This is a genomic window from Campylobacter concisus (genome assembly GCF_902460625.1).
Taxonomy (GTDB): Bacteria; Campylobacterota; Campylobacteria; order Campylobacterales; family Campylobacteraceae; genus Campylobacter_A; species Campylobacter_A concisus_AD.
Genome location: NZ_CABPUT010000003.1, coordinates 1 through 56,560, shown reverse-complemented (window position 1 = coordinate 56,560; position 56,560 = coordinate 1). Strand labels below are relative to the sequence as shown.

The 56,560-nt window shown below is 37.7% G+C and carries 61 protein-coding genes, 1 other RNA gene and 1 pseudogene (1 of these 63 cut by a window edge); 25 read left to right on the top strand and 38 right to left on the bottom strand.

Going from position 1 to position 56,560, the window contains the following annotated elements; translation table 11 throughout:
- The 6 genes in view from F3G69_RS02475 to F3G69_RS02450 are tightly spaced (at most 24 nt apart) and all read right to left on the bottom strand, a layout consistent with a single transcriptional unit that may run on beyond the window.
- A protein-coding gene (locus F3G69_RS02475) for a tetratricopeptide repeat protein (RefSeq protein WP_149714308.1) crosses the window boundary here: on the bottom strand, nt 1-686 show its 5' portion. 580 nt of this gene lie to the left of the window's left edge; only the first 686 of its 1,266 coding nucleotides appear in the window; its start codon is at nt 684-686; its stop codon lies beyond the left edge, outside the window.
- Nucleotides 665-1,030, bottom strand: a complete 366-nt coding sequence (locus F3G69_RS02470; RefSeq protein ID WP_149714307.1) for a YkgJ family cysteine cluster protein — start codon at nt 1,028-1,030, stop codon at nt 665-667. The genes F3G69_RS02475 and F3G69_RS02470 overlap by 22 nt, the downstream gene beginning before the upstream one ends.
- A complete protein-coding gene (locus tag F3G69_RS02465) occupies nt 1,027-1,734 on the bottom strand; it encodes a tRNA1(Val) (adenine(37)-N6)-methyltransferase (protein WP_149714306.1) in 708 nt (235 codons plus the stop codon). The genes F3G69_RS02470 and F3G69_RS02465 overlap by 4 nt, the downstream gene beginning before the upstream one ends.
- Nucleotides 1,731-3,983 (bottom strand): coiled-coil domain-containing protein, encoded by a 2,253-nt coding sequence (locus tag F3G69_RS02460; protein ID WP_149714305.1) that lies wholly within the window; start codon nt 3,981-3,983, stop codon nt 1,731-1,733. The genes F3G69_RS02465 and F3G69_RS02460 overlap by 4 nt, the downstream gene beginning before the upstream one ends.
- 2 nt (nt 3,984-3,985) lie before the next feature.
- Nucleotides 3,986-4,942, bottom strand: a complete 957-nt coding sequence (locus F3G69_RS02455; RefSeq protein WP_149714304.1) for an NAD(P)/FAD-dependent oxidoreductase — start codon at nt 4,940-4,942, stop codon at nt 3,986-3,988.
- Nucleotides 4,943-4,966: 24 nt separating this feature from the next.
- Nucleotides 4,967-6,307 (bottom strand): class II 3-deoxy-7-phosphoheptulonate synthase, encoded by a 1,341-nt coding sequence (locus tag F3G69_RS02450; protein WP_149714303.1) that lies wholly within the window; start codon nt 6,305-6,307, stop codon nt 4,967-4,969.
- A 145-nt stretch (nt 6,308-6,452) separates the two neighbouring features.
- Between F3G69_RS02450 and rarD (F3G69_RS02445) the strand changes: the two genes are divergently transcribed.
- The 6 genes from rarD (F3G69_RS02445) to F3G69_RS02425 all read left to right on the top strand — a co-directional run bounded on the left by rarD (F3G69_RS02445) (nt 6,453) and on the right by F3G69_RS02425 (nt 11,747).
- On the top strand, nt 6,453-7,340 hold the full coding sequence (rarD, locus tag F3G69_RS02445; protein ID WP_021091407.1) for an EamA family transporter RarD: 888 nt from the start codon (nt 6,453-6,455) through the stop codon (nt 7,338-7,340).
- The gene (gene rarD, locus F3G69_RS02440) at nt 7,324-8,211 is read left to right on the top strand and encodes an EamA family transporter RarD (RefSeq protein ID WP_149714302.1); all 888 of its coding nucleotides are present in this window, start codon (nt 7,324-7,326) and stop codon (nt 8,209-8,211) included. Before rarD (F3G69_RS02445) ends, rarD (F3G69_RS02440) begins: the two co-directional genes overlap by 17 nt.
- Nucleotides 8,204-8,656 (top strand): MmcQ/YjbR family DNA-binding protein, encoded by a 453-nt coding sequence (locus F3G69_RS02435; RefSeq protein WP_149714301.1) that lies wholly within the window; start codon nt 8,204-8,206, stop codon nt 8,654-8,656. The genes rarD (F3G69_RS02440) and F3G69_RS02435 overlap by 8 nt, the downstream gene beginning before the upstream one ends.
- A 54-nt stretch (nt 8,657-8,710) precedes the next feature.
- Nucleotides 8,711-8,977 (top strand): hypothetical protein, encoded by a 267-nt coding sequence (locus tag F3G69_RS09435; protein ID WP_223155862.1) that lies wholly within the window; start codon nt 8,711-8,713, stop codon nt 8,975-8,977.
- A gap of 339 nt (nt 8,978-9,316) precedes the next feature.
- Nucleotides 9,317-10,582, top strand: coding sequence for an McrB family protein (locus F3G69_RS02430; protein WP_223155861.1), 1,266 nt, complete (start codon nt 9,317-9,319; stop codon nt 10,580-10,582).
- Nucleotides 10,554-11,747, top strand: coding sequence for an McrC family protein (locus F3G69_RS02425; RefSeq protein WP_149714300.1), 1,194 nt, complete (start codon nt 10,554-10,556; stop codon nt 11,745-11,747). The genes F3G69_RS02430 and F3G69_RS02425 overlap by 29 nt, the downstream gene beginning before the upstream one ends.
- 17 nt (nt 11,748-11,764) lie before the next feature.
- On the opposite strand, the gene F3G69_RS02420 is transcribed toward F3G69_RS02425, so the two are convergent.
- From F3G69_RS02420 to F3G69_RS02355, 14 genes are all read right to left on the bottom strand, one after another.
- A complete protein-coding gene (locus F3G69_RS02420) occupies nt 11,765-12,820 on the bottom strand; it encodes a glycoside hydrolase family 3 N-terminal domain-containing protein (RefSeq protein ID WP_149714299.1) in 1,056 nt (351 codons plus the stop codon).
- Complete coding sequence (locus F3G69_RS02415) at nt 12,817-13,707, bottom strand: NAD(P)H-dependent glycerol-3-phosphate dehydrogenase (RefSeq protein WP_103602706.1); 891 nt, start codon at nt 13,705-13,707, stop codon at nt 12,817-12,819. Before F3G69_RS02415 ends, F3G69_RS02420 begins: the two co-directional genes overlap by 4 nt.
- A gap of 12 nt (nt 13,708-13,719) precedes the next feature.
- Nucleotides 13,720-15,141, bottom strand: a complete 1,422-nt coding sequence (gene gatB / locus F3G69_RS02410) for an Asp-tRNA(Asn)/Glu-tRNA(Gln) amidotransferase subunit GatB (protein WP_149714298.1) — start codon at nt 15,139-15,141, stop codon at nt 13,720-13,722.
- Nucleotides 15,142-15,304: 163 nt separating this feature from the next.
- Nucleotides 15,305-15,988 carry a F0F1 ATP synthase subunit A gene (locus F3G69_RS02405; RefSeq protein WP_149714297.1) on the bottom strand — a complete coding sequence of 228 codons (684 nt, stop codon included), beginning with the start codon at nt 15,986-15,988 and terminating at the stop codon, nt 15,305-15,307.
- A gap of 65 nt (nt 15,989-16,053) precedes the next feature.
- Nucleotides 16,054-16,815 carry a TSUP family transporter gene (locus tag F3G69_RS02400; protein WP_084041069.1) on the bottom strand — a complete coding sequence of 254 codons (762 nt, stop codon included), beginning with the start codon at nt 16,813-16,815 and terminating at the stop codon, nt 16,054-16,056.
- Between the two features lie 154 nt (nt 16,816-16,969).
- The gene (locus tag F3G69_RS02395) at nt 16,970-17,506 is read right to left on the bottom strand and encodes a superoxide dismutase family protein (protein WP_103577477.1); all 537 of its coding nucleotides are present in this window, start codon (nt 17,504-17,506) and stop codon (nt 16,970-16,972) included.
- A gap of 66 nt (nt 17,507-17,572) precedes the next feature.
- On the bottom strand, nt 17,573-18,340 hold the full coding sequence (locus F3G69_RS02390) for a TIGR02757 family protein (RefSeq protein ID WP_149714296.1): 768 nt from the start codon (nt 18,338-18,340) through the stop codon (nt 17,573-17,575).
- Nucleotides 18,337-20,208, bottom strand: a complete 1,872-nt coding sequence (gene flgK / locus F3G69_RS02385; RefSeq protein ID WP_084107861.1) for a flagellar hook-associated protein FlgK — start codon at nt 20,206-20,208, stop codon at nt 18,337-18,339. Before flgK ends, F3G69_RS02390 begins: the two co-directional genes overlap by 4 nt.
- A gap of 3 nt (nt 20,209-20,211) precedes the next feature.
- Nucleotides 20,212-20,643, bottom strand: coding sequence for a flagellar export chaperone FlgN (gene flgN / locus F3G69_RS02380; protein ID WP_072594306.1), 432 nt, complete (start codon nt 20,641-20,643; stop codon nt 20,212-20,214).
- A 13-nt stretch (nt 20,644-20,656) separates the two neighbouring features.
- Complete coding sequence (locus F3G69_RS02375) at nt 20,657-20,860, bottom strand: flagellar biosynthesis anti-sigma factor FlgM (protein WP_188115322.1); 204 nt, start codon at nt 20,858-20,860, stop codon at nt 20,657-20,659.
- Nucleotides 20,861-20,918: 58 nt separating this feature from the next.
- Nucleotides 20,919-21,218, bottom strand: coding sequence for a rod-binding protein (locus tag F3G69_RS02370; RefSeq protein ID WP_021091392.1), 300 nt, complete (start codon nt 21,216-21,218; stop codon nt 20,919-20,921).
- A complete protein-coding gene (locus F3G69_RS02365; protein ID WP_054196706.1) occupies nt 21,218-22,270 on the bottom strand; it encodes a flagellar basal body P-ring protein FlgI in 1,053 nt (350 codons plus the stop codon). The genes F3G69_RS02370 and F3G69_RS02365 overlap by 1 nt, the downstream gene beginning before the upstream one ends.
- A 64-nt stretch (nt 22,271-22,334) precedes the next feature.
- Nucleotides 22,335-22,901 carry a 16S rRNA (guanine(966)-N(2))-methyltransferase RsmD gene (rsmD, locus tag F3G69_RS02360; RefSeq protein ID WP_107696344.1) on the bottom strand — a complete coding sequence of 189 codons (567 nt, stop codon included), beginning with the start codon at nt 22,899-22,901 and terminating at the stop codon, nt 22,335-22,337.
- The gene (locus F3G69_RS02355) at nt 22,898-23,242 is read right to left on the bottom strand and encodes an ornithine carbamoyltransferase (protein ID WP_084041075.1); all 345 of its coding nucleotides are present in this window, start codon (nt 23,240-23,242) and stop codon (nt 22,898-22,900) included. Before F3G69_RS02355 ends, rsmD begins: the two co-directional genes overlap by 4 nt.
- Nucleotides 23,243-23,362: 120 nt before the next feature.
- Between F3G69_RS02355 and flaG the strand changes: the two genes are divergently transcribed.
- From flaG to F3G69_RS02335, 4 genes are read left to right on the top strand one after another with little or no spacing between them, the layout of a single operon-like run.
- The gene (flaG, locus tag F3G69_RS02350) at nt 23,363-23,758 is read left to right on the top strand and encodes a flagella length regulator FlaG (protein WP_072594311.1); all 396 of its coding nucleotides are present in this window, start codon (nt 23,363-23,365) and stop codon (nt 23,756-23,758) included.
- Between the two features lie 2 nt (nt 23,759-23,760).
- Nucleotides 23,761-25,521, top strand: coding sequence for a flagellar filament capping protein FliD (fliD, locus tag F3G69_RS02345; RefSeq protein WP_103600852.1), 1,761 nt, complete (start codon nt 23,761-23,763; stop codon nt 25,519-25,521).
- 9 nt (nt 25,522-25,530) lie between these two features.
- Nucleotides 25,531-25,902 (top strand): flagellar export chaperone FliS, encoded by a 372-nt coding sequence (fliS, locus tag F3G69_RS02340; RefSeq protein ID WP_072594313.1) that lies wholly within the window; start codon nt 25,531-25,533, stop codon nt 25,900-25,902.
- The gene (locus tag F3G69_RS02335; protein ID WP_087577120.1) at nt 25,895-26,122 is read left to right on the top strand and encodes a hypothetical protein; all 228 of its coding nucleotides are present in this window, start codon (nt 25,895-25,897) and stop codon (nt 26,120-26,122) included. The genes fliS and F3G69_RS02335 overlap by 8 nt, the downstream gene beginning before the upstream one ends.
- Before the next feature lie 14 nt (nt 26,123-26,136).
- Here the strand turns inward: F3G69_RS02335 and rnpB are convergent.
- From rnpB to F3G69_RS02315, 4 genes are all read right to left on the bottom strand, one after another.
- Nucleotides 26,137-26,463, bottom strand: an RNA gene (rnpB, locus tag F3G69_RS02330) — RNase P RNA component class A.
- 180 nt (nt 26,464-26,643) lie between these two features.
- Entirely contained in the window at nt 26,644-27,261 is a 618-nt protein-coding gene (locus tag F3G69_RS02325; RefSeq protein WP_149714295.1) for a Type 1 glutamine amidotransferase-like domain-containing protein, read from the bottom strand.
- A 68-nt stretch (nt 27,262-27,329) separates the two neighbouring features.
- The gene (gene truD / locus F3G69_RS02320) at nt 27,330-28,454 is read right to left on the bottom strand and encodes a tRNA pseudouridine(13) synthase TruD (protein ID WP_149714294.1); all 1,125 of its coding nucleotides are present in this window, start codon (nt 28,452-28,454) and stop codon (nt 27,330-27,332) included.
- Nucleotides 28,432-29,253 carry a thiamine-phosphate kinase gene (locus F3G69_RS02315; RefSeq protein WP_149714293.1) on the bottom strand — a complete coding sequence of 274 codons (822 nt, stop codon included), beginning with the start codon at nt 29,251-29,253 and terminating at the stop codon, nt 28,432-28,434. Before F3G69_RS02315 ends, truD begins: the two co-directional genes overlap by 23 nt.
- Before the next feature lie 61 nt (nt 29,254-29,314).
- On the opposite strand from F3G69_RS02315, the gene F3G69_RS02310 reads away from it, so the two are divergent.
- Nucleotides 29,315-30,328: an HdrB C-terminal domain-containing protein gene (locus F3G69_RS02310; protein ID WP_149714292.1), complete on the top strand. Its 1,014-nt coding sequence runs from the start codon at nt 29,315-29,317 to the stop codon at nt 30,326-30,328.
- 11 nt (nt 30,329-30,339) lie between these two features.
- Here F3G69_RS02310 and F3G69_RS02305 read toward each other — a convergent pair whose 3' ends face one another.
- The 7 genes from F3G69_RS02305 to F3G69_RS02275 all read right to left on the bottom strand — a co-directional run bounded on the left by F3G69_RS02305 (nt 30,340) and on the right by F3G69_RS02275 (nt 36,805).
- Complete coding sequence (locus F3G69_RS02305; protein ID WP_149714291.1) at nt 30,340-30,780, bottom strand: hypothetical protein; 441 nt, start codon at nt 30,778-30,780, stop codon at nt 30,340-30,342.
- The gene (locus F3G69_RS02300) at nt 30,777-32,201 is read right to left on the bottom strand and encodes a Mur ligase family protein (protein WP_149714290.1); all 1,425 of its coding nucleotides are present in this window, start codon (nt 32,199-32,201) and stop codon (nt 30,777-30,779) included. The genes F3G69_RS02305 and F3G69_RS02300 overlap by 4 nt, the downstream gene beginning before the upstream one ends.
- Nucleotides 32,198-32,983: an EstV family lipase gene (gene estV / locus F3G69_RS02295; protein WP_149714289.1), complete on the bottom strand. Its 786-nt coding sequence runs from the start codon at nt 32,981-32,983 to the stop codon at nt 32,198-32,200. The genes F3G69_RS02300 and estV overlap by 4 nt, the downstream gene beginning before the upstream one ends.
- A complete protein-coding gene (locus tag F3G69_RS02290) occupies nt 32,973-33,203 on the bottom strand; it encodes a type II toxin-antitoxin system Phd/YefM family antitoxin (protein WP_021091404.1) in 231 nt (76 codons plus the stop codon). Before F3G69_RS02290 ends, estV begins: the two co-directional genes overlap by 11 nt.
- Nucleotides 33,204-33,267: 64 nt before the next feature.
- On the bottom strand, nt 33,268-34,308 hold the full coding sequence (locus F3G69_RS02285) for a D-alanine--D-alanine ligase (RefSeq protein WP_103600844.1): 1,041 nt from the start codon (nt 34,306-34,308) through the stop codon (nt 33,268-33,270).
- A gap of 11 nt (nt 34,309-34,319) precedes the next feature.
- The gene (gene ruvA, locus F3G69_RS02280) at nt 34,320-34,874 is read right to left on the bottom strand and encodes a Holliday junction branch migration protein RuvA (protein WP_021091363.1); all 555 of its coding nucleotides are present in this window, start codon (nt 34,872-34,874) and stop codon (nt 34,320-34,322) included.
- Between the two features lie 17 nt (nt 34,875-34,891).
- Entirely contained in the window at nt 34,892-36,805 is a 1,914-nt protein-coding gene (locus tag F3G69_RS02275; protein WP_149714288.1) for a flagellar assembly protein A, read from the bottom strand.
- Between the two features lie 121 nt (nt 36,806-36,926).
- Between F3G69_RS02275 and murJ the strand changes: the two genes are divergently transcribed.
- The 11 genes from murJ (at nt 36,927) to F3G69_RS02220 (ending at nt 48,785) form a co-directional block, all read left to right on the top strand.
- Complete coding sequence (gene murJ / locus F3G69_RS02270) at nt 36,927-38,327, top strand: murein biosynthesis integral membrane protein MurJ (RefSeq protein ID WP_149714287.1); 1,401 nt, start codon at nt 36,927-36,929, stop codon at nt 38,325-38,327.
- On the top strand, nt 38,314-39,708 hold the full coding sequence (gene cysS, locus F3G69_RS02265) for a cysteine--tRNA ligase (protein WP_149714286.1): 1,395 nt from the start codon (nt 38,314-38,316) through the stop codon (nt 39,706-39,708). Before murJ ends, cysS begins: the two co-directional genes overlap by 14 nt.
- Nucleotides 39,701-41,425, top strand: a complete 1,725-nt coding sequence (locus tag F3G69_RS02260; RefSeq protein WP_149714285.1) for an ABC transporter ATP-binding protein — start codon at nt 39,701-39,703, stop codon at nt 41,423-41,425. Before cysS ends, F3G69_RS02260 begins: the two co-directional genes overlap by 8 nt.
- 53 nt (nt 41,426-41,478) lie before the next feature.
- Nucleotides 41,479-42,552: a quinone-dependent dihydroorotate dehydrogenase gene (locus F3G69_RS02255; RefSeq protein ID WP_149714382.1), complete on the top strand. Its 1,074-nt coding sequence runs from the start codon at nt 41,479-41,481 to the stop codon at nt 42,550-42,552.
- Nucleotides 42,553-42,563: 11 nt separating this feature from the next.
- Nucleotides 42,564-43,805, top strand: coding sequence for a M16 family metallopeptidase (locus F3G69_RS02250; RefSeq protein ID WP_149714284.1), 1,242 nt, complete (start codon nt 42,564-42,566; stop codon nt 43,803-43,805).
- 26 nt (nt 43,806-43,831) lie between these two features.
- Nucleotides 43,832-44,701 (top strand): 4-hydroxy-tetrahydrodipicolinate synthase, encoded by an 870-nt coding sequence (dapA, locus tag F3G69_RS02245; RefSeq protein WP_054197407.1) that lies wholly within the window; start codon nt 43,832-43,834, stop codon nt 44,699-44,701.
- Complete coding sequence (locus tag F3G69_RS02240) at nt 44,701-45,489, top strand: enoyl-ACP reductase (protein ID WP_149714283.1); 789 nt, start codon at nt 44,701-44,703, stop codon at nt 45,487-45,489. Before dapA ends, F3G69_RS02240 begins: the two co-directional genes overlap by 1 nt.
- 31 nt (nt 45,490-45,520) lie before the next feature.
- Complete coding sequence (gene pgsA / locus F3G69_RS02235) at nt 45,521-46,066, top strand: CDP-diacylglycerol--glycerol-3-phosphate 3-phosphatidyltransferase (protein ID WP_103559735.1); 546 nt, start codon at nt 45,521-45,523, stop codon at nt 46,064-46,066.
- 2 nt (nt 46,067-46,068) lie between these two features.
- Nucleotides 46,069-46,965, top strand: coding sequence for a hypothetical protein (locus F3G69_RS02230; protein ID WP_149714282.1), 897 nt, complete (start codon nt 46,069-46,071; stop codon nt 46,963-46,965).
- Between the two features lie 75 nt (nt 46,966-47,040).
- The gene (rseP, locus tag F3G69_RS02225; RefSeq protein ID WP_149714281.1) at nt 47,041-48,150 is read left to right on the top strand and encodes an RIP metalloprotease RseP; all 1,110 of its coding nucleotides are present in this window, start codon (nt 47,041-47,043) and stop codon (nt 48,148-48,150) included.
- Complete coding sequence (locus tag F3G69_RS02220; RefSeq protein ID WP_149714280.1) at nt 48,150-48,785, top strand: YggS family pyridoxal phosphate-dependent enzyme; 636 nt, start codon at nt 48,150-48,152, stop codon at nt 48,783-48,785. The genes rseP and F3G69_RS02220 overlap by 1 nt, the downstream gene beginning before the upstream one ends.
- An 82-nt stretch (nt 48,786-48,867) precedes the next feature.
- On the opposite strand, the gene F3G69_RS02215 is transcribed toward F3G69_RS02220, so the two are convergent.
- The 7 genes and pseudogenes from F3G69_RS02215 to F3G69_RS02185 form a co-directional block, all read right to left on the bottom strand.
- Nucleotides 48,868-49,437 carry a ComF family protein gene (locus tag F3G69_RS02215; RefSeq protein WP_149714279.1) on the bottom strand — a complete coding sequence of 190 codons (570 nt, stop codon included), beginning with the start codon at nt 49,435-49,437 and terminating at the stop codon, nt 48,868-48,870.
- Entirely contained in the window at nt 49,437-49,994 is a 558-nt protein-coding gene (locus F3G69_RS02210) for a YajG family lipoprotein (protein ID WP_107784760.1), read from the bottom strand. Before F3G69_RS02210 ends, F3G69_RS02215 begins: the two co-directional genes overlap by 1 nt.
- Nucleotides 49,995-50,005: 11 nt before the next feature.
- Nucleotides 50,006-50,728, bottom strand: a complete 723-nt coding sequence (locus F3G69_RS02205; protein ID WP_087577142.1) for a hypothetical protein — start codon at nt 50,726-50,728, stop codon at nt 50,006-50,008.
- A complete protein-coding gene (locus tag F3G69_RS02200) occupies nt 50,722-50,952 on the bottom strand; it encodes a 2-hydroxymuconate tautomerase family protein (protein WP_148805944.1) in 231 nt (76 codons plus the stop codon). Before F3G69_RS02200 ends, F3G69_RS02205 begins: the two co-directional genes overlap by 7 nt.
- Nucleotides 50,953-51,154: 202 nt before the next feature.
- On the bottom strand, nt 51,155-52,945 hold the full coding sequence (lepA, locus tag F3G69_RS02195; protein ID WP_103600834.1) for a translation elongation factor 4: 1,791 nt from the start codon (nt 52,943-52,945) through the stop codon (nt 51,155-51,157).
- A gap of 118 nt (nt 52,946-53,063) precedes the next feature.
- Nucleotides 53,064-53,984, bottom strand: coding sequence for a cation diffusion facilitator family transporter (locus F3G69_RS02190; protein ID WP_149714278.1), 921 nt, complete (start codon nt 53,982-53,984; stop codon nt 53,064-53,066).
- Nucleotides 53,962-54,766: pseudogene (locus F3G69_RS02185) on the bottom strand (ABC transporter six-transmembrane domain-containing protein). The gene F3G69_RS02190 and the pseudogene F3G69_RS02185 overlap by 23 nt, the downstream one beginning before the upstream one ends.
- A gap of 229 nt (nt 54,767-54,995) precedes the next feature.
- Between F3G69_RS02185 and F3G69_RS02180 the strand changes: the two are divergent.
- The 3 genes from F3G69_RS02180 to F3G69_RS02170 form a co-directional block, all read left to right on the top strand.
- On the top strand, nt 54,996-55,370 hold the full coding sequence (locus F3G69_RS02180) for a cupin domain-containing protein (protein ID WP_107696318.1): 375 nt from the start codon (nt 54,996-54,998) through the stop codon (nt 55,368-55,370).
- 28 nt (nt 55,371-55,398) lie between these two features.
- Nucleotides 55,399-56,034 carry an NAD(P)-dependent oxidoreductase gene (locus F3G69_RS02175; RefSeq protein WP_149714277.1) on the top strand — a complete coding sequence of 212 codons (636 nt, stop codon included), beginning with the start codon at nt 55,399-55,401 and terminating at the stop codon, nt 56,032-56,034.
- Between the two features lie 116 nt (nt 56,035-56,150).
- On the top strand, nt 56,151-56,560 hold a 410-nt coding region (locus F3G69_RS02170), incomplete at its 3' end, for an Rrf2 family transcriptional regulator (RefSeq protein ID WP_149714276.1).

Here is a 56,560-nt window from a genome sequence, read left to right as displayed (position 1 = left end):
GAAGTATCGTGATTTAGTTCATAAAGCTCTTCAAAGAGTTCGATCACTTTTGGGAAATTTCTTTGCTGGGAGTAAATTTCAGCCAAAAGCTCACAAGTCTTTAGCGTGCAACCTTGTTCATCTTTAAATTTTTCAAGATATTTTGTAGCGTCTTTTATCTTATCCATGCGATTTATCAAAATATCAACGATACGGAGCAAATTTTCTTCTTCTTGCTTTAGAGAGTAAGCCTCTTCAAAGTATTTTAGCGCAGTCGTTGTTTCATTTTGCATCATACAAATAGTGCCAAGCATGAGTAAATTTTGAGCATTTGGCTCTTTTGTAGCAAGCTCTTGCATTAAGCTTTTAGCCTCATTTAGCTTTGAAAGATTTACTAAATTTGCCACCTTTATACGGATAAAATCGCTATCGTCTTTTAAGCTTTTTTCACCTTCATTTATCAAAGCATCTAAATTTTCATTTTTTGTAGCAAAGGCGAGTTTGATCGCCTCTTTTAAATAAGCTTTTTGATTTGTATCTTTAAAAATGTTTGAGTAAGCTTGAATACTAGCATTCACATCTCCACTATCTTGAAACAATAAAGCCTGCATTAGACGTAAATTTATACTTTTATTATCGTCAGCCAAAAGTAGTTGCGAGTTAAAAAATACACTCATAAAAAATACTAAAATTTTACGCCAATGCATTCTGCTTTTAGCTCCTTTAAATTTTTTTTAAAATAATTCCAAAACGGAAAAGTCCTACATTGCTGTGGCCTTAGCTCATAAACTGAACAGTTTTTATTTTTTTCATCAAAAAATACACAAGCAAAGCCATCTTCATAAGGCTTCTCTTTTATGCTACACCTTAGCCCAACTCTTATTAAAAACTGCTTTTCAAACTCATCTTTACTCATATGAAATGCGGTGCAAAATTTTGAAATTTCTTCTTCATTTATCCAAATATACCCGCTCTCTCCCGTGCAACACTTACCGCCACAGCTCTCGCAAAGGCTGGCATCAAACTCATAGTTAAAGCCTTGCACCCTCACGCTAGCCCTTGATAATCAACGCTGTTTGTATCAGCTTTTTTAAAAATTTCAATCGCCTCTTTTGTATGCGAGCCATTTTCGCTCATTACCAAAGGTGACAAAATTTTTAGCTTTGAGTTTGAATTATTTCTTACCTCAAATAAGGCTAAATTTGCTGGCTTATCAGCCTTTGTATGAATAAATTTTAGGCTTACTAAATTTAGCTTAAACTCTTTTAGGCACGCTACAATCTGACTAAGATCATCAGGTGCGTAGCAAAAAAACGCCCTTTTGTGAGGCTTTAAATTTACACTTATACCTTTTATAAAGTCTTTTAAACTTAAAGAGCTTGTGTATCTACTAGCCTTTATATGCTCATCTTCGCTTTGTTTCGTACCCTCGTGATAAAATGGTGGATTTGATACGATGAGGTCAAATTTCTCACTATCTTTAAAATCTGCAAAATTAGCATTTATAATTTCTGCCTCCAAGCCGTTCTTGCTGGCATTAAATTTAGAAATTTCACCATTTATTTGTAAGATATCAAGCAAGCTTAGGCTGGAATTTTTAAAGTCGCGTTTAAGCAAAAGCCCAAGTATCCCACATCCTGCACCAACGTCTAAAATCCTACCTGAAAAATTTTTCAAACTTGAGCTTATAAAATCATAAAGTACCAGCGTATCGCTGTTGTAGCGATAGCCACTTTTTAGCTGAGCCAAGATCATCTATAAACCTTGATGATAAAGCCGCGCGTTACATCTTTTACGATCACTTCTGAGCTAAAGCTTATCCTTGCAAAATCGCCAAATTCTTCTTTTATAAGCTCGGCTGCTGCCTTTGCGCGCTCTTTACCAACGCCATAATTTACATAGTTATTTAGCCTGCCAAGATCGTCTTTTTTGATGCTTTGAGCCACATTTGACGGGATGACAAAATTTTTCTTATCTACGATCGGAATTATCTCATAAAGGTAGTTTGAGTTAAATCTTTGCAAAAATTCGCTCACTCTATTCTTGCACATCACGCTAACCTTATCTTTTGCATCCATGTCATCACACTCAAGGCTGGAGATCAAAACTAGCTTTGTTGGAGTTTCAGGTTTTGTCGTAGCTTGTAAAATATTTTTTAAATTTACATTTTCATTTTCGAGTTCATCTTGCCTATTTAAATTTTGCTCGATATCTTTTTGAAGTTCGATGATCTTGGCATTTACTGGACTTCCTTTTACGCTAGATGAACTAAGTTCGTTTATTTTAGAATTTAACCTTTCAATCGTCTTATTGCTCTCATTTAACTTATGTTTTGCGCTTTCAAGCTCATTTTGTAAGCTTAGTAAATTTTTACCGCCGCTTTTATTGCTATCAGCAAAAAGAGCCGACGTATCAGCTATCTTCTTTTGCAAAATATTTATTTGCTGACGCAAAATTTCATAATTTTGCATATCGATCTTTAGCGTTCTTTTTTGAGCTTCTAGCTCACTTTGCTTTGCTGCTAGCATTTGGCTTGTTTGCGTGAGATTATTTTCTAGCTCTTTTATCTTTTCATCTTTTAAATTTATCTTTGCACTTAAATTTTTTAACTCGCTGTCATTTAAACCAAGCTTTTGGGTCTGCAAAGAGATAGTTTGATTTTGCTCAAACAAAGTTTTTAAAAATTTATTTGTCTTTGTATCAAGCGTCTTTAGCTCATCTCTTGTATTTTTAAGGCTCTCTTCACTTAAATTTAGCTTTTTATTTAGCTCACTTAGACTTACATTTGCATCTAAATTTTGCTTCTCTAGCTTTTTGTTTATCAAATTTGCCCGTTCAAGCTCTTTTTTAAGTGAATTTATATTTTCATTTGCGAGTTTATTTTCCTGCTCGCTTTTAAGATTTTTTTCTTTTAGATCATTAAAACTTTTATGAAGTGCCGCAAGGGAGGCGTTTAGCTCCAAATTTTTACCATTATAGTTTTCAACTGCCAAATCTTTTGAGTTTAAATTTTTCTTTATCTCATCAAGCTCATAAATTCTGTCTTTTAAGGCGGTTTGGTTTGACTCAAGAGCCTCCTCAAGATCAATTATCTTATTTGCCTTTTTTGAAAGCTCATCCTCCATAACACTTTTTTGCGTTTCAAAGCCATCAGTTAGAGCGTTTATCTCTTTTTCGTAGCTAAATTTTTGTGTATTAGCGTCACTTTTTGCTCGCTCGATCTCCTCTTTTAAAAGCAAAATTTCTCTTTTTTCGTTTTTATCTTTTTCATTTTGAGTATTTTCATACTCTTTTATTAGTGCATCTTTTTGAGCCAGTGTCGTATTTAGCTCTATATTTTGCTCTTTTAAAGCTGTGTAATTTGCTTCAGCCGTCTCTTTAAATTTAGCAAAATTTGCTTCAATATCTTTTACCTTACTTTCATCGCCATTTTTTGCCTCATTTATCGCATTTTCAAGGTCTATTATCTTTTTTTCATAGGCTTTTGAGCTCTCTATCATATCAGCTTGAGCTTCATTTAGCCGTTTTGTGAGAGTTTGTATATTTTCAAAGTGTTGTGCTTCAAGCTCGCCAAGCGTCTTTTGGTTTTTTTCAACTATCTCATTTTTTTCATTTTCGATATTTTTTTTCATCTCTGAAATTTTACTTATAAGGTCTAAATTTTTCTCGCTGATATCGACATTATCAGTAGCTAAAATTTTATTTTTTTTACTTAGCTCACGAACTTGTTCTTGAAGTTCATTTACATCATTTGATAAATTTTGATCGTTCGTTTCAGTAAAATTTTGGATATAGCTTTTTGGAGTTATATATCCGCCATATTCGTAAAGATCGTCTTTGCTGATATATTTTTGTCTCTCTTCTTCTGGCAAATTATCAAAATTTATAGAATAAATCGTTTGATTAGTATCTTTTGGTGTCTCATCTTCTTTTGGAGATTTAAAAAACGATAGGCAAAAGCCAGCTATCAAACAAAAAATAGCTAGTAAAATTTTATTTATCAAGCTTATGCCTTGCCCTTTAAAATGTCTTTTATGACGTGATGAGCGTGATTTAGAGCAACGACTATTGAGCCGCCATTTTTTAGCACGATGTCACCGCCCACATAAAGTCCTGGCACGCTACTTTGGTAGTTACTATCAACTATTGGAGTGCCTTTTTCATCAATTTTTATCTGACATTTTTGTAAAAAATCAACCGGACTTGAGCCACCTATTGCATAGACAACTCTGTCATAAACGCGAATTTTGCCATTTTCATAATGCACTCTAACTTTGCCTGATTCGTTATCTATCTCTTTTATATCGTGATTTAGCCTAACTTTTATCTTACCGTGCTTTTCTAGCTCCCAAAGTGCACTTAAATTTGTCTCATTTACGCGGCTAAAATTATCTTTTCTATAAGCGATTGTGGTTTTATTGTATTGGCAAAGCTCGATCGCATACTCAACTGCTGAGTTTCCGCCACCTACAACAAGCACTTTTTCGCCGTTCGTACAGCTATCGAGGTTAAAATTTACAACCGCGTTTAGTGAAGGTGGGATTTTATAATCAGGCTTATTTGGTCGTCCCATTTTGCCAATTGATATCATCACATTTTTAGCTTCATAGACGGCTTTTGAGGTAGTTACTTTAAAAATTTCTCCATCTTTTTTCACGTTCTCTACTTCAGAATTAAAAAAAGCTTCAATCTTTTCAGTATCAAGCAGCTTGTCAAAATAATCAAGCGTGCTCTCTTTCGTGCCATCTTCAAACGAAACTACACCATGTATCGTGCTATCTTGCCCTTTATACTCTTTATCTACGCGTTTATTATCTTTATAAAATTTTCTTATCGTTTGGCTGTGATTATCACCTTTTTCAAGAAGCAAAACGTTGTTTAAGCCATTTCTTTTTGCCTCAACTACGCTAGCAATTCCACAAGGTCCGCCACCAACAACAATTAGATCATAAACATTTACCATCTTTTTCTCCAAATTTTATAAATTCTAAGCTTTTTTAACTAGATCAGCCATCAAAAACGCAAGCTCAAGTGCCTGATCAGCATTTAGCCTTGGATCACATTGTGTTTCATACCTTTGCTCAAGCGAGCTTTCAGTAATGTTTAATGCCCCACCCGTGCACTCAGTCACATCTTGACCTGTCATCTCAAGATGCACGCCACCAGCTCTTGTGCCCTCAGCTTTGTGAATTTCAAAAAAGCTTCTAACTTCGCTTATTATCTTGTCAAATTCTCTGGTTTTGTAGTTATTTGATGTTTTTACAGTGTTGCCATGCATCGGATCGATACTATAAACGATATTTAGCCCTTCTCGCTTTAGCTCTCTTAAAATTTTTGGTAAATTTTCGCCTATCTTATCAGCGCCCATTCTGATTATCACATTTAGTCTGCCAGCTTCATTTTCTGGATTTAGCTTATTTGCAAGTGCGACGACATCTTCAGCCTTTGCACTTGGTCCGATCTTTACACCGATAGGATTTTTCACACCGCTTAAAAAATGTACGTGAGCGTCGTTTATACCACGTGTTCTCTCACCTATCCAAAGCATATGAGCCGAGCAGTCATACCACTCACCGCTAAGGCTATCAACCCTAGTCAATGCCTCTTCATAAGGTAGCAAAAGCGCCTCGTGAGATGTATAAACCGCGGTTTGATTTATGACTGGCGTATTTGCTGAAGTGATGCCACAAGCTGCCATAAATGAAAGCGTCTTTGTTAGCTCATCAGCTAGTTTTGCGTATTTCTCGCCGATCTCTGGCTTTTTAACAAAGCCTAAATTCCACTTATGCACTTGATGTAGGTCGGCCAAACCGCCTCTTGAAAAGGCTCTAAGTAAGTTCATCGTAGATGCACTTTGATAATACGCCTCGATCATGCGTTTTGGATCAGGCACTCTTGCCTTTTCGTCAAATTCAAAGCCATTTATAATGTCGCCTCTATAGCTTGGAAGCTTAACGCCATTTACCTCTTCAAAATCGCTACTTCTAGGCTTTGCAAACTGCCCTGCCACGCGGCCCACTTTTACCACTGGATAACCACCAGCAAAGGTTAAAACTATCGCCATTTGAAGCAAAACCTTAAACATATCTCTGATGTTGTTTGCATTAAAATTTGTAAAGCTCTCAGCGCAGTCGCCACCTTGAAGCAAAAATGCCTCGCCATTGCAAACTTTTGCAAGTTCTTCTTTTAAACTTCTAGCCTCGCCAGCAAAGACCAAAGGAGGAAGCGATTTTAATTTTTCTTCGACCTCTTTAAGCTCTTTTAAACCTGGGTATTTTGGTTGTTGCAAGATATTAAATTCTCTCCAGCTATCGCGGTTCCAAGTCATTTATTTTCCTATCTTTTTTGCCTTAAATTAGACGCTGATTATATCACGGCAAACTTAAAAAATAAAAGCCATTAATGGGTTATTAAAGATATTTTGCATACAATCGCTACTTTAAATTTACCCAGAAAAAGAAAAGATTTTTTTCATGATAAAAGGCATATTTTATTCGCTTTTGGCATCAGTTTTATTTAACTGCATTTACTACATGTCAGTGCTCATGAACCCCATCAGCACGCAAGCTCTTGTTGGATACCGCATGATCTTTGCCATGCCTTTTGTCATCGCAGCCATTTTTTTGTTAAAACAGCAGCGAAATTTCAAATTTTTACTTCTAAAAATAAAGCTAAAACCTAAAATTTTACTAGTTTTACTAGCTACCTCGCTCATTGTCTCATTTCAGATGTGGCTCTATCTCTGGGCTCCAAGCAACGGATCAGCGCTAAAAGTCTCTATCGGCTACCTCATCATGCCAATAGTCATGGTCCTTTTTGGACGGATATTTTTTAAAGAGCACCTCTCTAAAACAAAGCTAGCCTCGATATTTTTTGCAGCCCTTGGCGTCTTTAGCACAGCTATACTAAGCGGCGGCATCTCGTGGGAGAGCGCTGTAGTTTTTTGCCTTTATCCAGTCTATTTTGCCATTAGAAAGTACTACAACCTTGCAAATTTCTCAAGCTTTGTTATAGAGATAATTTTTATGTTTTTATTCTCATTTTATTTTGCGCTCACAGCCGATATGAACTACGTGATGAGCCAAAATCCAAACATCTACTATCTGCTCATCTTGCTTGGTGCTATCAGCGGCATAGCCCTCATCGCCCAGATCCTCTCAAGCACGCTCGTGCCGATAAATGTACTAGGTTTGCTTACATATTTTGAGCCTATAATGATGCTTTTTGTCTCATTTGCTATCGGCGAGAGACTGGAGAAAAGCTCATACTTTTTAATGATCTGCCTAGCCATCTCGGTCACACTTTTGATGATAGATAGCATAAATTCTATAAAAGGCGACAAAAATACCAAGACTAAATGAGAGCCAAAAAGGCGTTATTCTCGCGCTTAGCGCCTTTTTTATGTGGGGGTTTTTGGCGGTTTATTTCAACCTCTTTAGCAAAGATGTCGATGCTTATGAAATTTTAGCCCACAGAGTCATTTGGTCATTTTTCTTAATGGCTGGAGTGCTTTATTTTAGTGGCAGAATGGGTGAAATTTTTGCTTTACTTAAAGATATTCGTTCGCTAAAAACCTTATTTTTGAGTGGTATATTTATCACCACAAACTGGGGCGTTTATGTATATGCGGTTAGCAATGGCAAAATTTTGGACACAAGCTTGGGCTATTTTATAAATCCACTAATAAGCATGCTCCTTGGCGTTATCATCTTCAAAGAAAGGCTAAATAAAAGCGGAATTTTAGCCATTTGTATAGTCGTTTTAGCCATTAGCATACAAATTTATGCCCAAGGTGGATTGCCATTAGTTTCCATTATCTTGCCGCTTTCATTTGGATTTTACGCAGCAGTTAGAAAGATGGCAAAGATTAGCGCATTTAACGGGCTTTTTATAGAGACATTTTTTATGTTCCCATTTGCACTTGCTTACGTTTTTTACATAGTATTTTTAGGTAAAAGCCACTTTGGGCTAAATGAAGACTCACTTTTAATGATCGCTTCAAGTATCGTAACCATCGTACCACTTGTCGCATTTAACGCAGCGGCAACAAGGATAAATTTAACAACGATTGGCTACTTGCAATACATCTCGCCAACCATCGCGATCCTTTGTGCGGTCTTCATTTACGGCGAAAATTTGGACGGCTACAAGGTCATCTCGTTTTGCATGATCTGGCTGGCACTTGCGATAATTAGCATAGACAAATTTAAAAAAAGGAGTAAAAATGAATAATGTGACGATTTATTTGTTGCTTGCGTTTTTTGCAGCGCTTATTTTATATTTTCAGATACAAAAACTAACCAGAAAGCTAGACGAAGAGGGAGCGGTGCCAGCTTATCAAAAGGCCGCACAAGAGGTTTTAGAAAATTTAAGCAATGCTGAGAAATATCCAAAATTTTGCAACATAATATTTAAAAAAATAAACGCCTTAAGGCAAGATATTTTATTTGAAGATGCGTTAAATAGTGAGTCTGAAAAAGATAAAGCATTAGATGTCTTAGAGCAAATAAGAGAAAAACTGGAAACTTTATCAAAGCAAGAGAATTTAAGCTGGGAGAGCGAACTCTTTGCGATCTTGGACGAGCTTGATGGCTTTATAAAGATAAATTTCAAAAACGGCGAAGATAGAGCTGAGAGCTTAAGAGACCAACTAAAAAAAGAATTTGATGGGTTATAAAAAGATATTCAAAAGACCTAAAGTTATAAAATAATAAAAACTAAGGATAGAAATATGATAAGCGATAATTTAAAAAATGAAATTTTGGATGGATTTGATTTTTACAAAAATAGATACGCCGAAAATACAAAATATAGATCGGACGACAAAATAACGTATGATAAGTTAAGTAACTTTCGTAAAAATTTAATAACTTTTTCTGATGATATTTTTAATGGCTTTAAAGTTATAGATCATGGAAAATGGCAGAATAGTGGAAATATTTCAGAGTATATATGGAATAGAGACAAGCCCCATGGAATAGAAAATAAAACAAATTGAATTATTGGTTTTGCCGTCTTGGCTGAGCCAGCTAGTGTTTATAGATCTATTGACCTAATCAAAGATAATATAAATAATGAAGAAAAAAGGCAAAAAGATAAAATATATGAGTTTTTAGAAACCGAATGCAAAAAGATACATATATCTGGCTTCAAACTTGATAAACTTGCATGGGAAAAGTATATATACTTTACCATAGAAAATATATATACTTTTACAACTCTTGACTACACAAGCTTACTAAAAGCACTAACAAATGTATATAGGTTGGCATATGAGAAATTTTATAAAAATACGGAAAGCAATCAACAAAACAATAGTGATAATGAAGGATATAAAATGACCGACAATGACAAAAAATTAACTTATCCACTTAATCAAATTTTATACGGCCCTCCAGGAACAGGAAAAACATATAACGTTGTTCGTAAAGCACTAGAAATCATAGAAGGCAATGCGTCAGATGATATGTCTAAATTTAAAAGGTATATTGAAAGCGGACAAATAAAATTCGTAACATTTCATCAAAGCTATGGATATGAGGAATTTGTTGAGGGTATAAAACCTATTTTTAACCAAGATAAGGGATTAGAATACAAAATAACAAATGGAGTTTTTAAAGATATTTGCAAAAATGTAATTTTTAATGTAGGAGATATGATAGAAGGATATACAATCTCTTATGTTGGAAGTGAACTCATAAAACTAAAGAAAAAAAATATAGAAGGAGAAATTCCTGTCCCAATCTATTTAATAGAAGAATTAGTAAGATTATTAAAAAATGGGTCTATTACAATAGAAGATATTAAAAATAGAAGTGCAGCAGAAAAAAATCCAGAAATACTCGAAAAATATATAGTAAATGGTTATACAAATTTGTTCACGTATTTAGTTGAATACTATATGGAAAAATCAAGCATAAAAACAAAAAAACGAGTATTAATCATCGACGAGATCAACCGCGGGAATATCTCTAAAATTTTTGGTGAGCTCATAACTCTAATAGAGCCGTCAAAAAGGCTAGGGGCAGATGACGAGATAATGGTCGAGCTGCCATACTCAAAAGAGAAATTTGGAGTGCCGTCAAATTTATACATAATAGGCACGATGAATACGGCGGATCGAAGTATAGCCCTCATGGATACGGCACTTAGAAGAAGGTTTGAATTTATGGAAATGATGCCAGAATACAATAATCTAAAAGAAGTTGCTGGCATAGATATCGGACAAATGCTAAAAACAATAAACGAACGCATAGAGTATCTTTACGACAGAGACCACACGATAGGACATGCTTATTTTATAAATGTGTCAGACATGGAAACGCTTGCAAATGTCTTTAAAAACAAAATTTTACCGCTACTGCAAGAGTATTTTTATGACGATTGGGAAAAGATAAGGCTAGTGCTAGGAGATAATCAGAAAAACGAAGACCTTCAGTTTGTTAAAATCAAGAGAAATATGGCAGCAGAAAGACTATTTAGAGGAAAAATCGACTATATAGACGATAAGATTTTATACGAGATAAATAGTGAAGCCTTTAACAATCCGCAAAGCTACATAGAAATTTATAAAAATGCAACAAAGTCAGATAACGCTAACTGAGTTTGAGCGTATATATCAGCACGATATATGCAAAAAAGACTTTGGCGATATAGAAAATTTTATCCTTAAAAATAGCGATGAAAATGCGCCTTTTTTAAGGATAGCAAGCGGGGTTGGCGGGAAATTTATACAAGCTAGAAACTATGTCGGAGTTTTACAGACAAAAAGTGGCTTAACGATAGAAATTTTGCCAAAAATAGCAGACAAAAACGACGCCGAAAGATCAAAAGCAGTTTTTATAAAAATGCTAAGAACGCTAAAAAATTTCCCATTTAAAAGCTCAAATTTAGCCAGTTTAAAAACACAAAATTTACCGCTTTTGGAAATTTTCATATCTATGTTTTTATGTGAGCTTGAAGCTCTTGTAAAAAAGGGGATAAAAAGCGACTATGTGGCGCTAGAGGAGAACCTAAATTTCCTAAAAGGAAAGCTTAATATAAACGAGCAGATTAAAAGAAATAGCATCCACAAAGAGCGGTTTTACGTAGGATACAGCGAATTTTTAAGCGATATAAAGATAAATAGGATCATAAAAACAACTCTTAAATTTCTATACAAAAAGTCAAATTCTAGTAAAAATCAGCAAAAAATACGCGAGCTTTTGTTCATATTTGATGAGGTTTGGGAGTGTGAGGATTATAAAAATTTCTTTGCAAAGCTTGTCATAAACCGCCAAGTAAAGCACTACGAGCAAACTCTTTTATGGTGCAAGATCTTTTTGCTTGGCAACTCATTTACACCGCACAATGGCGATGATCTAGCCCTTGCCTTGCTATTTGATATGAATGCACTCTTTGAAAGCTATGTTGGAAATTTTATAAAGAAAAGCTTTCCAGGTACAATATTACAACACTCAGAAAAACACCTCATTGAAGAGCCAAAAAGCTTCAAACTAAGACCTGATATATTTTTAAAAGGCAAATTTATAGCCGACACAAAATGGAAAATCATAAGCTCAAGAGATGATATCTCACAAGCCGACTTATATCAGCTATATGCTTACGGCAAAAAGCATCCGTGCGACGGCGAGCTACACCTCATCTATCCAAAAATAGATGACATAAGACAAAAAACTATGAAATTTAGATACGACGATGAAATGCTGCTTGAAATTTTATATTTTGATCTTGAAAAAGACGAAAATAACACAATTTTACTAGCGTAACTTTCTAAAAGCCAAATTTAAAGCTTCGCTTTAAGAGCCATTATCCTCTTGTATGAAGCGTCTATTCGCTCTTTGCTGATCTTTTTCTCATTTACAGCATCGATTATGATCTGAGTTATTAGATCGGCCGTTCTTTGGTTGTTTATCTTAAACTCGCTAAAGAGCAAGATGTCGCCACCAGCGTTTATAAATTTCACCACCTTTTGTGCTAAAGCTTCGTCACCAACGCCTTTCATCAGCATATCATCGCTAATGACTACGCCATTAAATTTAAGCTCATTTCGCAAAAGATCGGTTATTATTTTTTTAGAAAGTGTGGCTGGGTTGTCCTCATCGATGCCTTTTACAAAAAGGTGTCCGACCATGATGATCTGCGCTCTACCAGTGCTTATGGCGTCTTTGTATGGCAGTAGCGCGTCTTTACTTAGCATGACCTCGCTCTTATTTTTATGTGAGTCCTCTTTTGAGCTACCATGCCCTGGGAAGTGCTTAAGTGTCGTTAGGATGCCCTGCTCTTTAAATGCGTCCATAAAAGCATCAGCGTAGATCACCACCTTGCTCGCATACTCGCTAAACGCCCTTTGCTTAGCGGCGATGATCGGTGAGTTTTCATCGTGTAGATCAACCACTGGGGCAAAATTTAAATTTATGCCGCACTCTTTTAAATTTATAGCCATTTTTGAGTAGAAATCGTATGCACTTTTGATATCAAGCGTGCTTGCGACCTCGTATGCGCTAGGATATGGACCATCAAAGCTCTTATCTTTCATACGGCTAACATTACCGCCCTCTTCGTCGATAGCGATGAAAATTTTAGGACTTTTCTCTTTGATCGCCTTTATGCTAGCTTTTAGCTGGGCTTTGCTAGTGACATTTCTGCCAAGTAGCATCACACCGCCAAATCTCTCATACCCAGCGTCGCTTAACATCGCGCGAAACGCAGCGTCTTTTGTGCTAGCTCCGTTAAAGCCAACCATTATCATCTGTGAGACCTTGGCTCTTAGGCTCACTTCAGCGCCATTTAGCCCCAGGGCAAAAATAGCCACAAAAAGTATAAATTTAAAAGTTCTCATCTTCTTCCCAAAAGCGATTTTACGCTCTCAAAAACATCTTTGCCATTTAGCATGTTTTCGACCTCGCTTGCGATTGGCACATATATGCCCTTTTCTTTAGCGATCTTGCTAATGGCCCTTGCAGTATCGACACCCTCAGCCACCTCGCCAAGCTCATTTAAAATTTTCTCTAGCCTCTCGTGCCTTGCGATGCCTAGACCTACGCGGTAGTTGCGCGAGAGTATCGACGAAGCGGTTAAGAAAAGATCTCCTGCGCCACTTAGCCCCATAAATGTCTCATCTTTTGCACCAAAAAATTTGCCAAATCTAGCCATCTCGACAAGCCCACGTGAAATGAGGCTAGCCCTTGCGTTGTTACCAAGACCAAGACCGTCGCAGATACCGCCAGCTATGGCGATCACGTTTTTATACGCCCCGCACACCTCAGCGCCGATCACATCATCAGAAGTGTATGCTTTCATATAGCTTGGGAAAAATGAGGCAAATTTTAAAGCTAAATTTTCATTTTTAGAATTTACCACCAAGGCACAAGGCAGCTTTTGCATAATCTCTTTTGCAAAGGTCGGCCCTGAGAGAAAGGCCAAATTTTCTCTATCAACAAAGTCTTCATAAATTTCATTTAAAAATTTAAGATTTGCCGTGTCTATGCCTTTGCTGGCGACTAGGATCTTTTGACCTTTGTTTTTGTAGTTTTGCTTTAACCATAAATTTGTAGCTTGCGTTGGGATCGTGCAGACTAGATATTCGCACTCCAAAGCTTCATCCAAGCTTACAAAATTTGGCATCTCTCTTGGCGTTCTTGAGCTGATGACGCACTCGTTATTTTCACTAAATGCGTGAAAAAGCGCACTGCCCCACTTGCCAGCTCCGATGACTGCTATGCTCATTTTAGCCCTTTTTTAGCCTATTTTGGCCTTTAAAAGCTCATTGACCTTGCCTGGGTTAAACGCACCCTTGCCCTCTTTCATCACCTGACCGACAAAGAAGCCAAACATCTTATCTTTGCCGTTTTTATACTCTTCGACTTTGTCGGCGTTTGCAGCTAAAATTTGATCTATGATCGCGATGATCGCTGAGTCGTCGCTCACTTGTTTTAAGCCAAGCTTTTCAATAACGCTATCAACGTCCGCGTCATTTTCCATTAGGTAGTCTAGCACCTCTTTTGCAGCCTTGCCGCTTATCGTGCCATCTTCTATGCGTTTTAGTAAATTTATCATCTTAGCGCTACCAACCGGGCTTGTCTCGATCGTTACGCCGTTATTTAAGCGGCCAAGAAGCTCGACTATTAGCCATGTAGTAGCAAGCTTTGGCTGAATTCCAGCGGCGATCAGCTCTTCAAAATATCTAGCCATCTCAACGCTTTGAGTTAAATTTAGCGCATCGCTCTCTTTTACGCCTAGCTCACTAACATATCTTGCGACCTTTTGCTCGGCAAGCTCTGGTATCTTTATCGCTTCGTTATACATCTCTTCTGGCACTTCAACAGGGAGCAAGTCAGGGTCAGGAAAATACCTATACTCCGCGCTATCCTCTTTACCACGCATCGATCTTGTCACTAAATTTGTCGTGTCAAACAGCCTTGTCTCTTGATAGACTTCTTGGTCGTATTTGCCATCTTCCCAAGCTGCACTTTGGCGCTCCACCTCGTAATCGATCGCTTTTTGGATAAATTTAAATGAGTTTAGATTTTTTATCTCAACCCTTGTATAAAGCTTGGTATCGCCTTTTGGACGAATAGAGACGTTTGCGTCGCAGCGGAAGCTTCCCTCTTGCATATTTGCATCACTGATATTTAAAAAGCGAAGGATTGAGTGCAATTTTTTAAGATAAGCCACCGCCTCATCACTGCTTCTAAGATCTGGCTCACTAACTATCTCAAGAAGTGGCGTGCCGGCTCTGTTTAGATCAACCAAACTCTCGGTTTCTTCATGGATGTTCTTTCCAGCGTCCTCTTCAAGGTGTGCTCTTGTTACGCCGATGCGTTTTTTAGTACCATTTACGTCGATTATTAGCTCGCCACCTTCTACGATAGGAATCTCAAACTGTGAAATTTGATATGCCTTTGGAAGGTCTGGGTAGAAGTAGTTTTTTCTATTAAAGACTGATTTTTTATTTATCTTAGCGTTTATCGCCGTACCAAAGCTGATCGCTTTTTTGACAGCTTCTTTGTTTAGCACAGGTAGCGCTCCAGGAAGTGCTAGGCAGGTTGGGCAAACGTGAGTATTTGCCTCGTCACCGAAGCTAGTTGAGCAAGAGCAGAAAATTTTAGTTTTTGTATTAAGCTGAGTGTGAACTTCTAAACCGATAACGACTTCGAACATATTTTTACCTTTGAATTTATGCAAATTTTTAAGGCGTATTTTAGCGATACTTTCTTTTAAAATATCTAAAAATGAGCGTTTTGACTGGAAAATAAAGAAGGTGATTTAAAAATTTAAATAGTTTTAAAAAGAAAAAAGCCATATAAAAATATGGCTTTAAATTTTAATGCTCGTGCTCACTAATAGCAACAGCACCAGCTAGATAAACGTAAGTTAGCATCATGAAAATAAATGTTTGCAAAACAGCCATAAGCGTTAGAAGTGCGAAAGCTGGAAGCGGAGCAAACCAAGGTGCAAGTGTAAGCATCGCTAGCAAGAATAGATCATCACCCTTGATATTACCAAAAAGACGAAATGATAGCGAAACTACACGTGAAAGATGCGAGATGACTTCAACTGGAAACATAATAGGAGCTAGAAATTTATTCGGCCCCATAAAGTGTCCAAAGTATTTAAAAAATCCATTTTCTCTAATGCCCTCAAAGTTGTAATAAACAAATACAACTAAAGCCAAAACTAGAGTTAAATTTAGACTTGAAGTTGGTGACTCAAATCCAGGAATAATACCTACAACATTTGAAAAAAATACGATAAAACCGATAGTTGCAACAAGTGGAAGATATTTCCTAGCTAGTTTTTCACTGCCTAAAGTATCTCTTCCCATCGATATAACGCCCTCCAAATAAGCTTCAACTATATTTTGAAGACCCCTTGGCACAAGCTGCATCTTACTCCTTGTTATATAAGCAACTATGATAACAATCAAAGCTACAAGCAGAAAGTGAAACGCATAGATAAAGGCGTGGGAGCTATTTAGGAAATTTGAAAATAGAAACAAATCTTTCATTAATTTACCTTGGATTTAGAATTTTGCGTGATTGTAACAAAATTATTGTTAAAACATTTTTAATTTTAAACTCTGAAATAATCGAAAATCAATTTACAAATAGTCACTGCAACTACCACTAAAAACATTGTTCTAATAAATTTTACCTCTTTTTTAATGACAAGATTTGATCCAAAATATGCGCCTAAAATTTGACCAACTGCCATCAAAAGTCCAACAGCCCAAAGCATCTGCCCACCAGCTATAAAAATGCCAAGAGCAACGATATTGCTAGTAAAATTTAAGAGTTTTGTATGAGCGACAGCCTTTTTTAAATTTAGTCCAATTAATGCCACTATCGCAAATGTCCAAAAAGAGCCTGTTCCTGGACCAAAAAAACCATCATAAAAGCCAAGTATTAGCCCAAAAACTACATAAAATAGCTTTTCATTCATCTTTGCAGCTCTATCATTTTCACCGACTTTTGGCATAAAAAGCGTATAGATAAAAATAGCAATCAGCAAAAATGGGATAATTATCTTTAAAAAATTTGTATTTAAAAATAGGATAACCACTGCTCCAATGATAGCTCCAATGAAAGTAAAAACGATACCTACAAAGCACTCTTTATAATTAATTAATCCCCGTTTTGTGAAATTTAGAGTCGCCGTAAAGCTACCAAAGACACCTTGAAGCTTATTTGTGCCAAGTGCAAGATGTGGTGGTACGCCCATCGCCATAATAGCTGGAAGCGTTATAAGCCCACCTCCACCAGCGATAGAATCGATAAAACCACCTAAAAACGCAGCTACAAAAAAAACGACATAACTAAGTAGATCAAATTCCATTTTTTGCTCTTTTGATAATTGAAATAAAAGCAGATTGTATTTTATTTGTACTTATCTTTTTGTAAAATTTTTATATTTGTAATGAGAGATTTTTAAAATTTATAAATTTTAACGAGCCTTTAGATCTAGCTCAAAGACTCGTTTATTAAAGTGATTACTTAATAACGCCACAAAGCATTCTAGCACCGCCACCGCCAAGTGCTTTTGGATTGTCGCTGTGATTATCGCCACCAACATGAACCATTAGTGAGTGACCTTTTAGCTCGTCAAGATTTTTTATCTTTGGGGCTAGCACTGGATAGTTCGCATTGCCCTCAGCATCTACGTAAAGTGCTGGCAAATCGCCTTTGTGGCCCTTGTCGTCCCATGCAAAAGAGTGCATCTTTGTGCCAGCTGGATCCCAGTGACCGCCTGCTTTCATACCAAGACCTTTTTCAGTCGCACCACAGTCAGCATTTTCATGGATGTGAAAGCCGTGTAGTCCTGCAGTAAGTCCTTTTAAATTTGGAAAAAATGCAACGCCGTAGTTTGTCTTAACAGCTACTACTTCGCCGACACTCTTATCGCCCTTCTCGCTTAGCTCATTAACAGGTATAACTAGATGCTCTCCAGCTTTTGCATCAAAGTGATGACCTTCGTGAGCAAAAAGCAAAGTTCCTAAAACTGCACTTAGTAAAACGATTTTTTTCATACAAGCTCCTTATGGATAAAATTGTACGGAAAGTCTACCCTAAATTTAAAAATTTAGCAATAATTTTTATTTTTTGATATTTTTTACGATAGTTTCTAGCTCTTTACTCTGCCCTATTCTATAAAGAGCAAAGTCGTATTTTATCGGGTCTAGCTCGTCAAATTCTCTAAGCTTTTTTGTAAGATCCATGACTGCTTTGAAATCGTAACTCTTTCTGTTTATAAGTCCTAAATTTAAAGAAACTCTATGCGTATGAACATCAAGCGGCATCAAAAGCCTATCTTTTGGTAAATTTTTAAATAGTCCAAGGTCGATGTCGCTATCTCGCACCATCCAGCGAAGATACATATTATAGCGCTTATATGGGCTTTGTGGCTCTTTATCAAAACTCTTACCAAAGAAAAACTCATATCCGTCAGAGCGGTAAGAATTTAGCTTATATATAAATTTGATAAGTTCATTTATGCCATCTATCATTTCGCTATTTTTTGCTAGACCTTGGCGTAAAATTTCTTCTATCTCACCCTCCTTTTTAAGGCGTGAGAGAGTGATAAAAATTTCTCTTACATCGTTTTCATTTTGAAAGCGGTATTTGAAATTTGATAAATTTTTCTTGATATTTTGCTCGCTCTCATCAAGCAAACCAAAATCAAGTAAATCTAGAAATTTCACTATCATTTTTGCGTTACCATAAGCAAATAACGCACAAATGAGCGCTATGTTTGGCTCTTTAAATTTAGTGGCTACCTGAAGTGGATCTGGGGCTTCAAACAGCCCCAAATTTGTATTTTTGCTAAGTACGTGCGAGTCTAAAAGGCTCTTTAGCTCGCTCATTGTTTTAATGAAAGAAGCGTGTCAAGCATCTGATCAACTGTCGTGATGATCTTTGCTGCTGCGCCGTAACTTGCTTGAAAGCGGATTAAGTTTGTAAGCTCTTCGTTGGTATCTACGCCACTTGTTGATTGAAATTCCTCTTCAGCTGTCTTTTGCAAAGATGTATTTGTATCGTGGATCGTATTATTCGCCTCTGTATCACTCGCCATGTCAGTCGTAAGATAGCGATAATATCCCTCAATCGTCTCATCTCTATCAAGCGCTATACCACTTGAGTAAAAGGTCTGCTTTTGATACTGAAGCTGGATCATCTTATTTGCAACTTCATTATTTCCAATAACTGGCTTTGAGTAGGCACGAAGCTTTGTGTGGTCTTGGGTAAAATTTTGATTTATGCCGATACTATTTGAGTCAGTACCTGAAAAAAATCTATTTATGCCAACAGCGCCTGGAAAATTTGTACCGTGATCGACTATTGATATGCTATAAAGCCCTTGAGCTTGTTTTGGAATGAGAGAAAATGTGCCTTTTTTAGTATTTTTATCATAAAAATATGACGCCTCAAAAAAGTCATCAACGTCATTTAGCATATTATTGTCTTTATTGTCATCTGAGTTTGAGTTAAAGTCTTTGACGATAGAGTTGCCATATCTTGTATCATTCATCGTCGTCGTGCCATTTACATTTATAGTTTTTCTGGCCACGACATTGCCTTTGTTATCATAAACAATAGCTTCAAAACTTCCGTTTCTTATACTATTATCATGATTCATCAATGTCTTATCGCCTTCTAAATAACTTATCGGATCTGAGTTAGAAATTTCAACTGCGGATTCGGCATAGATATTATTTGTACTTGTTATTAAGGTTTTACTAAATGTATTTAGATTATCAATGTATTTTTGGATCGTTCCGTCGCTAAATTTATCATTATCTGGCTCGTAGTTTCGACCCCTAAGATCAAGTGCGGCTCCTATTTTACCGCCTGTAATCTTTTCCTCCATTGGGATTCTTCTGCCATCTTCTCTTTCATAATAAATTTTTGTATATCGTCCACTTTCAGTTGAACTCATAGAAATTTCATGAAAATTTACACCATCAACGATACTTACACCACCAATGTTTAGATTGTAGTATTTTCCTTGATCTGTTATTCCTGTATCTACCCTAGAATTGCTCTTTAGATCACTTTTATAAACTGCTGTATTTACCAGCTTTGACATAGCGAGCTCAAGCTCATCACGTTTATCACGAAGATCATTTGCATTTATTTTTATACCAGCGTCTGCGCCTGATTCTATTCTTTGGATTTGCTTATTAATATTTGCTATTTGCCTGCCTAACGAATTTATCTCATTTATATTTATTTTTATCGTTTCATCAATCTTTTCATGCATATCATAAAGCATCTTTGATGAGCGGTTAATGCTTGCAGTCAATACACTTGCTTTATTTATCAAATTTACTTTCTGAGCACCTGCATTAGGATTTGAAGCAAAGTTATTCCACGCGGAAAAATACTCCTGAATATCCTTCACCATTCCATTATCTTTTAGATCAGGAAAATATTTTGTAGCTTCTTGCAAAATTCTTTGTTTATAGGCTGTATTTTCTAAATTTGACGATGAGTATTTTAGTCTTGAGTAGGCAAACTCATCATGAAGCCTTGTTATAGTATCTACTTGTGTGCCTGTGCCAACTCCACCAGGTACTGTATTCATCGCTGGAGATGCGGATTGGACAACACGCTGCCTTGTATAGTAGTTGCTATCAGCGTTTGCGATATTATTTCCGGTTGTACTTATTTGAAGCTGGGCCGCATTTAGTCCTGAAACACCCGTGCCTAATGACATAAAGATATTAGCCATTTTTTAAACCCTTGATTTATAAAAATTATTATCTATGCTATTTCCATCTTGGCCGTATTCACTTGTTTTAGTTCCAAAAATTTTTTCATTAAGTGAGTCAAAAAATTCTTTAACAGCAACAACATGTCTTGCATATTCTTTATTGACTTTATGTAAATTTTCAAGCTTTGAACGCATAAGTACAAGCTTTGACTTCACTTCATCGTCTAAAACACTAGCAAGTGTAGTCGTACCGCTCTCTTTTGATACCTTTAAAAGCTCTTTATCTAGTGCTCTTTTGGTATCTTCAAATGCACGAACTAAGGCATTTTTTTTCTTTACACTCTCATCAACACTTGAGTGCTTAGCCTCTTTTATATTTGCGATATCTTGTATAGTTAAATTTATAAGCTCATCAAGCTCGCCTATAGCCTCGTCCAAAAGCTTTTTTATCATTTAAAGTCCTTAATTACAGCAACGCATCAGCCATAGCCCTAGCCGTTTTTGAGATATCAACCTGATAAGTGCCATTTGCTATGGCATCAGCTATCTCTTTTAGCTTTGCGTTTTCGTTTGTTCTTACTTCTTTACTCTGAGTTTCGACCTTGGCATCGCTATTTTTATTTAGCGTATTTGCCTGGAAATTTGGTCTTTGATTCAAAGGCCTTATCATATTCATACCTCTTAAAATAAAATATTTATATCACTACATCGGCAGAATATAAATTTACTTAAGAGTCTCTCTTTAAAAAATCGTACAAAAGTTCTGAAAAACCAAGATTTCCACTCAATGCTTTACTCATTGCATCGTTATACATTGACCTATAGATATCGCTACCAGCAGCTTTTGGATATAGCGAGTTGTGCTCATCTTCTTTTAAAGCAATATCAAGCACAGCCTTTACCATATATGCCTCAAACGCATCAGTTTGCTCTTTTAAAAGTGCATCTTGTTTAGCATTTGCATTTTTTATCTTATTTGCCGAAATTTCATTGTATGAATTTAGTGCTAATGTGTTATCTATTTGCATTATATTATCTCCAAATCAACTTGTATCGCACCAACTCGCTTTAAATTTTCAAGTATCGATATGATATCACTTGGTGTTGCCCCAAGCTTATTTAAAGCTCTTGTTACATTTGCAACGGTTGTTTTTTCGCCTGAAATTTTAAGTAAATTTTGACTAGGTGCGACAGATGTATCGCTTCCTATATTTACATCATTTTGTGCTGCTTCATCGTAGCTATTTGGCTCTATTTTTATTGTGATTGCACCATGCGTTAAGACAACTGGGCTAACTACGGCATTTATGCCACTTACTATCGTGCCAGTTCTCTCATCAACCACTATCTTCTCATCTGGCTTATACTCCACATCAAGATCAAGCACAGCACTTGCAAGCTCGATAATACTAACATCATCTGGCTTTTTAACGATAACCGTTCTTGGATCGATCGCCTTTGCGGCATCATCAGAGATATTTGCATTTATAGCATTTTGGATATCAAGAGCAGTTTTAAAATTTGTATCTTTTAGGCTTAGTCTTATGCTATCTTGATTGTAAATGTCATAAGTTACTTCTCGCTCAACCAAAGCTCCATTTAGGATAGAGCCAACGGTTGGGTGGTTGCCACCTGATCTACCCATGCTTTTTCCGCCGATGCTTAAAGCACCCTGAGCCAAAGCGTAAATATCACCATCAACGCCTTTTAGTGGTGTCATGAGAAGAGTACCACCTTGCAAACTTTTTGCATCGCCAATAGATGAGATCACGACATCAAGCTTATCACCATGCCTTGCAAATGCAGGAAGCTTAGCTGTTACCATAACAGCAGCTGCGTTTTTTGACTTGATATCATCTGGATTTATCTTGACATTTACACCTTGAAGCATGTTTGATAAAGACTGGATCGTAAATTTTGATGTTGAGCCATCACCTGTGCCGTTTAGTCCGACAACTAGACCATAGCCTATTAGCTGGTTATCCCTTACGCCAACGATGTTTGCAAGCTCTTTTATCTGCGTAGCAAAGGCTGAAGTAGCTATCACTGAAGCTGCTACAAAAGATAAAAATTTTTTCATATTTTTTCCTAAAATTTAGCTATTTTAGGTTTTTAAAGCAAAAGATGTTCCAAATTTTTATAAATTATTGGAAGTAAGAGAGCGAAGTAGCTCCAAATTTTTTAAATTTTACAAGCTTATATGTAGAAATTTCATCGCTAAATTTAAAGTCGCTGTTATGCTCAAAAACTATCATATAAATTTTCTCTTTTTTTAGCTGTGAGATTAAATTTACAAGCTTTTCGTAGATATCATCAAAGCCGGCTCTTATGTCAAATGGCGGATCAAGATAGAGCAAAACCTTGCCATTTTGCGAATTTACAAGATCTGGCAAAAGCGCAAAACTATCGCCATTTATCGCTTTTAAATTTGGACTTTGCAGGCTTGCAAGGTTGCTTTGCGTGATCTTAAAAGCAGCCCTATCTTTCTCGATAGCGATAGCCTCGCGCGCTCCGTTGCTAACAGCCTCACTTGCCATCACGCCGCTTCCACCAAAGCCCTCTATAAATGTAAGCGAGTAAATTTCATCTCTAATGACGTTAAAAAAAGACTCTTTTACGATGCTTTTTGTGCTTCTAGTCGTGCTTAGGCTTGGCAGCTCAAGCCTTTTGCCTTTAAATTTACCACTTGAGATTTTAGTGTAAAGCTTCACTGATTTGCCCTTAAAATTTCTAGCAGGTCGGCTTTAAATTTATCTATTAAAAGTGAAATCTTCTCTTCTAAGCCCTTTTCATTTTTAGCTTCATTTAGCTCATTTGCTTTTGAAATTTGCATAGCTGAGTAAAATTCTTCAAGCGTATCAAGAAGTGTTGTCTTGGTAAAAGGATGAGAAAGATGAGCATTTTTACCTATTATAAATAGTGGTTTTTTTGTCGCGATCTCGCGGTCACTCACTACAAAATCACAATCCTTATGATGAGCAGCTAAATTTCCACAAAAAAGCAGTAGTGTCTTTTGAAGTAAAATACACTCGCACTCAAATGAAATTTTCATATCTCTTCCTATAAATTTTTGCTCGATTTTAGCCTAAATAATCAAAAATTTGTATAAACACTAAAGGATTTTAAAATTTTACCGATGTAGAAGCTAACGTAAGTTTTAAGGAGTAAAACTATGGAAATCTTTAAGGCAGCAGCAAATCAGGTACTAGATACGAGCATGAGCACATCCGCTCAGCGTCAAATAGATAGCAGACCTATCGAGCATTCTGATGTTAAATTAAGTGCTGATAAAAATAACGAAACAAAAGACATTAACGAGCTAGACGGACTTAGCAACGAAGAGCTTGCCAAAAGAACAAGAGAGGTCACTGACAGACTAAACTATCAAATGCAGCAGCTCGATACCAATGTAAGGTTTGCTTACAATGAGAAGCTAAATTTAATGGTTGTGCAAGTAAAAGATGCTAAAACTGGCGAAGAGATAACACAACTTCCAAGTAAAGAAGCTATAAGAATAAGCGAGTATTTCAAAGAAAGTATCGGAATACTTTTTGACAAGGAGAGTTAAAAATGGCAGTAGGTAACGTAACAAATTTAGGCATCGGTACAAAAAATAGCGGGCTAAATGATGATCTTATCAAGAAATTAAAAGAAGCAGATGAAGCAGGACAGATCAAGCCTTTAACAAAAAGGCTAGAGAGAAATGACCTAAAGCAAAAAGACCTTGCAGCGCTAAAAACTCTAGTTAGCAACGTAAACGTAAGTGGCAAAACACTTGGCGGAGAGGCACTTTATCTAAAAAGAACTACAAACAATGCTGGCAAAAGCGTAACAGCCTCAGCAGCAAATGGCGTTAACGTGCAAAATTTTAGTATCGATGTGCAAAAACTTGCTCAAAAAGATACATTTCAAAGCTCAAATTTCAAAAATGCTTCAAACTTAGTAGGTGCTACAAATAACGGCTCTTTTGACGTTGAAATCGATGGACAAAAATTTTCTATTAGCGTAACTAGATCAACCACATATCAAGATATTGTAGACAAGATAAATGATATTAGTCGTGGTAAATTGCAAGCTAGAATTTTAAATGTTGGCGGAGATAAGCCAAATCAAATTATGCTTCAATCAGGTAACACTGGTGCTACGCAGACTATTAAATTTTCAAATGATACGGCTGGTGTTTTAGATAAGCTTGGCTGGGATAGTACGCAGTTTCAGGACAAAGATGCAAATGGCACTCTACTAACAAATCCTGATGGCACACCAAAGATGACATCAAATTTTGAAAAAAATAGAATTTTAAAGGCACAAGATGCCGAATTTACATATAACGGAGTAAATGTAAAAAGAAGCAAAAATACCTTTAACGACTTAAGACCGGGAATTTCTATTACATTAAATGAAACTGGTAAAACAAACGTAAGCGTCTCTCAGGATACGAAAGAGGTAATCAAAGCGGTTGAAGAATTTATCAAAGACTACAACCTAATGACCATGAACCTTGGTATAGCTACAAAATATGACGAGGAAAAAGGAGCTGGCACTTTCCAAGGCGTTAGCGAAATTTCAAGCTTAAGATCAAACATTGGTCGTCTTGTAAATGGACAAGATAGCGAAGGCAAAGCATTAAGCAAATATGGCATAGTGCCTGATAAAGACGGACAACTTCAGCTTGATCTAAATAAACTAAATGCGGCTCTTAGCAAAGATCCTGAAGAGATTCAGAAATTTTTCATGGGATCAAGTAAGATCGAGCCAATAAGCTATATGGGTGCATCGACTGTTAGCGCTGGAGCACTAGACATAAAAGCTGGTGATCTTACGATAAACGGCAAGTCAGTTACATTCTCAACTACTGCCACAGCCACAGCCGAAGAGAACGCACTAAAACTTCAACAAGCTATAAATGACGCTGGCATAACTGGAGTTACAGCTAGTCTTGATAAAAGTGGCAAAAGAATCGTCTTAAAAAGAAGCGATGGCGAAAATATCGAGGTAAAAGGCAAAAATTCAGCCTTAACAGCTCTAGGTATGAATGAAGCTACTATAAATCCAGTAACCAAAAAGACAGATGGGCTATTTACAAAGCTAGCTAAAATGCTTGATGGTGTCGTTGGTAAAAGTGGTACGATGGTTGCTATGCAAAATCAGTTAAAAGATGAAAATGAGTCGATCACAAAAAACAAAGAGAGCACACAAAAGCTTTTAGATGAGAAATATACAACGATGCAAGAGCGCTTTATCAAGTATAACGCTATCATCGCAAGCTTAGAAAATCAGTTCTCAACACTAAAATCAATGATCGATGCAGAGATAAATAGCAGAAAATAAGAGAGAAAGATGAATCAAAGTGCATATAGTGCATACGCACAGTCTAGTTTTGGGGGCATTGAGTCCCCAACTAAATTAATAGAAATGCTTTATGACGGAATTTTAAAATTTATATTTCGTACAAAAAAGGCGATAGAAGCTGGAGATATAGAGAAAAAAGTTTATTATATTAATAGAACAAACGCTATTTTTGTTGAGCTTTTAAATTCGCTTGATTATTCTCAAGGCGACGTAGCTCACTATCTTAGCGGTCTCTACACAAGACAGATGCAGCTTCTTGCTATGGCAAATATACAAAACGATGTCGCAGCTTTAAATGAAGTAACAAATGTCGTCAAGCAACTATCTGAAGCATGGAGAGAGGTAACATCAGGTGAATAGTTGGATCAATGAGTTTAAATTAGCATTGATAAACGAAGACACGAGCAAGATAGCTGCTTTATCAGAAAATTTTAGTGAAGATATGTTTACAAATCTAGCTTTGGCACAAGAAGCACAAGCACTAATTGGCGGTGCAATAGAGCTTTTAAAAAGTAAGTCTTCGCACATCCAAAATGAGCTTATAAAGCTACAAAAAGCTCAAAAATACGTAACAAACTAATCAATTTTTATAAATTTAAAGGCACGGCGTTAAGCCGAGTTCTGTCTTGAGCGATCATTTATCTACGCTTGCTTTTACAAACAAGCTCTAGCGAAGGGTTTTAATATAAGACCAAAACCATCCCTTCTTGCTGCAGGTTGGGTTTATATGGCCACGCAAGTTACCAAGCGTGCCGGTGGGCTCTTACTCCGCCGTTTCACCTTTACCGCCGAAGCGGAAGTCTACTTTCTGTTACACTATCCCTTAGGTTTCCCTAGCCATCCGTTAGATGGAACCTTGTCTTATCGCAGCTCGGACTTTCCTCTTTTGTATGATACAAAAGCGACCGCTTACCGTGCCAGAGCGAAATTATAGCGGTTTTGGCTTAAATTTATAGCTTTAACTTTTATCACAACTACACTTACTTCTTCTAAGCCATATGATTTTACATACAAAAAGCGACTTTATAGACAACCATTTGAGCAAAAGTCTAGCTTACGTTTTATATAAATTTTTACTAGTCAAATAGCTGTATTTTTATATTAAAGTGCGATAAATTCTGCATTATTTATAGGACGCAAATCACAAGAATTGCCAAATTTTTTCATTGTCTCGCGTGTAGCTTCTATAAAAGGTTCGCAACCAAAGTGTGGCACTATGAAAAAATCCACCAAATTTAAGCCTGTAAAATCACTCACGTTTACGCTATTTTCATCCATAGGCGTAGCATATCTCGTATCTGGTGCCGCTACGACCGCACCTGCTGACTCGCCAATATAAATTTTCCCTGCTTGAACTGCATCTTTGATGGCTTGTGCAGCATGCGACTTTCGTAACTCACTAAGAAGATAAAATGTATTTCCGCCGCTTATATAAATGATATCGCACTCATTAATCGTGTTCAAAATATCATCTGCAACAAAAAACTCGTCGCATTCAGAAATTTGTGCAGCCAAATCTTGAGTGCAAGAAAGATCAATACGAGTCAGTTTTGCACCAAAATTTTCTAAAATTTCTACCGCTTCACCTACATAAAAATTTACTTCTTCAAATTTTGCTGCCGTGTCGATAAAAGCAACTTTCTTGCCACTAAATTTTACCAGTTCATTGATCTTGCTTGCAACCTCCGCAAAATAAGAACAAAGAAAAATATTTTCCATTTTTAAAGCCTTTTAAAATTTAAATGCCTCTAGATGCATTATGTTACCAAAATAGGCACAAAAACATCTTAATCAAAGATATTTTTGTGCAAAATTTCCTCTAACACCACAGTTGCGTAGCTTCCTTTTTGCAGCGTAAAATTTATCGTAAAGTGCGCTTTTTCCTCGTTGTATTTATAGTTTGTATCCTCCAAGTAGCACCACGCAAAGCGCCTAGATCCCGTCATTTTAGCTTTGTATTCATTTGCCTGCGCGAAAATTTGATCCTCTATCATTCTCGCCGCACCCTGTGCCTCATACGCCCTATCTCCCACGATCAGCCCGCAGCTAGTGATATCTCTAGCGTCAAAGCGCGCGCCCTCTGCGTCCAAATCCTCACACAAAAAGCACTTGCCGTGCGGGTAGTGCCCCAAAACTTCGCCCTCGATTAGCTTAAAAAATCTCTTTTGCGATTTTAAATTTTTCAAATTTTCGCCGCCCAGATACGGGTAAATTTGAGCTAGCTCGCCTAGGCTAAAATCCTGCGCAAACCTCGAAATCTCCACGCGTTTGCTAAGCCAGCGATTAAAAAGATCACTTTGATATGCCGAGATCAAAAAGTCGTTTAGCTTGACATTTTTACTTTTTTTGCCGTTTATCGTCCCATTTTTAAGAAGCTCCAGGCCAGTTTCGGCATTGTCGCCAAATTTACCAAAACGCTGATAGCCAAAATAGTTTGCATAGCCCATTTTATCGATACTAACAAATGCTTGCTCTAGCTTTTTGGCATTACTTGGTAGCACCTTTTTTAAGCGGATGAAAAAGCTATTTCCCTTTAGATGTCCGATTCGAAGCTTATTTTTATGCACATTTAGGCTTAAAATTTTCATCTTTTCGTGGCTAAAGTTTGCTAGATTGCTCTCAAATTTGCGTGGCATAGAGATAAACTGCGTCGTCATACCCTGTTTGTCTTTTAGTCCCGCATAGCCAAAGTCGCGCATTTTAGCTCCTGTAACCTCGCTTAAAACATGCAAGGCCTCTTGTGTCGTCATATCTTTTTTAGAAATTTCAACGATCATGTGCTCGCCGTCACCGCTAAACTCGTAAAGTGGTATCTCACGCACGACAAAATCATCTGAATTTTTAGAAAAGTAGGCCTCTATGGGCGCATGAGTGAGTGCATAAAGTGGCTTAAAAGTGGTGGTTTCTTGCATTTTGTTTTAACCTTTTATTTGAAATTTTTGCAAAGACGCTAATCTTTGTCCGTGTTTTTGCGGCGATCCTTTTGATGGCGCTTAAATTTTTAGGGCTAAAGGTAAATAAAACCTCGTACTCCTCGCCGCTACTAAGCTCAAATTTACTTAGCTTTTTTGTAAATTTAGCACCCTTTTTGCTAGCCTTTAAAAGCTTAGCAAGATCGGCATTTAGCCCATCTGAGATATCCATAGCGGAGTTTATAAGATGAGCTGCTTTGTAGAAAAATTTATCTCTTAAAATAGGCTTTTTAAATCGTGAGTTTTTTGAAATTTGAGCTAGCCTTAGAAGCGAATTTAGCCCTTTTTGACTGCCTCCAAGCTCGCCAGTAAAAGCCACCAGATCGCCGTATTTTGCATTTTTCCTAAGCACTGCTTTGCCATTTAGCTCGCCAATTACACTAACACTTATATTTAAAATTTTACTACTTATCGTATCGCCACCGATTATCTTTACGCCAAACTCCTCGCAAGCTCTGTTTATGCCACCACTTAGCTCTCTGATTTGCTGCGGCGAAAAATTCTTTGGTAAACTAAGTCCAAGAAGCGCAAATTTTGGCCTAGCATTCATCACGATCGTATCTGAAAAATTTACGATCATCGCCTTGTAGCCGATCTCTTCAAGGCTTAGCCAGCCATGCTTAAAGTGCGAGTTTTCAGCAAAAATATCCTTGCTAAAGACCTGCTTGCCAAGCACAGCCGCATCATCGCCAATATAAGCGTTACCAAAGCATTCAATCGTGAAATTTTCTTTATCCATCGGGCCATTATAATGAAACTCCTTTTAATTTTAGGATAAAATAAGCCAAAAAAGGAGTCAAATGCAAAAAATAGAAATTTTTAGATTTAATGCAAAAAAGGATATTTTGTCGTATTTTAAACCATATTTTTTAGAAATTTTAGATTACGCAAACCTTGACGAGCTATTTTTGCATGTTAAAAAAATTGATCCGTATTTTCAGCCAACAACTGGCTTTGTGAAAGTAAATGACGTCGTAGTGAGCACTGCTGAACCATTAGAGAATTTATATGAGAAATTTGCAGACGAGCTTGTGATTTCGCCACTTGATGAAAAAAGAGCGGTTTTAGATCTTGAGATAAATGATGACGACTTTTGGGAGAAATTTAAGCCATTTGATAAATTTTGCGATCAAGCAGACAAAGAATTTTATGCAAGCTTAAAGCCATATTTTTATGCTGATTTTGTGAGAGACTACGAGCCAAATTTTATAGGTGCGGCTGCTATCATACTGGCTCATCATCTTTATAAAAAAGAAAAAAATGATGAGATCATAAGGCTTATTAACAATAAAAATGGCATTTTGATAGCTTGCAAGATTGATGATTTTATCTTTGGCGGAAGCGAAATTTATACCGAAGCGATTAGGTTTTTTAAAGAAATTTTAGAGATAAAAGAGAATGAAACCTCAAAAAATGAGCTTAAAAAGATAAAGAGCTTGGATAAATTTAAAGAGTTCAAAATAGCCGTAAGCGATAAAATCCCTGAAAATTTAGATAAATTTAGGGCAAATTTTATAAATCTAAACATAAAATTTCCTTGTGGATTTGAACTTTTAAAAGTCAACGAAAAGCTTGCATTTGCACTTGCAAGCAAAACCATTTTTAATGCGTTTGATAGCGGGGCTGATTTTTTACTAGCTAGCAATGATGCTGAGTTTTATATGTTTGACACGCTTTCAAAAAAGCTTGAAAAATTTACAAACAGAAGTTTGCAGGATTTTTATATTTTAAGAGCTAGCGAACTGATAGAGCTTGAAAATGGCAAAATTCCAGCAAGCCTAAAAGAGCATACGCTAAAAGTAAATCTAGTCTAAAACTAGAGAATTTATTTTTGCAAAGTCGCATTTTGCTCGCTTAAGGCTTCTTCTTTTTCGTCTTCTTGTCTTATCTCATCATACCTTGCTTTGGCGTTTTCATAAACACCGGCTGGAAGGCTTATGTTTAAATCATCCCTTAAGCTCATCACATCATCACAAGCATTTTGATAGCCAAGGTCGCAGCTTTTCATAAAATAGCTCACTCCAAGCTCGATGTTTGAGTACTTTTTTAGATCACTATCCATCTGCTCGTTTATCTCTTCATTTACAAACATATCACCCAAAGCCTCGCACGAAAGCACATCTTTTTGCTCGCAACCATCGTAAAAAATTTCATACGCAGTTGCGTAATCTCCGGCGTTTAGTGCCTCATTGCCCCTATCGTAGTCATCGATGTCAAAGCCTGAGGCTAAGCTTAAGATTAGAGCTAAAAAAACTATCTTTTTCATATAAAACTCGGTGCGTCGTTTGAAAATAGTATAAGATCGCCAGCATGCGTGTTTTGGGCTAAAATTTCTTGCATTTTGTTCTTGTCCTTTAGGATGATGATCTTTGGCTTTACGATGTGTTTTAGCAGAGTTTGGGCGTTTAGCGAGCTTGTGATGATGACTAGGTCGAAAATTTCATTTATTACCTTAGCCAAATTTGCATTTTGCTCAGCATTGCTCTCGACGATACCAGGCGTTAGCAGCACTTTTCTACCAGCGTAGGTGCTTACTAGCTCGTAGCTTGCGCTCATGCCTGAGAAATTTCCATTAAAACTATCATCGATTATCAGCTTGCCGCCAGCCTCGATCTTACTTAGGCGGTGCTCGACGTTTTTCATCTTAGATAGCGCACTATCTATCGCTTCATCGCTCATTTTTAGGTATCTTGCCACCTTGATGCAGACGGCTAAATTTGTAGCGTTAAATTTGCCAAGTAGCGGCGAAGCATAGTTTTTGCCATCAAGCGTAAATGAAATTCCATCTAAATTTGCGTTTATATCTTTTAGGCTCTCATCATAAATTTCTATATTTTGGCTTGGCTCTTTTTTTGTCGAGCTATGTAAAAATGCCATTTGCAAGCGAGAGCTTTGAAGTGCCTCGAGCTTTGTCGCGCGGATATTATCAAGCGTTTTAAAGTACTCGATGTGTTGCGCACCAATCTCGCCAACGATGACGATTTGTGGATTTAGAAATTTAGTGATCTCTAGGATGTCGCCCTTTAGCCTAGCGCCTGCTTCTGCGATGTAAATTTGCGTTTGCTCGCTTAAATTTTCGTTGATATCTTTGATGATGCCAGCCATTGTATTTACGCTGCGAGGCGTTTTGTAGCAGACAAAGCTATCTTTTAAAATTTCAAAGAGAAAATTTTTGATGCTTGTTTTACCATAGCTTGCGGTAATTAAAATGATCTTTAGCTCTTTGTTTGCGCCAAGTTTTTTAAGCGCCTTGTTTTTAAAGCCTTGAAATTTGATCTTTTCTAAAATTTCACTAAAAAATAGGCTCACTACCAAGACAAAAAGTGGCATAGGAGCCAAAAACGCCTTGTGAATGATGAAATTTAGAGCGTAGTTTAGGATGATAGCGCAAGCAAGGATCACAAAAAAGTGCTTGATCCTGGCGGTAAAGACTAGCTTTTTATCAAGTTTTTTGTGCCAAAGATAAAGAGCTGGCAAAAGAGCAAAGTAAAAATAGATAAAAAACCACTTACCAGTCGTGTAAAAAAGCACCAACGGCACGATAAAGAAAAAGACGTGCCAAGCAGGCTTTGTAAAGTGAAAAAGTACGCGCTCAGGCCTATATGAAAACCACTGAAAGCAAGTGATCACATAAAAAGCGAGCGCAAAGATAAATAAAACTGTGCTTATGCTTAAAAATATATTCATCTTATCTCCTCGATCCCGCTCTCATCACCATCTAGCACGACATTTTTTGCTTCATTTAGCTCAAAATTTATCCCTTTTTCTATCTCGTCACTTATAAATTTAGCGTGAAGCAAAAAGAAAAAGTGATCGCCACTAAGCGGAAAAAATGAGCTATTTTTAATGAGCTTATGTATACTCTCTCCGCTTGTTATAGGCGTTGCCTTGTCATTTTCGCCCCAAAATATCAAAGCCTTGCCGCTAAAGCTAGCAAAATGCTTTGTAAAATCCTCATCAACTACGTTTTTTAGGGTCTCATACATCACTCTATTCATACCGCTTACATCTTTTGTGGCAAAGAATTTATAAAATTTTCCAAATCCAAAAAGCTTAAAAATTTTAAAAATAGCGATCTTTGCGCGCACGATAAATGGCTTTTTGACAACTATACCAGCTGAGCTTAAAAGCACAAGATATTGTGGTTTTAGAAGCGTTGCGACCTTGCCACCAAAGCTATGACCTACGATGATATCTGGCTTTATGCCAAGCTCACCACAGAAATTTTCAACAATTTTTGCATAATCGCTTGTTTTTAACGGATCAGTAATGGAGCTTTTACCAAAACCTGGCATATCGATATAAACGTGACACAGCTCGCTCAAATATGAGCCAAAAGCCTTTTTCATTATCTCTTTATTAGCGCCCCAGCCGTGCAAGAAAAGCACTATTTTTTTGCATTTTGGATTTACAATCTCGTAGTTTATTTCAAACTCGTCTGAGCCGTATTTTACCGCCCTACTCGCCATCGTTCTCTCTTTTTTTTGCAGTATAAATGCTCTCAAGCACGCTCACTGCTTCGCAAAGGCGCTCATACTCTTCCATATTTAAAAGCACAGCTTCAAATTTATTATTTTTAACAATGACCGCTCTTTTTAATTCATTAGCCCCCACGCGAGAGAGCACTGAACTAAAATTTCTAACCACTTCAGTTGCTGTATAAATTTCGTCTTTTGTAAAAGTTACCATTGTCGCTCTTTGTGTAAAATTTTACGTAAAATATCACAAACTACTTTATAATCTACTAAATGGTCTAAATTTTCCCGCGACCTTTTACTGAAGTGATCGAGTTTATAAAGCTATAATCGATCTTTACATTACGCTCTCTTGGAAGTGAGTTTGCAAGAGCATTTAATGTGCTCTCAAAATCCTCAAATAGATAGTTTGCAAGGCTTCCTGGATTTGGATTTATCTCGTTTAGATAGACCTCATCATCGATCACAAAAAAGTCGCATCTAATGATCGCTCCGTCAAATCCACAATCATAAATTTTTGAAAAGTTAAATTTAAGCTTTTGTTTTAGCTCCTCAGAAATTTCAGCCTCTTTGACTTTGTTCTCATTTGAAAAGCTAAGATATTTTTGCTCGTAGTCAAGAAATTCTTTCTTTTTTGGCTCTTCGATGATAGAAAATTTTATCTTTCCATCTATCTTACAGCCTGCAAGGTTGTACTCTTTTACTCCCTTTATAAAAGGCTCAACAAGCACATCTTTATCAAACTCAAATGCCACGTCTTTTGCATAAGCTAGCTCGCTGGCGTCATGCACTATGTTTACACCGATGCTGCTTCCAAGTCTTGCTGGCTTTAAAATAATAGGATAGTGAAATTTTGGCTGGCTCTCACGAGTTAGCATCTCATAATCAAGCGCCTTTACACCAGCTTTTTGCGCTAGAAATTTAGTAAGCTCTTTATTGTAGCTAAGTGCGCTTGCTTCAAGCCTTGGACCTATATATTTTATGCCGTAAAAGTCAAAAAGCGCTGCTATCTTGCCATCTTCACCGTCCATGCCATGGATCAAATTTATAATGATATCGCACTCTACTTTTTTATCGCCAAAAAGAGAGTGTATGAAAAATCCACCCTTAGACAAAATGAGCTTTTTTGAATTTTTGTATTTACCAGAGCTAAAGAAATTTGCTCTCATATCTTTTTGCTCGATAAGATAAAAATCTCTATTTGCGTCGCAAAATATAAATTTTAGCTCTTGTTTTAGGACATTTTTTAAAACTATCGCACTAACTATGCTTATCTCATGTTCATAGCTCTTTGCTCCAAATATCACACCTAAATTCATCTTTTTAATCCTTATCCTAATTTCTTTAATGCTTCTTTTATAAGATCACTCGTATTTTCACTCTTGCACTCAGGCAAAATTTTCACTATCTTCTCACGTTTAAAGCCAAGCGCTTCAAGTGCCAAAAGTGCCTCATTTTGATAGCTTGGCACACTCTCATCGCTTATTAGTTTTGCGTCACTTAGCTCAGCTATAATGCGTCTAGCAGTCTTTGGTCCGATACCTGGCACACTTTTAAAAGTGTCAGCATCGCCGCTTATTATGGCATTTGTAAATGCTTGCGAGCTAAGACTTGAGCAAACCGCCATAGCCGTACTAGCTCCTATTCCATTTAGCTTTATTAGCATCTCAAACATCTTTTGCTCATTTGCATCCAAAAAGCCGTAAAGTAAATTTGCATCCTCTCTTATGATCTGTGTTATGGCAAGCTCGACTTTTTCGCCCTTGCTAAGCTTGGCTGAGCAAAAAAGCGAGATAAAAATTCCATAGCTTACGCCGCTATTTGTTTTAAGTATCACAAATGCGGGATCTTTTCTGCTGACGATACCTTCGATCGCTTTTATCATCATTTAACCTTTTATTCTTAAAAATTTGTATCTGTGTAGTCTTCTAATTTATTTGACTTTTTGATCTTATACTCAGCCTCATCGCCATCGCCGATCTTCTCTAAAGTAATAGCATGAGCAGTTTCATTTTGCTTTGAGATATAAGTGACATTTTGCGGAGGATCAACGATAACAAATCTAATCTCATTTAACTCAACCCAGTTGCCTCTATTTATCACTTTTGCAGAAAATATTCCATTTTGCATGATCTCAAGCTCATCTTTTAAGGTAGCTAACAACTCTTTTTTATCTTTAAAAATTTTTAGCAAAGTGTTGTATTCATTGACTAGACCTTGATACTCTTTTAGCTTTTTCATAAAGGTAACTGGCGGTATCACTTTAGCTTTTGAGAGCTCTTCTACCTTTGCTTTTATGGTATAAATCGAGTCTTTATTTTCATTTATGACATTTTTCTTTGTTTCAATATTTTTTAGAAGAGAGGCAAGCTCTGCTTTTGTATTTTCGATCTTATTTAACTGCTCTTGCGTAGCCTCAGCACTCTCAGGCATTTTGCTAGTATCGATTATAAATTTATTGTCAGTGCCTCTTAAATATCTTACGTCTATTAAGTGTGAAGCTGTGATAGTGCAGTTTGAGCCAAGCGTATTTATTTGGATATTTTGAGCGGTTATAGAGCCACCAACGACGCTATTTATCTTAACTCTTTTTGCTACGACATTTCCGCCTTCTAGCCTATCTATCTCGACATTTTCAGCTTCAACCTTACCGATATGGATAGAAATTTTTGCATTCTTTGCATAAATTTTAGCCTTTTGGTGTGTTTGACCGCCAATTATTACTTCATTTGCTTTAACCATCGCATTTGCACCGACGTTTCCTTTTACCTCGATCTCGTCAGCCTCCACGATGATGCCAGTACCGATGGCGTCTTTTATAGTATCAGTTTCCCTAACCACCAAAGTCACATTTGTATCAGTGCCTGCTTGAATAGAGCCAGTTGTTTTAAAATTTGCTTCATTTATCTCTATACGCTCTTCAATGTCAAATGAACCATTTTTCTCAACTACATATCCTGATTTTTTAGCGATATATATTATGCTATCGTCATTTTCTACTCTCTCTATATTTTCGCTTATACTTATCTCTTTACCAGTATCTTCTTTTGGCTTTTCTACTGCTAATAATTTGCCTCTCGCATCACGGCCATTTTGCCCTTCGTGAGACTTTTTCTCTTCCATTATCACTTCATCTTGTGCCACGCCAAAAACAAAACCTCTATCAGCGTAATCAACCTTATCTTCCTCTTTTATCGCATCAAGCTTATCTTTGTAGCAGTAAAGTATCTTTGCATCGGTAGCTTTTTTTGGATTTATGCCTTGTGTTATATTTAATATGTAGTCTTTATCAAGTTCGCCCTTTACATGCACAACCGAGGCAATTTGTTTTAACTCATCTTTTAGTTTGCCGATCCTTATACCTATTAAAATTTGAGCTTTCATGAGCTGTTTGGCGATATATTCAAAAAGCTTATCTTCGTAATGCTGTTCGTATTCACAATCTTTTGTGGCTTTTACCTTTGCGACTACTTTTGTAACTGTTGAATTTACACCGATTTCTATCTTTGGAAGCTTTGGCACAGCATTTAGCCTAACATCAAAAAATTCCACGTCATAGAACTGCTCGATCTCTAGTGTCTCGTCAAGATAAAATGCATTATCATCAAAAAAGTCTAAATTTTCTTCAGGGACAAAAACTGGCTCTTCATTATCTTTATTTTTATAATAAGTCAAAATATCTAAAATTTTAAAATCTATAAATTCTACCGGTACGCTGTATTGTTTGCTTAGTTCTTTAAGCGATATATAAGGTGTTGAAGTTTGAATTTGCGTTGGCGGTAAAAATCTCTCGTTTTCTTGCACGTTCTCGCTCAAAATTGATCCATTTCACATAAAATTTGGCTCTTATTATCGCCAAAATTTTATTAAATTTGGGTTATGTAAGCTTTAAAGCATCTTTTGTTACTATTGCGTTTTCAAATTTAATAGGTGGGCGATGTTTATAAAAGGCTTTTTTTCAAACTCAGTTGGCATTATGGTTTCAAGAATTCTTGGACTTATAAGAGACCTTTTAACAGCTTCTATCCTTGGAGCTGGCATATTTAGCGATCTTTTTTTTATCGCTTTTAAAATACCAAATTTATTTCGCCGTATCTTTGGAGAAGGTGCCTTTACACAGGCATTTTTGCCAAATTTTACAAATAGCAAGAAAAAAGCGATCTTTCAGGCTGAAATTTTCATCAAATTTCTACTTTTTATAGGCGCATTAACGCTTCTTGTAAATTTATTTACGCCCTACTTTATAAAGATCATTGCAAGCGGTTTAAGCGAGCAAAATATCACAGACGCAGTGCCACTTGTGCGTATAAATTTCTACTATCTAGCACTTGTTTATATCGTCACTTTCATGGGTGCGCTACTTCAGTATAAAGGGCACTTTGCAACTACTGCATTTTCTACTGCGCTACTAAATTTAGCCATGATCGCTTCACTACTTTTGGCTCGTGGCAAGAGCGAGAGCGTGGTCGCACTTTATCTTAGCTTTGGCGTCGTTGCAGGCGGCATTTTGCAGGTTTTAGTGCATCTAATCGCTATGAAATTTAACGCCTTAAATAAAATTTTCTGGGGCGGTCTAAGCGGATATTTTAAAGGCAAAAGAGCGCAGAGCAAAGGTTTTTTTATAAATTTCTACCACGGCTTACTTGGCTCAAGTGCGATGCAAATAAGCGCATTTATGGACACTTGGCTAGCAAGCTTTTTGGTAAGTGGCTCGATAAGCTATCTTTTTTATGCAAATAGAATTTTTCAGCTTCCACTTGCCATCTTTGCGATCGCACTCTCTCAGGCGCTATTTCCAAAGATCACTAGACTCTTAAAGCAAAAAGATGAGGTAAACGCCCTAGTTTGGACAAAAAAGAGCTTTTATCTGCTCCTTTGCGCTCTGCTAGCAGCCACGATCACAGGCGTCGTGCTAAGCGAGTTTATCATCTGGCTCTTGTTTGAGAGAGGAAATTTCGTAAGGGCCAACACAATTGAGTGCGCCAAGGTGCTAAGTGCCTATTTAGTGGGTCTTGCGCCATTTGGACTGGCTAAAATTTTCTCACTTTGGCTTTACGCAAATATGAAGCAAAAAGAGGCAGCCAAAATTTCTATCATCTGCCTTGTGATAAATTTGATCCTAGCTGTCATTTTGATGCAGAAATTTGGAGCAGCTGGTCTTGCATTTGCAAGCTCACTTGGGGGATTTTTACAGCTTATTTTATATATAAGAGCCTTTGGAGCTAAGCGATTTTTAGCTATAATCGAGCCTAAATTTATAGCCGCCATCGCTATTTTGGCGGTTTTGCTCTATTTTGGTTTAACATTTTTAAAGGATATATTTAATGCGAATTTTTGATACTTCTAAAAGAGAAAAGGTTGAGTTTAGCCCGATAAAAGAAGGCGAAGTTAGCATCTATCTATGCGGTCCAACGGTCTATGACGACGCGCATTTGGGACATGCAAAGTCAGCCGTTAGCTTTGATCTTTTAAGAAGGGTCTTAAAAGCACTTGGCTACAAGGTCAAATTTGCAAGAAACTACACTGATATTGACGATAAAATTTTAAAGAAAATGGATGAAACTGGTCAAAGTCTAGAGGATATCACAAACAAATATATAGCACATTATGAGAGCGATATGAATGCTTTAAACGTGCTTGATCCAGACTTTAAACCAAAGGCTACGCAGTGCTTGGATGCGATCATTAGCTACATCAAGGTGCTTATGGATAGAGGTGTGGCGTATAAAGCCAGCGATGGAATTTACTTTGATACGAGCAAGGATAGTGGCTATTTTAGCATTAGTGGCAAGGATAATAACACCGATCTCATCGCGCGCGTGGCAAGTTTTGGCGAGAAAAGAGATGAAAAAGACTTTGTGCTTTGGAAATTTGATGAGAAATGGTACGAGAGCCCATTTGGCAAGGGTCGCCCTGGCTGGCACACCGAGTGCGTGGCGATGATAAGGGAGTTTTTAAGTGACAAAGAAAATGATAAATTTGAGATCGACATCCACGCTGGCGGCATCGACCTACTCTTTCCGCACCACGAAAACGAAGCAAGCCAGTGCAGATGCGCATATCATAAAAATTTGAGCAAATACTGGATGCATAATGGCTTTATAAAAGTAAATAACGAAAAGATGAGCAAGAGCCTAAATAATAGCTTTTTCGTAAAAGATGCCCTAAAAAATATTCATGGCGAAGTGCTTAGATTTTATCTGCTTACAAGCCATTATAGGGCTCATTTTAATTATTCAGATGAAGACTTGGTGGCTTCAAAAAAGAGACTTGATAAAATTTATCGCCTTAAAAAAAGAGTTGATGGCGTACAAGCTGGCGCTATAAACGAGAGCTTTAAAAGCGAGCTACTTGAGGCACTAAGTGATGATCTAAACGCTTCAAAAGCACTTGCAAGTGTTGATGAGTTTGTAAAAACGGCAAATGAAAGACTTGATAGTAATCCAAAAGATAAAGTCTATAAGGCCGAAGTAGTGGCGAATTTGGAGCTTATAAGTGAAATTTTAGGCATTGCCAGCACAAATTATGTTGAGTATTTTCAGTTTGGTGTAAGTAACGAGCAAAAAGAGCAGATAAAAAGACTACTTGATGAGCGGGCGATAGCTAAAAAAGAGAGAAATTTTACAAGAGCTGATGAGATAAGAGACGAGCTAGAAAAGATGAATATCTCCATCATGGATACGCCAAATGGCGTAGTTTGGGAGAAAAATAATGACTAACTTTGGTTTAAAAGATGTACTAAAACGCTTTGGCCCATATTTTAAAGACTACATTCCACACTTCATCCTAGCCTTCATAGGTATGGGGCTTGCAAGTGGCGGAACAGCAGTCAGTGCATATCTGGTGGAGCCAGTACTTAATAAAATTTTCGTTGAAAAAAACGAAACACTGCTTTATTTGTTACCATGTGCGATCATTGCTATTTACCTGTTAAAAAATATTGGAACTTTTATGCAGGCCTATTTTACCGCGTATATTGGTCAAGATACAATTAGAAGATTTCGTGAAAAGATGGTTGAAAATTTACTAAATTTGGACATGAAATTTTTTAATGATTTTAGAACAGGCGAGCTAATAAGCAGAACCACGAACGATATAGAGCGCATAAGATCCATTGTTTCAAGCATCATACCTGAGCTTATTAGGGAGCTCGTAACTATCATAGGTCTGCTTTGTGTAGTCATATACCAAAGCCCTAAATTAGCTTTTTTTGCACTTGTTGTTATGCCAATAGCGATTTATCCGATCTCGCGCCTTGCTAAAAAGATGAAAAAAATCTCAAAAAAATCACAAGAAAAGACATCTGATATCACCTCAGCATTGAGTGAAATTTTTACAAATATCGAGATCATCAAGGCAAATAATGCCCAAAAATACGAGCACTCACGTTTCGTTGAAGAAAATAACAAATTTTTTAAGTTAAACCTTAAAACCGTAAAAATCGAGCAATTAGTAAGCCCACTAATGGAAACAATTGGCTCAATCGGCGTGGCAGCTGTCATCATAATAGGCGGCAAAGACGTCATCGACGGAAATATAAATATGGGCGCTTTTTTTTCATTTTTAACTGCACTTTTCATGCTCTACACCCCGCTAAAACGTATCGTAAATATATACAATAAAATGCAAGATGCGATCGCCGCAAGCGAGAGAACCTTTTTCTTGATGGATAAAGTAAGCGAGATAAAAGATGGCGAAAAAGAGCTAAACGAAGAGATAAGACTTATCAAATTTAACAATGTCTGCCTAAACTACGGTGACAAAGAGGTTTTAAAAGGTATAAATTTAGAGGCTCGTGAGTCAGAATTTATAGCTCTTGTTGGCTCAAGTGGCGGCGGAAAAACCTCGCTCATGAATCTGCTTATGAGATTTTACGACGTAAATAGCGGAGAAATTTTAATAAATGAGACAAATTTAAAAGATATCAAAATCCACTCACTTCGCCAAAATATCGGCCTTGTAACGCAGCGTGTCTATATCTTTAACGATACAATCGCTAAAAACGTGGCTTACGGCAGAGAATTTAACGAAGATGCCGTGATAAATGCACTAAAAATGGCAAATGCTTATGAGTTTGTAAGCAAACTAGATGATGGTATCCACTCTATCTTAAATGAATTTGGCACAAACCTTTCAGGCGGTCAAAGACAACGCATCGCAATAGCAAGAGCACTTTATCAAAACCCACAAATTCTTATCTTTGACGAAGCTACTTCAGCGCTTGATAACGAGAGTGAAAAAGAGATCACAAAGGCTATAAACAACCTAAGAAACAAAAAGATCATCTTTGTCATCGCTCACCGTCTAAGCACGGTTGAGAGTGCTGATAAGATCGCGGTTTTAAGTGGTGGAAAGGTCGTTGATATCGGAAGTGATGAAGAGCTTAGCAAGAGAAATGAAATTTATGCAAAACTTAAAGGCAAAGCCTTAGTTTAAGGCGATTTTTGCTAAGATTTGCACAAATTTTTAGGCATTTTAAAGAGGTTAAAATGAGCTTAAACTACGATACTTTAAAATCTATATTTTTTAAATTTGATCCAGAAACAGCCCACAAGATCGCTGAAATCGCGATGGTCGGAGCAAATAAAATTTTTCCAGGATCATTAAGCTTTGTAGCAAATAAGTGCGTGGTCGATGACAATGCGCTAAAACAAAATTTATTTTCAAGCACTTATCACAACCCAGTTGGCATCGCAGGTGGCTTTGATAAAAACGCCACAATGTTTGAGGCGCTTACCGCACTTGGCTTTGGGTATTTAGAATTTGGCACATTTACACCAAAACCGCAGCCTGGCAATGATAAACCAAGGCTTTTTAGACTCATAGATGAAGAGAGCATCCAAAATGCGATGGGCTTTAACAACGATGGCTGCGAGGCTATCAAAAATAGAGTAAAAAAGATATATCCTTTCACCATACCAATCTGGGCAAACATCGGTAAAAACAAGGTCACACCAAACGAAGACGCGATAAAAGACTATGAAATTTTAGTAAAAGAATTTAGTGAAATTTGCGACACATTTGTCATAAACGTCTCATCGCCAAATACACCAAATTTAAGAGCCTTGCAAGATGAGAGCTTCATAAAAGAGCTTTTTAGTGTCATTTTACCACTTACCAAAAAACCAATCATCTTTAAAATCGCTCCAGATATGAGCCACAAAGATGCGATCGAGCTTTGCAGCTGCGCGATAGAAAACGGCGCTAGCGGAGTGCTCGTTTCAAATACAAGCGTTGATTACTCGCTCTCTCACTCGTCAAATTTAAAGGATTTTGGCGGACTAAGCGGTAAGGTGATCGCTAAAAAGTCAAAAGATATCTTTAAAGCCGTTGCAGACGAGCTTTATGGCAAGACGACGCTTATCGCATGTGGTGGCATAGATAGCGGTGCAGAGGCGTATGAACGCATAAAAATGGGAGCAAATTTAGTGCAAATTTTTACAAGCTTTATCTTTAAAGGGCCGATGATCGCAAGAGATATAAATTTAGAAATTTTAGAGCTTTTAAAGCGAGATGGCTTTGCCTCTATTAGCGAAGCAGTCGGCATAGATGTTAAAAAATAAAAGGCAAAAGATTGATAAAATTTAATAAAACAAAACTAGAAAACGGACTTGAAATTTATCACGTACCCATAAATCCTGGCTCAAAGGCGATAAGCGTCGATGTCTTTTATAAAGTTGGATCAAGAAACGAAGTGATGGGCAAAAGTGGCATAGCTCACATGTTAGAGCATCTAAATTTCAAATCAACCAAAAATTTACGAGCTGGGGAGTTTGACGAAATCGTAAAAGGCTTTGGTGGCGTAAATAACGCAAGTACTGGCTTTGACTATACCCACTACTTTATAAAAGCGTCAAATGAAAATTTAGACAAAACGCTTGGGCTTTTTGCCGAGCTTATGAAAAATTTAAGTCTAAAAGATAAAGAATTTCAGCCAGAGCGCGAGGTGGTGCACGAGGAGCGCAGGTGGCGAACAGACAACAACCCTATGGGACACCTCTACTTTAGGCTCTACAACCACGCATTTATCTATCATCCATATCACTGGACACCGATAGGCTTTATAAAAGATATCGAAAACTGGAATATCTCCGACATAAAAGAATTTCACGCTACTTTTTATCAGCCAAAAAATGCCATTTTAATGATAAGTGGCGACATCGGCAAGGATGAGGCATTTAAACTAGCTAAGAAAAACTTTAGCAGTATAAAAAATAAAAGAGCCATCCCAAAATCTCACTGTAAAGAACCTGAACAAGACGGAGCCAGAAGAGCAATCATCTATAAAGATAGCCAAACACAAATGCTAGCGATCGCTTATAAAATCCCAAATTTTAAACACACTGATCAAGTAGGGCTAAATGCGATAAGCGAATATCTAGCCACTGGCAAAAGCTCTATTTTACAGCAACGTCTAATCGATGAGCTAATGCTCGTAAATCAAATTTATGCTTATAATATGAGCTGCGTTGATGAAAATTTATTTATATTTTTAGCAGTTTGCAACCCAGACGTCGAAGCAAGTGTGGTTGAAGATGAAATTTTAAAGATCATAGATGATTTAAAAAATAAACCAATCGACAAAGATGATGTTTTAAGAGTTAAAAATTTGATAAAAACTGATTTTATATACTCATTTGAGAGTGCAAGCAAAGTTGCAAATTTATACGGCTCATACCTTGCTAGAGGTGACATAAAGCCACTTTACGAGCTTGAAAAAAATATCAATAAAATCGATGCAAAACTTTTAAAAGATATAGCAAATAGATATTTTAATGAAAAAACCAGCACGACAATAATTTTGAAAAAGGAATAAACGTGGAAAATTCGCTTCAAGGTGCGATGACCGCACTCATTACGCCATTTAAAAATCAAAAAGTAGATGAAGTCAGTTTTGAAAAGCTAATAAAAAGACAGATAAAACACGGCATAGATGTTGTTGTGCCAGTTGGAACCACTGGCGAGAGTGCAACACTAACGCATGATGAGCATAGAATTTGTATCGAAATAGCCGTAGATGCGTGTAAAGGCACAAATGTAAAAGTACTAGCTGGCGCTGGCAGCAACGCGACTCACGAAGCTATTGGTATCGCTAAATTTGCTCAAGCTCATGGTGCTGATGGCATCCTTTCAGTTGCGCCCTATTACAATAAACCAACGCAAGAAGGGCTTTATGAGCACTACAAAGCCATTGCAAATAGCATTGAAATCCCTGTGCTTCTTTATAATGTTCCAGGTAGAGTTGGAGTGGATATCTTGCCAGCGACCGTTTTTAGACTTTTTAAAGAGTGCAAAAATATCTACGGCATCAAAGAGGCTACAGGTAGCATAGATAGATGCGTCGATCTACTAGCTCACGAGCCAAATTTAGTAGTCATTAGTGGTGAAGATGCGATCAACTATCCTATCATATCAAATGGCGGCAAGGGCGTTATCTCAGTTACTGCAAACCTCTTGCCAGATCAAATTTCAGAGCTTACGCATCTTGCAATGAACGAAGAGTACAAAAAAGCAAAACTAATAAACGATAATCTATATACGATAAATAAAACGCTCTTTTGCGAAAGCAATCCGATACCGATAAAAGCAGCGATGTATCTAGCTGGACTAATCGACTCTTTAGAGTACCGCTTGCCACTTTGCAAACCAAGTAAAGAAAATTTTAAAAAGATAGAAGAAGTAATAAAAAATTACGAAATAAAGGGTTTTTAATGAAGGACACACTAAACGAATTTAAAGGTAAAACACTAGTCATCAGCGGCGGCACCAGAGGCATCGGCAGAGCCATAGTTGAAGAATTTGCAAAAGCTGGTGTAAATATAGCATTTACCTACAACTCAAACGAAGAGCTTGCAAAAGAACAAGCAAAAGAGCTTGAGACTACTTACAAGATAAAAGCAAGAGCTTACGCACTAAATATCCTCGAGCCGGAGACTTATAAAGAGCTATTTTTAAAGATAGATGAGGATTTTGATAGGATTGATTTTTTCATCTCAAATGCTATCATCTCAGGTCGCGCAGTAGCTGGTGGATACACTAAATTTATGAAGCTAAAACCAAGAGGCATAAACAATATCTTTACAGCAACAGTAAATGCCTTTGTCGTAGGCACTCAAGAAGCTGCAAAACGCATGGAAAAAGTGGGTGGCGGCAGCATCATCAGCCTATCATCTACTGGAAATTTAGTCTATATCGAAAACTACGCAGGTCACGGCACAGCAAAAGCAGCCGTTGAAGCCATGGCAAGATACGCTGCGACCGAGCTTGGCGAGAAAAATATCCGTGTAAATGTCGTAAGTGGCGGCCCTATCGAGACAGACGCGCTAAGAGCCTTTACTAACTACGAAGAGGTGCGCGATATGACAGCAAAGCTTAACCCACTAAACCGCATGGGACAGCCGACTGATCTAGCTGGAGCATGTCTATTTTTGTGCTCATCTAAGGCTAGCTGGGTGACTGGACATACATTTATAATAGATGGCGGCACGACTTTTAAATGAGAGTGAAATTTCTAAGCATAAAGGCATATTTGTGAGTTTAAATTTACCAAATGCGTTGGCATTTTTTAGGATATTGCTAGCTCCGCTTATGTTTTTTATGCTCGTAAATGCGCCAGAAATTTTTACGCAAATTCACATAAGCTGGATAAACTACTTCGCAGCCCTCATCTTTGTGATCGCCTCGGTGACCGACTTTTTTGACGGCTACATCGCCAGAAGCTGGGATCAAAAGACCAAGCTTGGCGCCATCCTTGACCCACTAGCTGATAAGATGCTAATTCTTGCTGCATTTTTGGGTCTCATGATGCTTGGCAGAGCGAGCGCTTGGGCTGTTTATCTTATCTTGATAAGAGAGTTTTTTATAACTGGCTTTCGTGTCGTGATGGCAAGTGATGGCGTCGAAGTCGCAGCTTCGATGGCTGGCAAGGTAAAGACCGTTTCGCAGATGTTTGCGGTTGGATTTTTGCTGATGAGCTGGCCTGGTGGCGAGCTTTTGCTATGGATAGCTGTTGCGCTTACGCTTTATTCTGGATTTGAATACATCTTTGCCTATGTAAAAGCGATGAAAAAGAGTTAAATTTGAGCTACGACCTGCAAGAGATTATTTTAGAACGCACTGCAAATTTAGAGCCAGCGCTACAAAAACAAGCAAAAAAACTAAATCAAAAGATCATCAACACAAATTTCTATCACGATGCTAAAAATTTAGAAAAGATCGGCGGTGTGATCAGCCCTGAGCTAAACGAATTTTTACTAAGCTGCGCTTTAGAATACGACAAAACCCATGCAGATAAATTTGATACGTTTGATAACGACATAGAGACTTTGCGTGGCATTTGGAGCGCGATGAGCTTTTCAAAAAGCCCTGAAATTTTAGACTATCTAAGCACACAGACCACTCGCTCGATATCGCACCGCTCGTTTGCCCACAGATACATCTTTGAAATTTTACGCTTGCAAGAGAAGGCCGGTCGTTCGCATCCGCTGCTTGCAAAGCTTTATGACTATTATGATAGCTTGCAAGCAAAACTGCCTATATATGAGCTTTTGCGCCGTATAGGCGTGAGTCCTGCTGATCCTTATGATTTTAATATCTCGCTAAATGCTGTAAATTTTGGCTACTGGTTTAGCAATCAAGGCTTAAGTGATGAGGAGTTAGCCAGTAAATTTCACTTAGAAATTCGCCTTTTTGCACCATTTGTGTATGATCACACATTTGAGATAGAGCTTAGAAACGACGCTGTGCCAAGGGCTAGAATAAATTTTAACGATGATGACATGAGCTTTTTGCAAGAGCTGCCAAAAGATATTTTGCCCCGCCCTGATATTTTAAATTTAGAGCCTTTCATTGATCAAGTAAAGTCACGTTTTGATTTGAAATTTGACCTAGATGATAAAGACAAAACTTATTTTAGCCTCAGCAAAGGGCTAAATAGAGCCAAAACACTCTCTTGGCTAAGAGAAATTTTCGCCTAGATGGCAAGGCAAATTTGAGAGTAAATTTATAAATTTTGGCTAAAATTTCATCAATTTTTTCAAAAAAGGTAAGTTTTGAAAGGCATTCTCTTCACGCTAGCCCTGCTTTGCATCGGGCTTTATGCGTATTCGTTTTATTTTTTAGTGACCGTTTTAGCCATTAGTTTTCTCATATTTTTTCACGAGCTTGGTCACTTTTTGGCAGCAAGGACGCTTGGCGTAAAGGTAAATACCTTTAGCATAGGCTTTGGCGAGAAAATTTACACCAAAAACGTTGGCGGCACCGACTACTGCCTAAGCGCGATCCCGCTTGGCGGATACGTGCAGCTAAAAGGGCAAGACGACACCGACCCAAAAGCCAGAAACTACGACCGTGATAGCTATAACGTGCTAAGCCCTATAAAGCGAATTTACATCCTCTTTGCAGGGCCATTTTTTAACTTTATCTTGGCGTTTTTTATATACATTTTGCTTGGATCTATCGGAGTTGAAAGACTTGCGCCAAGTGTAGGCCACATAGCTGAAGACTCAGCAGCTGCAAGCGCTGGACTAGCTAAAAATGATAAAATTTTAGAAATAAATGGCGTAAAGATAAACGAGTGGGACGAGATTAGTAAAAATGTAAAACTTGAGCCAAGCACCATTTTGATAGATCGCAACGGCTCGCAAATGACTATAAATTTAACACCAAAAATAGGCGAGACGGTAAATCTATTTAATGAAAAGGTACAGCGCCCATTGATTGGGATCTCTCCAAATGGCGAAGTGGTAAAAATTTACCACACTGGTCTTGCAGGCATAAATTTTGCCTTTAGTGAGACGATCGAGGCATCAAAACTAATCTTTAAAAGCTTTACCAAACTAGTAAGCGGAGCCGTACCACTAAAAGAGGTTGGCGGTATCGTACAGATCGCTGATGTCACTTCAAAAGCTGCAAAAATAAGTCTTGGCGTGCTTTTAACGATCGTCGCTTTAATCTCGGTAAATTTAGGCGTTTTAAATTTATTCCCCATCCCAGCACTTGATGGTGGCCACATACTTTTTAACTTATATGAGCTAATTTTTAGACGCGAGGTAAATGAGCGAGTGCTCACAACACTTACCTACTGTGGCTGGGCGCTACTGCTTGGCATAATGGTGCTTGCAACCTTTAATGACATTATGAGATTAAGCGGAGGTTTATAATGATAGTTTTAAAAGAGCTGTTAGAAAAGATAGAAAATTTAAGCAAAGATGTGACACTAATCGCCGTTAGTAAAAACGTGACATGCACTGAAGTAAGAGAGCTTTACGCGCAAGGGCAAAGAAATTTTGGCGAAAATAGAGTCCAAGAGCTAGCCAAAAAAGAGCTAGAACTGCAAAATTTTGCTGATATAAAATGGCATATGATCGGCCGATTGCAAAATAACAAAATAAATCAAATGATAAGTCTAAAGCCAACACTTTGGCAAAGCTGCGATAGCTTTGAAAGAGCCGTAGAGGTCGATAAAAGGCTTAGCTATAAGCTAGATACTTTGCTTCAGATAAACTCAGCTGATGAAGATACAAAGCAAGGTGTAAGCGTAGCAAATGCGGCAGAAATTTATGAGCGCATCCAAAGCGAGTGTAAAAATATAAATTTAAAAGGTGTGATGAGTATCGGAGCGCATGTGGATGAGCCAAAAGAGATTCAAAAGAGCTTTGAGCTTACTTATAAAATTTTTGAGAGCCTAAAGCCAAAAGGTGCAGCTATATGCTCGATGGGCATGAGTAGCGACTTCGAGCTAGCGATAAAATGTGGATCAAATATGATTCGCCTTGGCACTATGCTTTATCTATAAATTTATCGCTTTTGCCTGATTTGCCACTATTGCTGGAGTTTAGTAAATTTCTAGCCAAAAAGACTTAGGCAAAAATTAAAATTTAATATTTAGCGTCAGCCAAAACTAGAGCAAAAAGTACTTTTACGCCAGCTTTTTCTAAAGTATTTTTAGCCTCAAGTATCGTAGTGCCAGTAGTTACGATATCATCTACTAAAATAACTGGCGCAGTGATCTTTTTTAGGATTTTAAAATTTCTTGGGTTATTTTGCCTAAATTGCAAATCCTTGCCACTATAGCTAATCTTACTGGTCGCATGCAGTGCGTGAAATATGGGCTTTAGATTTTTAGCCCTTAGTGCATTTGCCAAAATAGCCGTGTGTGAGTAGCCAAAATGAACTCTATCATCTATAGGCAGAGCATAGACTTTCTCCGGAAAGCTAAAGCTTTTAAAAAATTGATTAAATGCAAATTTAGCTAAGTTTTTATATATAAAATATCCGTGCATTTGGTGCTTGGAGTGGATGAGTTCTTTTATTTCAGAGTAGCCGTAAAAGCTATAAATTTTAAAGCCCTCTAGTTCTCTTACTATCGGGCTTGGCTCGCTTAAAATTTGTGAGCAAATTTTACAAAATGTATTTAGCGTAAAGCTCTTGCAAAACGCACAAAACATTAGCTATTTAAAATAGCAATTGCAGTGCGTTTGATGGCATCATTTATTATTTCAGTCAAAAATGATTTAAATGCTCCACCTGTGGGAATCAACTCAAATTTGGTTTGATTATTTGAAATATTTTTAACGATGCTTTGATCGCCTTTTTGGATCTTAAGCGTGATCTTAATATTACCTTTTGTATTATCAGTGCCGTATCCGCTCATATTTGCTTCAAACTCGTTGATAAAAATTTCAACTACAACGCCACCCATGCCATTTACATTTGCACCGCGCGCCATAAGCTCTTTTTTGAGCGAATCGCTAAAATAAGTAGCAAGATCGTTTTGAAGCACGACATATTCTTTTACGGTACCTTTGCTATCAGTGATCGTAGCAATGGTACTTTTGTTTTTGCGGTTGTCATGCACTGCGCTTATATAGGCCTCAAAGCCGCTATTTTGTTGGCTCGCAGCAGCCTTATATGGATCAAATGCGACAACACTTTGACTTGGTGCACAACCAGTTAAAAATAAAACAAAAAGTCCAAAAATAGCTAAAAATTTAAATTTATTCATCGTTTTTCCTTTTAAAGTTTAGTGATCTCATCGGCTACCTTTATCGCAGCTTGTTTAACTAAAAGTGCTATAAAAAAGTCAAACTGACCAGACTCTGAAGCCTCTAGCTTCTCCACATGGTGCCTAGTCGAGATAGGTAACGTTTTTTTGAAATTTATATTTGAAAGAATAAGAAGCCCATTTAGATGTCCGTTTAAAATTTCTGAACTTCCCGAATAGCTTCCTCTAAGCTCGTCAAATCTAAAATCAAGCCTGTACGTGTAAGGTGATGTTTGAGTATCGACAACAACGATTCCACGAGAATTTAACTCACGCTGCAAAAACATGTAAAAAAGCACTTCAAGGCGCGGGTTTGAGTTAAAAACTGCAGTATTTCCTTCAACGCCCGTATAATATATCGATCTAGCGCTACTTCTAGCATCGACAATCCTGTGGAAATAAACCTTTTTTAGCCCAACATTGGTATCGATCATATTTTTTTCCAAGCAGCAGTTTATTGCTACATCACTTTTATATTTGACACCATTTATAAAAAGACCATCGCCCCTGCCTTTACAAGCACTACAATCAGCCGGTATCCTCATAACCTCTTCAAAATACATCTTATCTTCGCTGTTTATGCTCGCACTTTGCACACCGTCTATACCCTCACACGATAGACAAAGACTAGCTTTAGCCACGCAGCCAGTTAGAAAGATAGCTGCAAAAACTGCTAATAATGTCGTTCTTAGCATTTTACTTCCTTTTGCTCTTTTTGTTTTTTGCGGAGATTTTTCACACTCTCGCCTGCGATGCCGTAGTTATTCGTATCGATCTCATCGATAATAACAACGGTATTTTGAGCGCTTCTACCTAAAATTTCGCTTATTAGCTTTGTAACTCCGCTTATCATCTTCTCTTTTTGCTCAACACTTGGGCTATTGCCCTCTTTTGTCACACAAATTTTCACAAATGGCATAATGCTCCTTTTTGCAAATTTAGTATTTAAAATTTAATCAAAAACAAAAACCAAAAGCGACCGTATCACCAGCTCAGAATAAGGCGAAATATTTTGTGGTGATTTTGAAAGCTGTGACGTGAAATTTTGGTGCAGATAGAACATGTGGTTCATCAAGCCAAAATTTCACTAACTCTTTCAAAAGGACACAAAAGATAAGCCGCTAGTCTATTTTTAAGACTGATAAGAACGCCTCTTGCGGTAAATTCACCTTACCTATCGCCTTCATGCGTTTCTTACCCTCTTTTTGCTTTTCAAGCAACTTTCGCTTACGCGTAATATCGCCACCGTAGCACTTGGCTGTGACGTTTTTACCCATTGATTTTACGGTTTCTCGGGCGATTATTTTGTTGCCGATGCTCGCTTGTATCGCTACTTCAAAAAGCTGACGAGGCACGATCTCTTTCATCGCCTTTACAAAGTCCCTGCCCTTTGTCTGCGCCTTGCTCTCAGGCACGATGATAGAGAGTGCATCGACCGTTTCACCAGCCACTTTGACATCAAGCTTTACTAGATCGCCTACGCGGTAGTCGCTAGGCTCATAATCAAAGCTCGCGTAGCCTTTTGTGCTTGATTTTAGTTTGTCGTAAAAGTCCATAACGATCTCGTTCATCGGGATGTCATACTCTAGCAGCACGCGATCAGTCGTGATGTAATCCATCTTCGTTTGTATGCCACGGCGGTTGTTTAAAAGTGTGATGATGTTGCCCAAAAACTCGCTTGGCGTGATGATAGTCGCCTTCACGTATGGCTCAAGGATTGAGTCTATTTTATTTACTGGTGGCAGCTGGCTTGGGTTTTGTATCTTTAAATTTAGCCCATCAGTTTGGATGACTTCGTATGTCACGGTCGGCGCTGTAGCAATGAGATCAAGATCAAATTCGCGCTCCAGCCTCTCTTTAACAACCTCCATATGAAGAAGACCTAAAAAGCCAACCCTAAAGCCAAATCCAAGTGCGACCGAGGTCTCTGGCTCGTAGCTAATGGAGCTGTCATTTAGCTTTAGCTTATCCAGTGCGTCACGTAGATCTTCAAATTTATCAGTTTCTATCGGATAAAGTCCCGCAAATACGAACGGCTTGGCTCTCTCAAAGCCGCCAACTGGCTCTTTTAGGGGATTTCTTGACTGCGTTATCGTATCACCAACCTGGACGTCACTAACATTTTTAAGTCCTAAAACTACGATACCAACTTCGCCAGCGCTAAGCGTTTTGGTCTTGATCGGCGCGATAGGATTTGGATACATGAGGTCAAGCACGATGTGCTTTTTGCCTGTTCCCATGACTAAAATTTCATCATTTTTTGAGATAGTGCCGTCATATACGCGAACGAGTGCAAGCGCACCAAGGTAGTTGTCAAACCAACTATCATAAATTAGCACCTTTGTAGGCTTGCTAACATCGCCATTTGGCGCAGGGATCCTCGTAATGATCGCTTCAAGCAGCTCTTTTATGCCAACGCCTGTTTTTGCGCTCACTTCGATCGCTCCTGAGCAGTCAAGTCCGATGATGTGCTCGATCTCGTCTTTTACCCTAGCAGGATCAGCCGCAGGTAGGTCGATCTTGTTGATGACTGGGATGATCTCTAGGTTGTTTTCTAGCGCGATATAGACGTTTGCGATAGTCTGCGCCTCTACACCCTGAGAAGCGTCCACCACGAGCAGCGCGCCCTCACAACTAGCTAAAGAGCGGCTCACCTCGTAGCTAAAATCGACGTGGCCCGGAGTGTCAATCAAATTTAGGACGAAATTTTCACCGTTTAGTGCGTAGTTTAGGCGAACAGATTGGGCTTTTATCGTGATGCCACGCTCTTTTTCGATATCCATCGTATCCATGATCTGACTACTCATCTCACGGTCACTGACGGCGCCACACTCCTGAATAAGGCGGTCAGCAAGCGTGCTTTTGCCGTGGTCGATATGAGCGATGATGCTAAAGTTTCTAATGTTTTTCATATAAGTTTTACTTTTTACTAAATTTTGGGCTTTATTTTGCCTAAAGTTGATTTAAATGCCAATAAATATATTTTTATCATAAGCCCGTCACTAGAGCTTGGCTCTATTCTTAAAAATCTTAATGACAATGTCCAAAGTGCTCATGTCCTTCATCGTCATTTAACTCGCAGATGAGATCGTCTTTATGTCCAAGGTTCTCACTTTCAAACTGAAGCGTGACGTGACCGATGCCTGCGTGAGAAAGCTCGTGCTCGATGCGCTTTATCATCTTTGAAATTTCAGCCACGCTTAGCGCATCATCCACCACCACATGGGCTATGAGCGCGTTTGTGCCAGCATTTATCGCCCAGATATGTAGGTCATGCACGATTTTAACGCCATCTACGCCCTTTATAACGCCTAAAATTTCATCCGTATCAAGCTTAAGCGGCACGGCTTCTATCAGGATATTAAAGCTATCTTTTAGCAAGCTAGCGCCACTTTTTATGATGAGTAGCGAGACAAAGATACTTGCGATGCTATCGGCCTGCGTGAAGTTAAATTTCATCACAAGAAGTGCCGCGACGATGGCACCAACCGAGCCAAGCGTGTCGCCAAGCACGTGCAAATAAGCACCTTTCATATTTAAATTTTCTTTTGTATCAGCACTTTTATGCATATAAATAGCTACGACTAAATTTACCACAAGCCCCAAAATGCTAACAAAAAGCATCGTCTCAGCTTTGATCTCTGGCTCGTTAAAAAGCCTGATGATAGCTTCGACTACGACAAAGACTGCAAGTGCGATAAGAGCGATGGCATTTATGAAAGCAGCGATGATCTCGACCCTTTTGTAGCCAAAGGTCTTTTGTAAATTTGCCCTTTTTTCTGCGATCTTAAAAGCAATCAGCGACAAAAAGAGAGCCGCAGCGTCTGAGAGCATGTGAAATGCGTCGCTAACAAGCGCAAGCGAGTTTGAAACGAAGCCAAAAACGGCCTCAACTATCATAAACGTGAAAATTAGAAAAAATGAATTTCTAAGAACGTTCTTGTTGTGCATCATTGTCCTTCTTTTGGGCGTCGATCCTCTTGCCGATATCTTTTAAATTTGAAAATTCCTCTATGAGCTTTGGCGAGTCATCAAGACTGATGACGAAATTCCATATATAGGTCATCACAGAGTAGATGTGGCCGGCATTTGTCTGCTGCGAGCTTAACACTATTATCGCCACCAAAAAGAGCAGTGAAGCGCTAATGCCGATGATAAAATAGCTCATCGCCTCCCTATTTGAGATCGCTATACGAAATTTAGAAACGACATCGTAGTGCCTATTTAGCGTGCTTTTGTTAAAAACACCTATCACCTTTGCCTCTTTTTCTAGGCGGTCATTTAAGCGAAGATAAAGGTCGTCATTTTTCTTAATATATCTTGGTAAAAATATAAGAAAAGCGATCATTACGGCAAAGCACGCCACAGCGACCTTTGGCTCAACAAAAATGAGCATAAACGCTGAGCCGATGATCGAAATAACCGATGTAAAAAATATAGGAAAATGCGTCTCAAAGAAATTTACAAACTCTCGCGAGAGCGCTACTCTGGCGATGATGGCGGAGTCGTCTTTGGCATTTTGTTTTTCATTCATGATGACATTTACAGCAAGCTTTGCGTAGATATTTGCAAAATTGCGTATCCACGCGGCGTCTAATGGCTCCTACAAGCCACGCTATGAGCACAAAAAGTGCGTAAATGAGAGCATTTAACGTATTTCCTTGCATGATTGCGTTTATCGCAAAGCCCGCAAATATCGGGTATGCTAGAAAAAGTCCGTTCTCTGCTAGCACCAAAGCAAAGGTCAAAATGAGCTTTTTGTTATGCTCGGTCGCTATGCTCTTTAGCGTTTTAAAGGCGTTATTTTGCAAATTTACTCCTAGAATTTTTTGCAAATTCTAGCCCAAATTTATAAAAATTTGAAATTTTTTGTTGTAACTCTTGACATTACAACAAAAAATTATTATACTTCGCTCATCAGTTGTAAGTAAAAAGATTACAACATAAAAATAAGGAGAAAAAATGAAAAATTATCAGGTTGCAAAGGTCGCAAACGAGCCAAGAGTCGAGCTAAAAGAAGCTTTAAATTTAACTGGCTGTGAGGTATCTATAAATGAGCTTGCGGCAAATGTAAGCGTGCCATTTGTCCATGCGCACAAGCAAAACGAGGAGCTTTACATCATCACTGATGGCGATGGCGAGCTCTTCATCGACGGCGAAGTGATAAATGTAAGCAAAGGTGACGCGGTGCGCATAGATCCAGAGGGTAAGAGGTGCTTTAAAGCTGGCAAAAACGGCATCAAAATGATCTGCATCCAGACAAAACGCGGTAGCCTAGAGCAATACACTATGAGCGACGGCGTGATAGTTGATGACGTAAAGCCAAGCTGGCTCTAAATTTAAAGACAAATTTAAAGGATAAACAATGAAAATAGCAATCATAGGTGCAAACGGCAAAAGCGGTGCAAATTTAGTAAATGAGGCGCTAAAACAAGGTTACGACGTCACAGCGATCGTTAGAAACAAAGAGTATAAAAATGACAACGTTAAAGTCATATATAAAGATATTTTTGATCTAGCCAAGTCCGATCTAGCAGGCTTTGATGTAGTTATCAGTGCATTTGCCGCTTGGACACCAGAGACCTTCCCACTCCACAAAAAGGTTGCTGCTCATCTTGCAAATTTGCTAGAGGGTAGCGACACAAGACTACTTGTAGTTGGTGGCGCTGGCACATTATTTGTAGACGATAAGGGCACAATGGTGATGGACACGCCAGACTTCCCAGCTGCATATATGGGTGTGGCAAAGGCGACTGCAGAGTCTTATTTTGAGCTAAAAGGTAGGAGCGATTTGCTCTGGACATATGTAAGTCCAGCAGGTGACTACGACGCAAATGGTGCTCGTACTGGTAAATACGTGCTTGGTGGAGATAATCTCATCTTAAACTCAAAAAATGAGAGCTATATAAGCTATGCAGACCTTGCGCTTGCGATCATAGACGAGCTAAAAAATAAAAAATTTATACAAAAACGCTTCACGGCAGTTGGCGAGCGAGCATAAAATTATAGATTTGACATAGCTGGCACAAAAAGCCAGCTATGTCAAATCCAAACTAAAAAATAAACTGCTTTTAGTAAAAATTTAAAGTATAATCAGAGAAAATTTCAAGGACAATTGTGCAAGTAGGGATTAAGTTTTCAACCGCGGTTCATGTAGTTTTAGCAGCTTGTTTTTTCAAAGACGAGAAAGTCACGAGTGAATTTATAGCAGGTAGTATAAACACGAATCCAGTCATAGTTAGGCGTCTGCTTGGCACTCTAAAGGCTGCAGGACTTGTGAATATTGTAGCTGGAGTTGGTGGTGTGAGTCTTGCGAAAGAGCCAAAAGATATAACCCTCCTTCAAATCTTTAACGCAGTAAATGATAAAGAAAAACTTTTTAAGATCCACTCTGACTCACCTAAAGCCTGCCCACTTGGTAGCAAGATCGAAGGCCTCTTAACCCCTCCCCTCCTAAAAGCACAAGAAGCTTTAGAGAATAGTTTAAGAAACATTACTTTACAAGATCTATTAGATGAGCTTATTAA

What these genes read in the sequence shown, in the direction of transcription:
- F3G69_RS02465 (WP_149714306.1), bottom strand. Translation starts at nt 1,734, where the DNA reads ATGATCTTGGCTCAGCTAAAAAGTGGCTATCGCTACAACAGCGATACG.
- F3G69_RS02455 (WP_149714304.1), bottom strand. Translation starts at nt 4,942, where the DNA reads ATGGTAAATGTTTATGATCTAATTGTTGTTGGTGGCGGACCTTGTGGA.
- F3G69_RS02450 (WP_149714303.1), bottom strand. Translation starts at nt 6,307, where the DNA reads ATGACTTGGAACCGCGATAGCTGGAGAGAATTTAATATCTTGCAACAA.
- rarD (WP_021091407.1), top strand. Translation starts at nt 6,453, where the DNA reads ATGATAAAAGGCATATTTTATTCGCTTTTGGCATCAGTTTTATTTAAC.
- F3G69_RS02435 (WP_149714301.1), top strand. Translation starts at nt 8,204, where the DNA reads ATGAATAATGTGACGATTTATTTGTTGCTTGCGTTTTTTGCAGCGCTT.
- F3G69_RS09435 (WP_223155862.1), top strand. Translation starts at nt 8,711, where the DNA reads ATGATAAGCGATAATTTAAAAAATGAAATTTTGGATGGATTTGATTTT.
- F3G69_RS02430 (WP_223155861.1), top strand. Translation starts at nt 9,317, where the DNA reads ATGACCGACAATGACAAAAAATTAACTTATCCACTTAATCAAATTTTA.
- F3G69_RS02425 (WP_149714300.1), top strand. Translation starts at nt 10,554, where the DNA reads ATGCAACAAAGTCAGATAACGCTAACTGAGTTTGAGCGTATATATCAG.
- F3G69_RS02420 (WP_149714299.1), bottom strand. Translation starts at nt 12,820, where the DNA reads ATGAGAACTTTTAAATTTATACTTTTTGTGGCTATTTTTGCCCTGGGG.
- F3G69_RS02415 (WP_103602706.1), bottom strand. Translation starts at nt 13,707, where the DNA reads ATGAGCATAGCAGTCATCGGAGCTGGCAAGTGGGGCAGTGCGCTTTTT.
- gatB (WP_149714298.1), bottom strand. Translation starts at nt 15,141, where the DNA reads ATGTTCGAAGTCGTTATCGGTTTAGAAGTTCACACTCAGCTTAATACA.
- F3G69_RS02405 (WP_149714297.1), bottom strand. Translation starts at nt 15,988, where the DNA reads ATGAAAGATTTGTTTCTATTTTCAAATTTCCTAAATAGCTCCCACGCC.
- F3G69_RS02400 (WP_084041069.1), bottom strand. Translation starts at nt 16,815, where the DNA reads ATGGAATTTGATCTACTTAGTTATGTCGTTTTTTTTGTAGCTGCGTTT.
- F3G69_RS02395 (WP_103577477.1), bottom strand. Translation starts at nt 17,506, where the DNA reads ATGAAAAAAATCGTTTTACTAAGTGCAGTTTTAGGAACTTTGCTTTTT.
- F3G69_RS02390 (WP_149714296.1), bottom strand. Translation starts at nt 18,340, where the DNA reads ATGAGCGAGCTAAAGAGCCTTTTAGACTCGCACGTACTTAGCAAAAAT.
- flgK (WP_084107861.1), bottom strand. Translation starts at nt 20,208, where the DNA reads ATGGCTAATATCTTTATGTCATTAGGCACGGGTGTTTCAGGACTAAAT.
- flgN (WP_072594306.1), bottom strand. Translation starts at nt 20,643, where the DNA reads ATGATAAAAAAGCTTTTGGACGAGGCTATAGGCGAGCTTGATGAGCTT.
- F3G69_RS02375 (WP_188115322.1), bottom strand. Translation starts at nt 20,860, where the DNA reads ATGATAAGGCCTTTGAATCAAAGACCAAATTTCCAGGCAAATACGCTA.
- F3G69_RS02370 (WP_021091392.1), bottom strand. Translation starts at nt 21,218, where the DNA reads ATGCAAATAGATAACACATTAGCACTAAATTCATACAATGAAATTTCG.
- F3G69_RS02365 (WP_054196706.1), bottom strand. Translation starts at nt 22,270, where the DNA reads ATGAAAAAATTTTTATCTTTTGTAGCAGCTTCAGTGATAGCTACTTCA.
- F3G69_RS02355 (WP_084041075.1), bottom strand. Translation starts at nt 23,242, where the DNA reads ATGAAAATTTCATTTGAGTGCGAGTGTATTTTACTTCAAAAGACACTA.
- flaG (WP_072594311.1), top strand. Translation starts at nt 23,363, where the DNA reads ATGGAAATCTTTAAGGCAGCAGCAAATCAGGTACTAGATACGAGCATG.
- fliD (WP_103600852.1), top strand. Translation starts at nt 23,761, where the DNA reads ATGGCAGTAGGTAACGTAACAAATTTAGGCATCGGTACAAAAAATAGC.
- fliS (WP_072594313.1), top strand. Translation starts at nt 25,531, where the DNA reads ATGAATCAAAGTGCATATAGTGCATACGCACAGTCTAGTTTTGGGGGC.
- F3G69_RS02325 (WP_149714295.1), bottom strand. Translation starts at nt 27,261, where the DNA reads ATGGAAAATATTTTTCTTTGTTCTTATTTTGCGGAGGTTGCAAGCAAG.
- truD (WP_149714294.1), bottom strand. Translation starts at nt 28,454, where the DNA reads ATGCAAGAAACCACCACTTTTAAGCCACTTTATGCACTCACTCATGCG.
- F3G69_RS02315 (WP_149714293.1), bottom strand. Translation starts at nt 29,253, where the DNA reads ATGGATAAAGAAAATTTCACGATTGAATGCTTTGGTAACGCTTATATT.
- F3G69_RS02310 (WP_149714292.1), top strand. Translation starts at nt 29,315, where the DNA reads ATGCAAAAAATAGAAATTTTTAGATTTAATGCAAAAAAGGATATTTTG.
- F3G69_RS02305 (WP_149714291.1), bottom strand. Translation starts at nt 30,780, where the DNA reads ATGAAAAAGATAGTTTTTTTAGCTCTAATCTTAAGCTTAGCCTCAGGC.
- F3G69_RS02300 (WP_149714290.1), bottom strand. Translation starts at nt 32,201, where the DNA reads ATGAATATATTTTTAAGCATAAGCACAGTTTTATTTATCTTTGCGCTC.
- estV (WP_149714289.1), bottom strand. Translation starts at nt 32,983, where the DNA reads ATGGCGAGTAGGGCGGTAAAATACGGCTCAGACGAGTTTGAAATAAAC.
- F3G69_RS02290 (WP_021091404.1), bottom strand. Translation starts at nt 33,203, where the DNA reads ATGGTAACTTTTACAAAAGACGAAATTTATACAGCAACTGAAGTGGTT.
- F3G69_RS02285 (WP_103600844.1), bottom strand. Translation starts at nt 34,308, where the DNA reads ATGAATTTAGGTGTGATATTTGGAGCAAAGAGCTATGAACATGAGATA.
- ruvA (WP_021091363.1), bottom strand. Translation starts at nt 34,874, where the DNA reads ATGATAAAAGCGATCGAAGGTATCGTCAGCAGAAAAGATCCCGCATTT.
- murJ (WP_149714287.1), top strand. Translation starts at nt 36,927, where the DNA reads ATGTTTATAAAAGGCTTTTTTTCAAACTCAGTTGGCATTATGGTTTCA.
- cysS (WP_149714286.1), top strand. Translation starts at nt 38,314, where the DNA reads ATGCGAATTTTTGATACTTCTAAAAGAGAAAAGGTTGAGTTTAGCCCG.
- F3G69_RS02260 (WP_149714285.1), top strand. Translation starts at nt 39,701, where the DNA reads ATGACTAACTTTGGTTTAAAAGATGTACTAAAACGCTTTGGCCCATAT.
- F3G69_RS02255 (WP_149714382.1), top strand. Translation starts at nt 41,479, where the DNA reads ATGAGCTTAAACTACGATACTTTAAAATCTATATTTTTTAAATTTGAT.
- dapA (WP_054197407.1), top strand. Translation starts at nt 43,832, where the DNA reads ATGACCGCACTCATTACGCCATTTAAAAATCAAAAAGTAGATGAAGTC.
- F3G69_RS02240 (WP_149714283.1), top strand. Translation starts at nt 44,701, where the DNA reads ATGAAGGACACACTAAACGAATTTAAAGGTAAAACACTAGTCATCAGC.
- F3G69_RS02220 (WP_149714280.1), top strand. Translation starts at nt 48,150, where the DNA reads ATGATAGTTTTAAAAGAGCTGTTAGAAAAGATAGAAAATTTAAGCAAA.
- F3G69_RS02215 (WP_149714279.1), bottom strand. Translation starts at nt 49,437, where the DNA reads ATGTTTTGTGCGTTTTGCAAGAGCTTTACGCTAAATACATTTTGTAAA.
- F3G69_RS02210 (WP_107784760.1), bottom strand. Translation starts at nt 49,994, where the DNA reads ATGAATAAATTTAAATTTTTAGCTATTTTTGGACTTTTTGTTTTATTT.
- F3G69_RS02205 (WP_087577142.1), bottom strand. Translation starts at nt 50,728, where the DNA reads ATGCTAAGAACGACATTATTAGCAGTTTTTGCAGCTATCTTTCTAACT.
- F3G69_RS02200 (WP_148805944.1), bottom strand. Translation starts at nt 50,952, where the DNA reads ATGCCATTTGTGAAAATTTGTGTGACAAAAGAGGGCAATAGCCCAAGT.
- lepA (WP_103600834.1), bottom strand. Translation starts at nt 52,945, where the DNA reads ATGAAAAACATTAGAAACTTTAGCATCATCGCTCATATCGACCACGGC.
- F3G69_RS02190 (WP_149714278.1), bottom strand. Translation starts at nt 53,984, where the DNA reads ATGCACAACAAGAACGTTCTTAGAAATTCATTTTTTCTAATTTTCACG.
- F3G69_RS02180 (WP_107696318.1), top strand. Translation starts at nt 54,996, where the DNA reads ATGAAAAATTATCAGGTTGCAAAGGTCGCAAACGAGCCAAGAGTCGAG.
- F3G69_RS02175 (WP_149714277.1), top strand. Translation starts at nt 55,399, where the DNA reads ATGAAAATAGCAATCATAGGTGCAAACGGCAAAAGCGGTGCAAATTTA.